The 54,784-nt window shown below is 63.2% G+C and carries 53 protein-coding genes and 1 tRNA gene (1 of these 54 cut by a window edge); 31 read left to right on the top strand and 23 right to left on the bottom strand.

Annotated elements, in window-relative coordinates; all coding sequences use genetic code 11:
* From bamC to AC5PZ0_RS23300, 4 genes are all read left to right on the top strand, one after another.
* A protein-coding gene (bamC, locus tag AC5PZ0_RS23315; RefSeq protein WP_027594647.1) for an NlpB/DapX family lipoprotein crosses the window boundary here: on the top strand, positions 1-1,084 show its 3' portion. It extends 35 nt beyond the left edge of the window; 1,084 of the gene's 1,119 nt are visible here — the last part of the coding sequence; its start codon lies off the left edge, out of view; its stop codon occupies positions 1,082-1,084.
* Complete coding sequence (locus AC5PZ0_RS23310) at positions 1,085-1,843, top strand: MBL fold metallo-hydrolase (RefSeq protein ID WP_027594646.1); 759 nt, start codon at positions 1,085-1,087, stop codon at positions 1,841-1,843.
* Positions 1,844-1,872: 29 nt separating this feature from the next.
* On the top strand, positions 1,873-2,583 hold the full coding sequence (gene purC / locus AC5PZ0_RS23305) for a phosphoribosylaminoimidazolesuccinocarboxamide synthase (RefSeq protein ID WP_008097517.1): 711 nt from the start codon (positions 1,873-1,875) through the stop codon (positions 2,581-2,583).
* 92 nt (positions 2,584-2,675) lie between these two features.
* Positions 2,676-2,765: transfer RNA gene (locus AC5PZ0_RS23300), tRNA-Ser, on the top strand.
* A 63-nt stretch (positions 2,766-2,828) separates the two neighbouring features.
* On the opposite strand, the gene AC5PZ0_RS23295 is transcribed toward AC5PZ0_RS23300, so the two are convergent.
* From AC5PZ0_RS23295 to AC5PZ0_RS23285, 3 genes are all read right to left on the bottom strand, one after another.
* Positions 2,829-3,104, bottom strand: coding sequence for a DUF3077 domain-containing protein (locus tag AC5PZ0_RS23295; protein WP_099430202.1), 276 nt, complete (start codon positions 3,102-3,104; stop codon positions 2,829-2,831).
* A gap of 134 nt (positions 3,105-3,238) precedes the next feature.
* A complete protein-coding gene (locus tag AC5PZ0_RS23290) occupies positions 3,239-3,502 on the bottom strand; it encodes a hypothetical protein (RefSeq protein WP_274885136.1) in 264 nt (87 codons plus the stop codon).
* A 510-nt stretch (positions 3,503-4,012) separates the two neighbouring features.
* On the bottom strand, positions 4,013-4,630 hold the full coding sequence (locus AC5PZ0_RS23285; RefSeq protein ID WP_027594642.1) for a LysE family transporter: 618 nt from the start codon (positions 4,628-4,630) through the stop codon (positions 4,013-4,015).
* Between the two features lie 205 nt (positions 4,631-4,835).
* Between AC5PZ0_RS23285 and AC5PZ0_RS23280 the strand changes: the two genes are divergently transcribed.
* Complete coding sequence (locus AC5PZ0_RS23280; RefSeq protein ID WP_027594641.1) at positions 4,836-5,027, top strand: DUF4223 family protein; 192 nt, start codon at positions 4,836-4,838, stop codon at positions 5,025-5,027.
* Between the two features lie 84 nt (positions 5,028-5,111).
* On the opposite strand, the gene AC5PZ0_RS23275 is transcribed toward AC5PZ0_RS23280, so the two are convergent.
* From AC5PZ0_RS23275 to AC5PZ0_RS23265, 3 genes are all read right to left on the bottom strand, one after another.
* Positions 5,112-7,547, bottom strand: a complete 2,436-nt coding sequence (locus AC5PZ0_RS23275) for a TonB-dependent siderophore receptor (RefSeq protein WP_493855832.1) — start codon at positions 7,545-7,547, stop codon at positions 5,112-5,114.
* Positions 7,548-7,702: 155 nt separating this feature from the next.
* Positions 7,703-8,668, bottom strand: coding sequence for a FecR domain-containing protein (locus AC5PZ0_RS23270; protein WP_493855831.1), 966 nt, complete (start codon positions 8,666-8,668; stop codon positions 7,703-7,705).
* Positions 8,669-8,672: 4 nt separating this feature from the next.
* Positions 8,673-9,203, bottom strand: a complete 531-nt coding sequence (locus AC5PZ0_RS23265) for a sigma-70 family RNA polymerase sigma factor (protein ID WP_099430197.1) — start codon at positions 9,201-9,203, stop codon at positions 8,673-8,675.
* A 334-nt stretch (positions 9,204-9,537) separates the two neighbouring features.
* On the opposite strand from AC5PZ0_RS23265, the gene mqo reads away from it, so the two are divergent.
* The 3 genes from mqo to AC5PZ0_RS23250 all read left to right on the top strand — a co-directional run bounded on the left by mqo (position 9,538) and on the right by AC5PZ0_RS23250 (position 12,672).
* Positions 9,538-11,175, top strand: a complete 1,638-nt coding sequence (gene mqo, locus AC5PZ0_RS23260) for a malate dehydrogenase (quinone) (protein ID WP_027594638.1) — start codon at positions 9,538-9,540, stop codon at positions 11,173-11,175.
* A gap of 241 nt (positions 11,176-11,416) precedes the next feature.
* Complete coding sequence (locus tag AC5PZ0_RS23255; protein WP_493855830.1) at positions 11,417-12,055, top strand: hypothetical protein; 639 nt, start codon at positions 11,417-11,419, stop codon at positions 12,053-12,055.
* On the top strand, positions 12,055-12,672 hold the full coding sequence (locus AC5PZ0_RS23250; RefSeq protein WP_027594636.1) for a helix-turn-helix transcriptional regulator: 618 nt from the start codon (positions 12,055-12,057) through the stop codon (positions 12,670-12,672). Before AC5PZ0_RS23255 ends, AC5PZ0_RS23250 begins: the two co-directional genes overlap by 1 nt.
* A gap of 117 nt (positions 12,673-12,789) precedes the next feature.
* On the opposite strand, the gene AC5PZ0_RS23245 is transcribed toward AC5PZ0_RS23250, so the two are convergent.
* Complete coding sequence (locus tag AC5PZ0_RS23245; protein WP_027594635.1) at positions 12,790-13,125, bottom strand: ArsR/SmtB family transcription factor; 336 nt, start codon at positions 13,123-13,125, stop codon at positions 12,790-12,792.
* A 49-nt stretch (positions 13,126-13,174) separates the two neighbouring features.
* Here AC5PZ0_RS23245 and xenA point away from each other — a divergent pair, with 49 nt between their 5' ends.
* Entirely contained in the window at positions 13,175-14,266 is a 1,092-nt protein-coding gene (gene xenA / locus AC5PZ0_RS23240; protein ID WP_454243072.1) for a xenobiotic reductase XenA, read from the top strand.
* Positions 14,267-14,396: 130 nt separating this feature from the next.
* On the opposite strand, the gene AC5PZ0_RS23235 is transcribed toward xenA, so the two are convergent.
* From AC5PZ0_RS23235 to AC5PZ0_RS23215, 5 genes are all read right to left on the bottom strand, one after another.
* The gene (locus tag AC5PZ0_RS23235; protein WP_493855829.1) at positions 14,397-15,653 is read right to left on the bottom strand and encodes an NAD(P)/FAD-dependent oxidoreductase; all 1,257 of its coding nucleotides are present in this window, start codon (positions 15,651-15,653) and stop codon (positions 14,397-14,399) included.
* Positions 15,654-15,656: 3 nt separating this feature from the next.
* Complete coding sequence (locus tag AC5PZ0_RS23230; protein WP_186680961.1) at positions 15,657-17,234, bottom strand: aldehyde dehydrogenase (NADP(+)); 1,578 nt, start codon at positions 17,232-17,234, stop codon at positions 15,657-15,659.
* A gap of 172 nt (positions 17,235-17,406) precedes the next feature.
* Positions 17,407-18,354, bottom strand: coding sequence for a dihydrodipicolinate synthase family protein (locus AC5PZ0_RS23225; RefSeq protein WP_493855828.1), 948 nt, complete (start codon positions 18,352-18,354; stop codon positions 17,407-17,409).
* Between the two features lie 56 nt (positions 18,355-18,410).
* Positions 18,411-19,337 carry a 4-hydroxyproline epimerase gene (locus tag AC5PZ0_RS23220; protein WP_085272430.1) on the bottom strand — a complete coding sequence of 309 codons (927 nt, stop codon included), beginning with the start codon at positions 19,335-19,337 and terminating at the stop codon, positions 18,411-18,413.
* A gap of 28 nt (positions 19,338-19,365) precedes the next feature.
* Complete coding sequence (locus AC5PZ0_RS23215; protein ID WP_027594629.1) at positions 19,366-20,982, bottom strand: APC family permease; 1,617 nt, start codon at positions 20,980-20,982, stop codon at positions 19,366-19,368.
* A 359-nt stretch (positions 20,983-21,341) separates the two neighbouring features.
* Between AC5PZ0_RS23215 and AC5PZ0_RS23210 the strand changes: the two genes are divergently transcribed.
* Positions 21,342-22,124, top strand: a complete 783-nt coding sequence (locus AC5PZ0_RS23210) for a PAS domain-containing protein (protein WP_493855827.1) — start codon at positions 21,342-21,344, stop codon at positions 22,122-22,124.
* Here AC5PZ0_RS23210 and AC5PZ0_RS23205 read toward each other — a convergent pair.
* Positions 22,112-22,999 (bottom strand): LysR family transcriptional regulator, encoded by an 888-nt coding sequence (locus AC5PZ0_RS23205; protein ID WP_238215891.1) that lies wholly within the window; start codon positions 22,997-22,999, stop codon positions 22,112-22,114. The genes AC5PZ0_RS23210 and AC5PZ0_RS23205 overlap by 13 nt on opposite strands.
* Positions 23,000-23,140: 141 nt before the next feature.
* Between AC5PZ0_RS23205 and moaB the strand changes: the two genes are divergently transcribed.
* Complete coding sequence (gene moaB, locus AC5PZ0_RS23200; RefSeq protein ID WP_099430188.1) at positions 23,141-23,680, top strand: molybdenum cofactor biosynthesis protein B; 540 nt, start codon at positions 23,141-23,143, stop codon at positions 23,678-23,680.
* A gap of 171 nt (positions 23,681-23,851) precedes the next feature.
* Here the strand turns inward: moaB and AC5PZ0_RS23195 are convergent, their stop codons facing one another.
* Both AC5PZ0_RS23195 and moaA read right to left on the bottom strand, forming a co-directional pair.
* Positions 23,852-24,751: a bestrophin family protein gene (locus AC5PZ0_RS23195; protein ID WP_099430187.1), complete on the bottom strand. Its 900-nt coding sequence runs from the start codon at positions 24,749-24,751 to the stop codon at positions 23,852-23,854.
* 20 nt (positions 24,752-24,771) lie between these two features.
* A complete protein-coding gene (gene moaA / locus AC5PZ0_RS23190) occupies positions 24,772-25,776 on the bottom strand; it encodes a GTP 3',8-cyclase MoaA (protein WP_027594624.1) in 1,005 nt (334 codons plus the stop codon).
* A gap of 358 nt (positions 25,777-26,134) precedes the next feature.
* Between moaA and AC5PZ0_RS23185 the strand changes: the two genes are divergently transcribed.
* Positions 26,135-28,465, top strand: coding sequence for an FdhF/YdeP family oxidoreductase (locus AC5PZ0_RS23185; RefSeq protein ID WP_493855826.1), 2,331 nt, complete (start codon positions 26,135-26,137; stop codon positions 28,463-28,465).
* A gap of 39 nt (positions 28,466-28,504) precedes the next feature.
* Here the strand turns inward: AC5PZ0_RS23185 and AC5PZ0_RS23180 are convergent, their stop codons facing one another.
* Complete coding sequence (locus AC5PZ0_RS23180) at positions 28,505-28,966, bottom strand: Lrp/AsnC family transcriptional regulator (RefSeq protein WP_027594622.1); 462 nt, start codon at positions 28,964-28,966, stop codon at positions 28,505-28,507.
* 128 nt (positions 28,967-29,094) lie between these two features.
* On the opposite strand from AC5PZ0_RS23180, the gene AC5PZ0_RS23175 reads away from it, so the two are divergent.
* Entirely contained in the window at positions 29,095-30,279 is a 1,185-nt protein-coding gene (locus AC5PZ0_RS23175; protein WP_265970162.1) for a trans-sulfuration enzyme family protein, read from the top strand.
* Positions 30,280-30,340: 61 nt separating this feature from the next.
* Here AC5PZ0_RS23175 and AC5PZ0_RS23170 read toward each other — a convergent pair whose 3' ends face one another.
* The gene (locus tag AC5PZ0_RS23170; protein WP_027594620.1) at positions 30,341-30,577 is read right to left on the bottom strand and encodes an HP1242/YdcH family protein; all 237 of its coding nucleotides are present in this window, start codon (positions 30,575-30,577) and stop codon (positions 30,341-30,343) included.
* A gap of 297 nt (positions 30,578-30,874) precedes the next feature.
* Here AC5PZ0_RS23170 and AC5PZ0_RS23165 point away from each other — a divergent pair, with 297 nt between their 5' ends.
* The 4 genes from AC5PZ0_RS23165 (at position 30,875) to AC5PZ0_RS23150 (ending at position 35,055) form a co-directional block, all read left to right on the top strand.
* Positions 30,875-32,512 (top strand): phosphoethanolamine transferase, encoded by a 1,638-nt coding sequence (locus AC5PZ0_RS23165; protein WP_493855825.1) that lies wholly within the window; start codon positions 30,875-30,877, stop codon positions 32,510-32,512.
* Between the two features lie 108 nt (positions 32,513-32,620).
* Positions 32,621-33,754 carry a ribonuclease D gene (rnd, locus tag AC5PZ0_RS23160; RefSeq protein ID WP_265970164.1) on the top strand — a complete coding sequence of 378 codons (1,134 nt, stop codon included), beginning with the start codon at positions 32,621-32,623 and terminating at the stop codon, positions 33,752-33,754.
* Positions 33,751-34,044 carry a YcgL domain-containing protein gene (locus AC5PZ0_RS23155; RefSeq protein ID WP_493855824.1) on the top strand — a complete coding sequence of 98 codons (294 nt, stop codon included), beginning with the start codon at positions 33,751-33,753 and terminating at the stop codon, positions 34,042-34,044. The genes rnd and AC5PZ0_RS23155 overlap by 4 nt, the downstream gene beginning before the upstream one ends.
* A 78-nt stretch (positions 34,045-34,122) precedes the next feature.
* Entirely contained in the window at positions 34,123-35,055 is a 933-nt protein-coding gene (locus tag AC5PZ0_RS23150; protein WP_493855823.1) for a D-2-hydroxyacid dehydrogenase, read from the top strand.
* A 231-nt stretch (positions 35,056-35,286) separates the two neighbouring features.
* Here the strand turns inward: AC5PZ0_RS23150 and AC5PZ0_RS23145 are convergent, their stop codons facing one another.
* Positions 35,287-35,880: a nitroreductase family protein gene (locus AC5PZ0_RS23145; RefSeq protein WP_027594615.1), complete on the bottom strand. Its 594-nt coding sequence runs from the start codon at positions 35,878-35,880 to the stop codon at positions 35,287-35,289.
* A 144-nt stretch (positions 35,881-36,024) separates the two neighbouring features.
* Between AC5PZ0_RS23145 and AC5PZ0_RS23140 the strand changes: the two genes are divergently transcribed.
* Both AC5PZ0_RS23140 and AC5PZ0_RS23135 read left to right on the top strand, forming a co-directional pair.
* Positions 36,025-36,474 (top strand): YcgN family cysteine cluster protein, encoded by a 450-nt coding sequence (locus tag AC5PZ0_RS23140; RefSeq protein ID WP_027594614.1) that lies wholly within the window; start codon positions 36,025-36,027, stop codon positions 36,472-36,474.
* A 42-nt stretch (positions 36,475-36,516) separates the two neighbouring features.
* Positions 36,517-37,731 carry a hypothetical protein gene (locus AC5PZ0_RS23135; RefSeq protein ID WP_238215907.1) on the top strand — a complete coding sequence of 405 codons (1,215 nt, stop codon included), beginning with the start codon at positions 36,517-36,519 and terminating at the stop codon, positions 37,729-37,731.
* Positions 37,732-38,337: 606 nt separating this feature from the next.
* Here AC5PZ0_RS23135 and AC5PZ0_RS23130 read toward each other — a convergent pair.
* The gene (locus AC5PZ0_RS23130; protein WP_493855822.1) at positions 38,338-38,679 is read right to left on the bottom strand and encodes a DUF2892 domain-containing protein; all 342 of its coding nucleotides are present in this window, start codon (positions 38,677-38,679) and stop codon (positions 38,338-38,340) included.
* Between the two features lie 333 nt (positions 38,680-39,012).
* Here AC5PZ0_RS23130 and AC5PZ0_RS23125 point away from each other — a divergent pair, with 333 nt between their 5' ends.
* The 5 genes from AC5PZ0_RS23125 (at position 39,013) to AC5PZ0_RS23105 (ending at position 45,094) form a co-directional block, all read left to right on the top strand.
* A complete protein-coding gene (locus AC5PZ0_RS23125) occupies positions 39,013-39,729 on the top strand; it encodes a GntR family transcriptional regulator (RefSeq protein ID WP_493855821.1) in 717 nt (238 codons plus the stop codon).
* Between the two features lie 62 nt (positions 39,730-39,791).
* Positions 39,792-41,111 carry an NAD(P)/FAD-dependent oxidoreductase gene (locus tag AC5PZ0_RS23120; protein ID WP_493855820.1) on the top strand — a complete coding sequence of 440 codons (1,320 nt, stop codon included), beginning with the start codon at positions 39,792-39,794 and terminating at the stop codon, positions 41,109-41,111.
* 183 nt (positions 41,112-41,294) lie between these two features.
* Positions 41,295-42,623, top strand: a complete 1,329-nt coding sequence (locus AC5PZ0_RS23115) for an MFS transporter (protein ID WP_238215911.1) — start codon at positions 41,295-41,297, stop codon at positions 42,621-42,623.
* Between the two features lie 75 nt (positions 42,624-42,698).
* Positions 42,699-43,601 (top strand): dihydrodipicolinate synthase family protein, encoded by a 903-nt coding sequence (locus AC5PZ0_RS23110; protein ID WP_265968513.1) that lies wholly within the window; start codon positions 42,699-42,701, stop codon positions 43,599-43,601.
* Positions 43,602-43,603: 2 nt separating this feature from the next.
* The gene (locus AC5PZ0_RS23105; protein ID WP_454243081.1) at positions 43,604-45,094 is read left to right on the top strand and encodes an aldehyde dehydrogenase; all 1,491 of its coding nucleotides are present in this window, start codon (positions 43,604-43,606) and stop codon (positions 45,092-45,094) included.
* A gap of 128 nt (positions 45,095-45,222) precedes the next feature.
* On the opposite strand, the gene AC5PZ0_RS23100 is transcribed toward AC5PZ0_RS23105, so the two are convergent.
* Both AC5PZ0_RS23100 and AC5PZ0_RS23095 read right to left on the bottom strand, forming a co-directional pair.
* On the bottom strand, positions 45,223-45,693 hold the full coding sequence (locus AC5PZ0_RS23100; protein WP_027594606.1) for an RNA methyltransferase: 471 nt from the start codon (positions 45,691-45,693) through the stop codon (positions 45,223-45,225).
* 71 nt (positions 45,694-45,764) lie between these two features.
* Positions 45,765-46,136: a YajD family HNH nuclease gene (locus tag AC5PZ0_RS23095; RefSeq protein ID WP_027594605.1), complete on the bottom strand. Its 372-nt coding sequence runs from the start codon at positions 46,134-46,136 to the stop codon at positions 45,765-45,767.
* Between the two features lie 132 nt (positions 46,137-46,268).
* Here AC5PZ0_RS23095 and AC5PZ0_RS23090 point away from each other — a divergent pair, with 132 nt between their 5' ends.
* Entirely contained in the window at positions 46,269-46,547 is a 279-nt protein-coding gene (locus tag AC5PZ0_RS23090; protein ID WP_493855819.1) for a hypothetical protein, read from the top strand.
* A 335-nt stretch (positions 46,548-46,882) separates the two neighbouring features.
* On the opposite strand, the gene AC5PZ0_RS23085 is transcribed toward AC5PZ0_RS23090, so the two are convergent.
* Entirely contained in the window at positions 46,883-48,925 is a 2,043-nt protein-coding gene (locus AC5PZ0_RS23085; protein WP_493855818.1) for a S9 family peptidase, read from the bottom strand.
* Positions 48,926-49,057: 132 nt separating this feature from the next.
* Between AC5PZ0_RS23085 and AC5PZ0_RS23080 the strand changes: the two genes are divergently transcribed.
* From AC5PZ0_RS23080 to AC5PZ0_RS23070, 3 genes are read left to right on the top strand one after another with little or no spacing between them, the layout of a single operon-like run.
* Positions 49,058-49,555, top strand: a complete 498-nt coding sequence (locus AC5PZ0_RS23080) for an MFS transporter (protein ID WP_493855817.1) — start codon at positions 49,058-49,060, stop codon at positions 49,553-49,555.
* A 14-nt stretch (positions 49,556-49,569) separates the two neighbouring features.
* Entirely contained in the window at positions 49,570-50,343 is a 774-nt protein-coding gene (locus tag AC5PZ0_RS23075; protein WP_027594601.1) for a class II glutamine amidotransferase, read from the top strand.
* A 9-nt stretch (positions 50,344-50,352) separates the two neighbouring features.
* The gene (locus tag AC5PZ0_RS23070) at positions 50,353-50,874 is read left to right on the top strand and encodes a DUF2937 family protein (protein ID WP_027594600.1); all 522 of its coding nucleotides are present in this window, start codon (positions 50,353-50,355) and stop codon (positions 50,872-50,874) included.
* A 128-nt stretch (positions 50,875-51,002) separates the two neighbouring features.
* Here the strand turns inward: AC5PZ0_RS23070 and AC5PZ0_RS23065 are convergent, their stop codons facing one another.
* On the bottom strand, positions 51,003-51,914 hold the full coding sequence (locus AC5PZ0_RS23065) for a LysR family transcriptional regulator (RefSeq protein ID WP_027594599.1): 912 nt from the start codon (positions 51,912-51,914) through the stop codon (positions 51,003-51,005).
* A 131-nt stretch (positions 51,915-52,045) separates the two neighbouring features.
* Between AC5PZ0_RS23065 and AC5PZ0_RS23060 the strand changes: the two genes are divergently transcribed.
* The 3 genes from AC5PZ0_RS23060 to pxpB all read left to right on the top strand — a co-directional run.
* Positions 52,046-53,332, top strand: a complete 1,287-nt coding sequence (locus AC5PZ0_RS23060; protein ID WP_099455040.1) for an MFS transporter — start codon at positions 52,046-52,048, stop codon at positions 53,330-53,332.
* 9 nt (positions 53,333-53,341) lie between these two features.
* The gene (locus AC5PZ0_RS23055) at positions 53,342-54,121 is read left to right on the top strand and encodes a 5-oxoprolinase subunit PxpA (RefSeq protein WP_493855816.1); all 780 of its coding nucleotides are present in this window, start codon (positions 53,342-53,344) and stop codon (positions 54,119-54,121) included.
* Positions 54,118-54,784, top strand: a 667-nt coding sequence (pxpB, locus tag AC5PZ0_RS23050; protein WP_493855815.1) for a 5-oxoprolinase subunit PxpB, incomplete at its 3' end; no start/stop codon positions are given. The genes AC5PZ0_RS23055 and pxpB, both read left to right, overlap by 4 nt.

The raw sequence follows: 54,784 nt of genomic DNA, 5'->3' as shown, positions 1-54,784 counted from the left end.
GATCATTTCCAGCACCAGCGGTTGCGGCTGGCTGTGGGGCGACGAGGGTTATTTCCGCGACCGCGGCAGCGATTACCTGCAGGCGCACCCGACTGCGCCGATGCAACTGCCGCCGGACGCCAGCAACGTCAAGCGCCTCGACCCGCTGTTGCCTATTCCGCGTAACGTTGCTGATGACCGTGCCACCGGCGAGTTCGAAGTACCGCGCCCGCAGCCCCTGACTGCGGGTGCCGAAGTCAGCGATTTCAGCCTGCAGCGCAGCGGCAACAGCCGTTGGGTCCTGGCCCAGCGCTCGCCCGCCGAAGTTTGGCCGGCAGCCCGTCAGTTCTTTGAAGACAATGGCTTCCGCATTGCTGAAGAGCGCCCACAGACTGGCGAATTCAACACCACCTGGCAGCGTTTCGACGAACTCTCCGCGTCACTCGGTCAGCGCCTGGCGAGCACCGCCAGCAGCGCAGACAGCGAAGTGCGCGTGCGTGTACGCATGGAGCCCGGCGTGCAACGCAACACCTCCGAGGTGTACATCGTCAGCGTCGAGCGCCCGGCAGGCAGCACTGCCGAGCCTGGTTTCCCGTCCTCGTCCAGCAACACTGGCGCCGATGCCCTGCTGGTTGACGAAATGCTTGCCAGCATGAACCGCAGCGCCGAGAAGGGCGGGTCGGTCTCGCTGCTGGCCGCACGCGATTTCGATGCCCCGAGCCGCGTCAGCCTGAGCGAAGACGGCAGCGGCAACCCGGTGCTGTACCTGGGCGCCGACCTGGATCGTGCCTGGTCCAGCGTAGGCCGCGCCTTGGAGCAAGGTGGCGAATGGCGTGTCGAAGACATCAACCGCAGCCTGGGCCTGTACTACATCAACCTGTCCGAAAAGCCTGACGACAAGCAGAACGAGCCGGGCTTCTTCAGCCGCCTGTTCGGCAGTGCGCCGTCCAAGGAAGAGCGTGAAGCCCGTGCCGAACGCTACCAGGTGCGCCTGAGCAAGGTCGGTGAAAGCGTGCAGGTGACGGTCGAGAAAAACATCAACACCGTGGCTCCGGCCGATGTCGCCCGCCGCGTGCTGAGCGCCATTCAGGACCACCTGGGTTAAGTGCGCTTCGCGGTACTCGGAAGCGGCAGCCAGGGAAACGGCACGCTGATCGCCAGTGGTGACACGCTCATCCTGGTCGATTGCGGGTTTTCCCTGCGTGAAACCGAGCGGCGCCTGGCGCTGCTCGGGGTCAGCGCAGCACAGCTTAGCGCCGTGCTGGTCACCCACGAACATGCCGACCACGTGCATGGGGTGGGGTTGCTGTCGCGGCGCTACAATGTACCGGTCTACCTCAGCCAAGGGACCTTGCGCGGCCTGCGCAAGCCGGTGGAGGTGGCCGGTTTTCTCGCGTGTGGCGACAGCCTGCGCATCGGTGGCCTGGAGGTGACGGCGGCGCGCGTCGAACATGACGCCTACGAGCCGTTGCAGTACGTGTTCAGCGACGGCCGACGGCGTTTCGGCATGCTCACCGACCTGGGCTCGTACGATGCGTTGCTGCTGGAGCGCTACCAAGGCCTGGATGCCTTGTTGATCGAGGCTAACCACTGCCGTGACCTGCTGGCGCGCGGGCACTACCCGGCCTTCTTGAAGCTGCGGGTGGGTGGCGCGCAAGGGCATTTGAACAATCACCAGGCTGCGCGCCTGGTGGACGAGTTGGGCTGGAGCAACCTGCAACACCTGGTGCTGGCCCACCTCAGCAGCAAGAACAACCTGCCACAACTGGCCCGCCAGTGCTTCGTCGACACCCTTGGGTGCGACCCGGACTGGCTTCAGGTGGCGAATCAGGAACACGGGCTCGACTGGCGCGAAATCGCCTAGCCCAACTACTCAAGCAAGCGGAGCCCATCATGGAAAAACGCGAAGAACTTTACCGCGGCAAGGCCAAATCGGTTTACAAGACCGACGACGCCGACCGCTTGATCCTGCTGTTCCGCAACGACACCTCGGCGTTCGACGGCAAGCGCATCGAACAGCTCGACCGCAAAGGCATGGTGAACAACAAGTTCAACGCCTTCATCATGCAAAAGCTCGAAGAAGCCGGCGTGCCGACCCAGTTCGACAAGCTGCTGGGCGACAACGAGTGCCTGGTGAAGAAGCTCGACATGATCCCAGTCGAGTGCGTGGTGCGTAACTACGCCGCGGGCAGCCTGGTCAAGCGCCTGGGCGTGGAGGAGGGCATCAAGCTGGAGCCGTCCACCTTCGAACTGTTCCTGAAGAACGACGAGAAGGGCGACCCCTTCATCAACGAATCCCACGTTGTCGCGTTCGGCTGGGGCACCGCCGAGCAGCTGGTCGAAATGAAAAAGCTGTCGCTGAAAGTCAACGAAGTGCTGAACAAGCTGTTCGATGACGCCGGCCTGCTGCTGGTCGACTTCAAGCTGGAGTTCGGCGTCTTCCACGGCCAGATCGTCCTGGGCGACGAATTCAGCCCAGACGGCTGCCGCCTGTGGGACAAAGAAACCCGCAAGAAGATGGACAAGGACCGCTTCCGTCAGGGCCTGGGCGACGTCATCGAAGCCTACGAAGAAGTTGCCAAGCGCCTGGGCGTGCCGCTGTAAGCGGCCCGTTCACGCAAGCGCCTGATACCACGCGAATTTTTTTGAAATAAAGGTTTGCGTTTCAGAAATTCGCTGGTATGATGCGCGCCATTGGAGAGATGCCGGAGTGGTCGAACGGGACGGATTCGAAATCCGTTGTACTGGCAACAGTACCTAGGGTTCAAATCCCTATCTCTCCGCCATACATGTGGTAGATGAAGCCCCTGAAAACGATGAGTTTTCAGGGGCTTTTTCGTTGTTTGGCCTTAATGCTTCATCATCCCCAGTTCCGCATCATCAAGCAGCGCTTTGGCCATCGCGCTCAGGTAATGCGAAGCCCAGATCAACTTCTGATCGCCCTCCATCAACCCTGTCAGGGTCATGTCGCGTACATAGCCCATCAGCTCGGATGCCTGTTCGCGGGCGCTTTGGCAGCAGATGCCTGGCTCGATGCGAAAGAGTGGGTGGGTTTGGTTTTCGCCTTGGTAGAACGTTGTCAGGCCGACAGTGGTGGGCGGCTTTGGGGTGGCTGTAGTCGTCATTTGAACTCCCTGGAATTTAGTGCCGAGTCGGGCCTCTTCGCGGGCAAGCCCGCTCCCACCGGGCACGGCCAACTATTGTGGGAGCGGGCTTGCCCGCGAAGGGGCCGGGCCTGGCTACGCAGCTATTCGAACGCTCAATGGACCGTGCCCGGCGCTGCGGGGATGTGCGGCTGCATCTGCAATTGCATCAATGCGGACTCAACCAGGCTTTGTACTGCCTCCATCTCGTGGATGACTGCCTGCATCACGATCGAGTTGGGGGAGGTGGGCTTGAGTTGCACTGATTGGCGGGCTACAGACAGGGCACAGAGGACGTACTCTGTGGATTGAATCAGGGTGTCCTGCAATATCTGCGAGGAATCGAGGGAGTAGGGCGGATCGGGGACTATCTTGCGCATGAAAGCTCCTTGGGTAAGTGGAGCTGCCTGGCAACGCTGTCAAACGAATGGAGGCAGCTATACACAGGTTGACAGACCGGTACCCAAGCAACCCGGCGCACACGAATGTGCCCTATGTACAGCCGCCATGAAGCGCTGCAACGGAAACTTGGGTTGTCGGCCTGTCAAAGCCAGTCGTTGATTTGGCAACGACACGGCGAGACTAGAGCGCGACCCAAGCACTAGCAACAGTTTGAGCGGCTCGGGAGTATGTTTGGGAAATGGACTACAAGATAGGGGAAAAAACTGAAGGTTAGCTCTAGGGCGGATGGCTGATTCGCCATCCTTTACAGTTCAAGAAATGACAACTGCGCTCTTCTGTTATTTATGCGTTTTGGGTAAACCTGGGGCCGCTTTGCGGCCCATCGCAGGCAGCTCCTACAGGTAAAGCGCAAGCCTTGAAGGCAATGCAGTACCTGTAGGAGCTGGCTTGCCTGCGATGGGCTGCGCAGCAGCCCCGGAAATCTCGAATCAGCGCATCGCCGCCAGCTTGATCCCAAACCCAACCAGGCAAACCCCCGCCAACCGCTCGAACAGGTTGGCAATCCGTGGGTTCGCGCGCATGCGTTCGGCCAGCTTGTGGGTCAATACCACCGCAATCAGCCCATACAGGAACGTCACCACCGCCACGGTCGCCGCCAGAAAGCCAAAGGTCAGCAACCCCTGGTGCTTCACCGGGTCGACGAACAGCGGGAAAAACGCCATGTAGAACATGATCGCCTTGGGGTTGAGCAAGGTGATCATCATCGTCTGGCGCAAGTAGTGGCCGTTGTCCATGCGGCTTGCACGCGGGGCGCCGCCGGGTTTGCTCAGCACCATGCGCAGGCCCAGGTAGGCCAGGTACGCAGCACCCGCCCATTGCACCACGTGGAAGGCGGCAGGGTAGGCGGCAAGTAAGGTGGCAACGCCGGCCACGGCCAGCCACAGCAGCACCTGGTCACCCAGGATGACCCCGAAGGTCGCCGCCAAACCGGCCTTGATGCCACCCTTGCCCGTGGCCGTGATCAAGGCAAAGTTGCCCGGGCCAGGGATGGCCAGGACGATGATGAAGGCGATGACGAAGGCGCCGTAGTCGGTAACACCCAACATGGGGGGAACTCCTGTAATAGTGCAGGTGCAAGGCAGAACTACAGACTATCTTCCCCGGCGGCTTACTTTTCAACTGTCCATTAATGCTACAAGTATGCGACGCATTTTTACATCGCAGCCCGTGCGACTTGGATCCAATGCCTTGGTTCTGTATGATCCGGGCGCCATCAGTACGATGGCCGACGATTCATTTAAAGGACTTAGTATGAAAAAGCTGTTGAAAGCCACTGTTGCCGTTGCTGTCGTTTCGGGCGTTGCCCTGCTGTCCGGCTGCACTGGTCAAGTCTACAACCAGCAGAAGAACTGCTCGTACGACTACCTGTTCCACCCTTCGGTTTCCATCTCCAAGGTCATCGGTGGTTGCGGCCCGATCGATAAACTGCCTCAGCCGCAGTAATCTTGGCGATACCCTGATCGCGACGCTTGCGGCGTGATCCAAGGACCCCGGTCATGCAGATGCCCGGGGTCTTTTGTTTAAGGGTCACCAGCGCAACGAAACGGTACCGAGCAAGGTCCGCTCTTCACCCCAATAGCAACGCCCGGCGTTGTTGCAGCCTGCTACGTACTCTTTGTCGAACAGGTTGCGGGCATTGACCTCGACCGACCAATTTTCGTCGAGGGTGTACCCCACCTTGGCATCCACCAGCGTGACATCACCGGTATCGAGCTTGCCGTACAGGCTCGCCGGGGTATAAGCGAAGGTGCTGTCGAAGTGACGCACGCCACCGCCAATCTGCAGCCCCTTCAACAGCCCGTCACGAAAACGGTAGGTGCTCCACACCGATGCCTGGTTGCGCGGCACGCCGGTCATCTGGTGGTCTTCATACAGCGAGCCCGCCACGTCCTTGGTAATGCGCGAATCGGTGTAGGTGTAGGCCGCGGTGAGGTTGAGGTTTTCGCTCAGGTCGCTGTTGAGCTCCAGTTCCACACCCTTGGCGCGGCTGGCGCCGATCTGGCGGTAGTCGCCGACGCTTGAGTCGAACAGCACATCGTCCTTCTTGCGCAGGTCGTACACCGACGCGGTAAAGGCGGTGTTCCAGCCCTTGGGCTCGTACTTGATACCCACTTCATACTGTTCGCTGGTGGTCGGGTCCAGCGGGCCGCTCCTGCTCTCGGTCTGCTGGGTGGGGGCAAAGGCGGTGGAATAGCTGAAGTACGGCGACAGGCCGTTTTCGAACTGGTACATCACCCCGGTCTGCCAGGTGAACTTGCTGTCCCAGCTGTCCATGTCGACTGGCGGGTTGCCGACCTTGTTGCGGAACTGGCTGTTGACCCGGTCCAGGCGCCCGCCGAGCAGCAAAACCCAGTTGTCGACCTTGGTTTGCAGCTGGCTGTAGAGGCCGTACATGGTTTGATCGAGCAAGGCGTTCTGCACATGCAGGGGCGTGCTTGGTTTGCCGGTCCAGACCGGGTTGAACACGTTGATGGTGCCGCCGTTGCCGGCGTCCCAATCCTGGTTGAACGAGGTGCGGTCAAGGCTCGCCCCCAGCAGCAGGGTGTGTTCGAACGCACCGCTGTCGAAGTGGCCTTCGAATTGGTTGTCCAGCGAGTAGGCGATGGACTTGTTGTATCGGTCGTAGGCAGTGTTGCCTAAGGTGGTGCCGAAGCCGCCGTTGTTCAGGCTGCCTGGCCACATCTCCTGGCGGTCGATGCGCGACTGCATATAGCGCGAGTTCTGGCGGAACTGCCAGGTGTCGTTGAAGCGGTGGCTGAACTCATAGCCCAGGCTCCAGGTTTCGCGTTCGAAGTTGTCCCAGTCCGGGTTGCCGGACAGCTGGTCCTTGTCGATCTTGCCGTTGGGGTTGTGCAGCAAGGTGCCGGCCGCGGGGTAGCCCAACTCCATCAAGGTGCGGTCGCGCTGGTAGGTGGCCAGCACGGTCAGGCTGTTGAACTCGTCGAAGTTCAGGGTCAGCGATGGGGCGATGTAGAGGCGGTCATCAGGCTGGTGATCGACCTGGGTATCGGCGTTGCGGCCCATCATTACCAGGCGGCCAAGCACATTGCCTTCATCGTTCAACGGGCCGGAGACGTCGACACCCAGTTGGCGGCGGTTGTGCGAGCCATAGCTCAGTTGCACTTCGCCGCGGGCCTCGGCGGTCGGCCGTTTGCTGACCAGGTTGACCACGCCACCTGGGGCGTTCTCGCCGTACAGGATCGAGGTCGGGCCGCGGAACACTTCCACGCGCTCGAGGCCATAGGGTTCGCTGCTGGTGTCGTAACGGTTGCCTTGCACTCGCAGGCCATCGCGCAGCAGGCCGTAGCCATAGTCGGTGGCGTTGAAACCACGGATGAAGAACAGGTCGCCCGCCTGGCCGTCACCGCCGGCAAAGGGTGGGGAGAAGATGCCCGGTACATAGCCGAGCACTTCGGTGAGGGTTTGCGATTGCTGGTCGTCCATGCGCTGGCGCGTCACCACCGAGACCGAGCGCGGAGTGTCGGCGAGGGCGCTGCTGGTCTTGCTGGCCGTGGCGCTGGAGACGGCACGGTAGCCCGTGTCGCCCTGGCCATTGCTGGCAGCCAGGGTGGCGGCGTTGATGGCGGTGGCATCCAGTTGCAAGGCGTTGCCGTCTTCGACCGGTTGCAGCACATAGCCGCTGCTGCCTTGCGGTACAGCCTGCAGACCGCTGCCTTGTAGCAGTCGGGCCAGCCCTTGGGTGACGCTGTAGCGGCCTTGCAGGCCCTGGCTGGTTTTACCGGCGGCCAATGCGTTGCTGCCGGCCAGGTAGATGCCGGCCTGGCTGCTGAACTGGTTGAGGGCGCTGGTCAGTGAGCCCGGGGCGATGTTGAAGGCAGTCTCGGCATTGATCGCTTGTTCGGCGTGCGCCAAGGTCGCCGGCAGCATCAGCGGTGCAGCGGCACAAAGGGAAAGCGGGGCGGCAAGCGCCAGGCGAAAGGCGGGGTGGAGGGGCGTCGGCATGCTGGTCCCTGAGGTCGATACGGTCAGTTGAGGGCGGTTGTGAGGGGTTAACCGAACGAGATTGGGAAAAGGGAACCGGTTGGTGCGGTTTTTTTGCATGAGGATTGTGGGGTGTATGGCGCTACAAACCTATCGGCAACCACCAGCCCCACTCGTCACGCCGGCTCGACGCTCACCCACCAGGGCGTCAGCCTTTGCACACGAACCGGCAGCGCCGCCTGCAGCAGGTCGAGTGCGCGGTCGGTATCGTTGAGCGGAAAAGCCCCCATCACTGACAGCTGTGCCACCGACGGGTGCCAGCCCAGGTGGCCATGGCGATAGCGGCCCAGCGTCTGCAACAGCTGCGCCAGGGGCATGTCCTCGGCATTCAGGCGCTGATGAATCCACGACTCGCCCGCGCTCTGCGCCGGGCGCGGCGCGCTGATGCCCTGGGCGGTGAAGACCACCTGCTGCCCGGCCTGGACGATAAGGCGCTCGGCCCGCTGCGCAGTGCACACTTCGACCGCACCGGCGTACACGTCCAGCCGCGTGGTCTCGCCCTGCTGGCACACCGCAAAACGGGTACCGAGGGCTTGCATGCGACCTTGCGCGGTGTCGACAAAAAATGGCCGGCGCGAGTCGGCGGCGGTTTCCACCAGGATTTCGCCAAAACGCAACGTGAGCACGCGGCTCAGCGCAGAGAACTCCAGGTCCACTGCACTCTGGGCGCCCAGCCACAGCTGGCTGCCGTCGGCCAAGCGGGTTTGCCGGGTTTCACCAATGCCGGTGGCAAGGTCGGCACCCCAGCCCGGCAGTGGCGCACCCCGCCAGGCCTGCCAGCCGAGCAGCGAGCTGGCGCCGAGCACCAGCAACGTCTTGAGCCCGGTGCGCCGGCTGAAGCGGCGCGGGTCGTGCTCGCGCAGGGCCCGGCCCGCGGCAGTGCCTTCGGCCTGCAAAGGCGCGAAGCGCTGGCCGACACGTTGCACGTAGTGCCAGGCTGCGCGGTGGTCGCCGTGCTGGTCGAGCCAATGTTGCCACTGGTGGTGGACCTGCGGGCCGGCGTCCTCGTCCTGCAGTTGCACATACCAATGCGCGGCTTCTTGCAAACTGGCGTGGCTGAGTTTCTGTGTGGGTGTGCTCATGGCGTCATTCCACCAGCACGCCGTCGAGTTCGGCTTCAAGGATGGCGCAGTGCAAAAAGGCCTGCGCCAGGTACTTCTTGATCATGCGTTCGCTGACGCCAATGTGCGCGGCGATATCGCGGTAGGCCAGGCCATCGAGTTGTGCCAGCAGAAACGCCTGGCGCACCTTGCCGGGCAAGCGCAACAGCATCGCGTCCACCTCGTGCAGGGTTTCGACGATGATCGCTCGCTGCTCGGGGGAGGGCTGCACGGCTTCGGGCTGCAACGCCAGCTGTTGCAGCCAGGCATGCTCCAGCCGCTGGCGCCGCCAGTGGTCCACGCACAGGCCACGGGCGATGGTGGCCAGGTAGGAGCGTTCAGCGCGCTCCCCGTCGAACTGGCGCGGGCGGTTGAGGATGCGCAGGAACGTATCCTGAACCAGGTCGGCAGCATCGCAACGGCTGCCCAGGCGCCGGTACAAAAAGCCAAGCAACCAGCGCGAATGGCTGTGGTACAGGGTATGGATCGAGGTGTTCAACTCAGGTATCGAAACCACGGCGGCATCCGGCGCGAGCGCGTACTGGTGCGAATGAGAAATGATCGCAATAGTAGGGGTGGCGGAAGAATACTGCAATCGCTGTCGAATATTCCCGCGTGGCTGGGACAACCTGTCGCCTTGACGCGCAGCCCCTCAATTTGTTTGTGCTGGCAATTCAGATACAATCGGAAAAACGTTTCAGCGATGGCGGGTCAATTCGACCATCGGCTGGGCGTTCACTGTTTCTCTTGGCTGCTGACTCCAATGATCAATAACAAGCGCGCGCTGAAGGACAGAACGACACGAGGCCCCGCCTAGGCCTCCCTTACGTGCTAACCATTGGGATTGATCAATGTTCAAGAAAGCTGGCAAGACCTTGCTGGGTCTGGCTGTCGCGGCGAGCGTCATGCAAGCGCACGCGGTAGAAACCAAGAAAGTCGACGTGCTGCTGGTCGGCGGCGGCATCATGAGTTCCACCCTGGCGGTCTGGCTGCACGAGCTGGAGCCGAGCTGGTCGATGGAAATGGTCGAACGCCTGGACGGTGTCGCCGAAGAAAGCTCCAACGGCTGGAACAACGCCGGTACCGGCCACTCCGCGCTGGCCGAGCTGAACTACACCCCGGAAGACAAAGACGGCAACGTCAACATCACCAAGGCCATCGAAATCAACGAAGCCTTCCAGATCTCCCGCCAGTTCTGGTCGTGGCAGGTGCGTCAGGGCGTGCTGAAGAACCCGCATTCGTTCATCAACAGCACCCCGCACATGAGCTTCGTCTGGGGCGATGACAACATCAAGTTCCTCAAGAAGCGTTATGACGCGCTGCAGGCCAGCCCGCTGTTCCGCCCGATGCAATATTCCGAAGACCACGCGCAGATCGCCAAGTGGGTCCCGCTGATGATGGAAGGCCGCGACCCTAACCAGAAGCTGGCCGTGACCTGGACGCCGATCGGTACCGACGTCAACTTCGGCGAGATCACCCGCCAGTTCGTTGGCCACCTGAAGACCCAGGACAAGTTCGACCTGAAGCTGTCCAGCGAAGTGCAGGACATCACCCGCAACAAGGACGGCTCCTGGCACGTCGAGTACAAGAACCTGAAGGACGGTACCGAATCGGCCACCGACGCCAAGTTCCTGTTCATCGGTGCCGGCGGCGGCGCGCTGAAGCTGCTGCAGAAGTCGGGCATCCCTGAGGCCAAGGAATACGCCGGCTTCCCGGTGGGCGGCTCGTTCCTGGTGACCGAGAACCCAACCGTTGCCATGCAGCACATGGCCAAGGCCTACGGCATCGCCTCGACCGGCGCGCCACCCATGTCGGTACCGCACCTGGACACCCGCGTGCTGGACGGCAAACGCGTGATCCTGTTCGGGCCATTCGCGACCTTCTCGACCAAGTTCCTGAAGAACGGCTCGTACCTCGACCTGCTGGGCAGCACCACGCTGCACAACGTGTGGCCGATGACCAAGGTCGGTATCGAACAGTACCCGCTGGTGGAGTACCTCGCGGGCCAGCTGATGCTGTCTGACGACGACCGTTTCGAAGCCCTGCGCACCTACTTCCCGAACGCCAAGAAAGAAGACTGGCGCCTGTGGCAGGCGGGCCAGCGCGTGCAGATCATCAAGCGTGATGCCGAGAAAGGCGGCGTGCTGAAGCTGGGCACCGAAGTCGTGGCCTCCGAGGACCGCACCATTGCTGGCCTGCTGGGTGCCTCGCCAGGTGCTTCGACTGCTGCGCCGATCATGCTGAACGTGCTCGAAACCGTGTTCAAAGAGAAGGTGGCGACGCCTGAGTGGCAAGCCAAGATCAAAGAGATCGTGCCGAGCTACGGTACCAAGTTGAATGATTCGGCAGCCGCCACGCAGAAAGAGTGGAACTACACCGCTGAAGTGCTGCAGTTGGAGAAGCCGCCCGTGATCGACGCCAGCGTCGATTTCGGTGCTGCGCCAGGCAAAGCGGTTGAAAGCAAGCCAGAGAACGACATGGCGCTGTAAGCGACACTGTTGTGAACGAAAGCCACGGGGATGACCTCGTGGCTTTTTTATTGCCTGTACCGGCCTCTTCGCGGGTGAACCCGCTCCCACAGGTTGAGCACAATACCTGTGGGGGCGGGTTCACCCGCGAAAGGGCCGGCACCGAAAACCGCTGATCGGAAACCCTGGCGGGAGCCAATAAAAACATATTTTGATGCTTAAATTAATCTTGTCAGTCGATCCCCTCCAGGAGGGTGCCGTCATGAACCTCAAGATTGCTGCCTTACTGCTGCTAGCGCTGTGCGCACAGCCGGCATGGAGCCAGAGTTACTCAACCGCTACCCCCGCCGCCAAACCCGCCCAAGCCGTTGCACTGACCACGCGCCTTGCCATGCGCGACCTGTGGGTCGAGCACATTTTCTGGGTCCGCAACTACGCCGTGGCCAACCAGGCCGGCAATGCCAAGCAAGCCGCAATTGCTGCCAACGAAGTGGTCGCCGATGCCACCCGCATCGCCAACAGCATTGCGCCGTTGTACGGCCAGACGGCAGCCGACCAGTTGCTCAAACTGCTCGCCGGCCACTGGGGCGCCATCAAGCATTACAGTGACGCCACCGTGGGCAAGGACAAAAAAGGCCAGCAGGCCGCTGTCGATGACCTGACCAGTAACGCCAAGGCGCTTGCCGCGTTCCTGGCCAAGGCCAACCCCAACCTGCCCGAGCAGACCCTGATCACGATGCTCGGCGCCCATGGCGGCCATCATATTGCGCAGATCGACCAGCTTGCCGCTGGCGACTATGCCGGTGAGGCACGCACCTGGGGGATGATGCGCGAGCATATCCTGGCACTGGCGGACGCCTTGACGGCGGCGCTGGTCAAGCAGTTCCCGGACAAGTTCTGATGCTCGAAGGGCTTGGCCGTACCCAACAGGACCTGCTCCATGCATTGCTGCATCAGCCGGCTGGCATGAGCATCGACGACCTGGCGCAGGCCCTGGCCATCACCCGCACCGCGGTGCGTCAGCACCTGGCCGCACTGGAGCGTGACGGCCTGGTGATGCGCGGTGCCACCCGGCCTACCGGGCGCCGCCCGGAGCAACTGCACCAGCTCACCGAGCATGCCCGCGAGCTGTTCCCGCGGCAGTATCCGCTGTTGGCCAATCTGTTGATCGATGAAGTGGCCGGCATCATCGGCCATGACGCCTTGCAGGTGCTGATGCGCCAGTTGGGGCGCAAGCTGGCGGCAGACCTGGAGCGGCAGGTGGTGGATGAAGCGCGCATCGTTCAGCACATGAACACGGCCGGGTATGAGGCCGAGGTGTTCTTTCGCTCAGCCGGGGAGCCGCAGATCGTGGCGCACAATTGCGTGTTCCATCACCTGGCCAAGGCGCACCCCGTGGTGTGTGAGCTGGATCTGGCGCTGATCGGGGCGTTGGGGGGCGCCGAGGTCAGCCATGAGGAATGCATGCTGAGGGGAGGGCAGGTGTGCAGGTTTGCACTGCGTAAGGAACAGACTTGATGCTGGTTGTGCGGGCCTCTTCGCGGGCAAGCCCGCTCCTACAGGTACAGCACTGCCTTTGAGGTCAGTGAGGACCGTGTGGGAGCGGGCTTGCCCGCGAAGAGGCCCGCACAGCAATCACTGCTGCCGCAGAATGCACGCCAGTAACCCAGGGAACCGTTCGTCGAGCATTTCGCTGCGCAGTGAGTTCATGTGGGTAGTGCCGACATTACGCGTATGCACCAACCCCGCATCGCGCAACACGCGAAAATGGTGCGACATGCTCGACTTCGGCCGGCCGCCGTCCAGCTCGCCGCAGCTGGCCTCCGCCACGCCCGCCAAGTGGCGCACGATTTCCATGCGCACGGGGTCGCTCAAGGCGTAAAGCAGGCGCTCGAGGATCAGGTCTTCAGGGTTGGGATGTTTGTAGGCTCGCATGGTCGACATGATAACGGGCCTTTCAATTATTGCCATAGTTCGATTATGATCGAACTATCGTATTCAGATGAACCCGGAGTCCCTCATGTCCGCATTGTTCGAACCCTATACCCTCAAAGACGTCACCCTGCGCAACCGCATCGCCATTCCGCCCATGTGCCAGTACATGGCCGAGGACGGCATGGTCAATGATTGGCACCACGTCCACCTGGCCGGCTTGGCCCGGGGTGGTGCCGGCCTGGTGGTGGTCGAAGCCACTGCAGTCGCGCCGGAAGGGCGCATTACCCCCGGCTGCGCCGGTATCTGGAGCGACGCCCATGCCCAGGCGTTCGTGCCGATGGTGCAGGCGATCAAAGCAGCAGGCTCAGTGCCGGGCATCCAGATTGCCCATGCCGGGCGCAAGGCCAGCGCCAACCGCCCGTGGGAAGGTGACGACCACATCGCCGCCGACGATGCCCGCGGCTGGCAGACCATCGCCCCGTCGGCCATCGCCTTCGGCGCTCACTTGCCGAAAGTACCGCGCGAAATGACCTTGGACGACATTGCCCGGGTCAAGCAGGACTTCGTCGATGCCGCCCGCCGTGCGCACGAGGCGGGCTTTGAGTGGATCGAGCTGCACTTTGCCCACGGTTACCTGGGCCAAAGCTTCTTCTCCGAGCATTCCAACCAGCGTACCGACGCCTACGGTGGCAGCTTCGAGAACCGTAGCCGCTTCTTGCTGGAAACCCTGGCAGCCGTACGTGAGGTGTGGCCGGAGAACCTGCCGCTGACCGCCCGCTTTGGTGTGCTGGAATATGACGGTCGCGATGAGCAGACCTTGGACGAGTCCATCGAGTTGGCCCGGATGTTCAAAGCCGGTGGCCTGGACCTGCTGAGTGTCAGCGTCGGCTTCACCATCCCTGAGACGAACATCCCGTGGGGCCCGGCGTTCATGGGGCCGATTGCCGAGCGCGTACGCCGCGAGGCTGGCCTGCCGGTGACGTCGGCGTGGGGCTTTGGTACGCCGCAGCTGGCTGAAGGCGCGCTGAAAGCCAATCAGCTCGACCTGGTGTCGGTAGGGCGTGCGCACCTGGCGGACCCGCACTGGGCGTACTTCGCGGCCAAGGAGTTGGGGGTGGATAAAGCGTCGTGGACCTTGCCGGCGCCTTATGCGCACTGGCTTGAGCGTTATCGCTGAGTTGCTGATTATTCAGTAGCCTGGGCCGGCCTCTTCGCGGGGCAAGCCCGCTCCCACAGGTAACCGCCAACCTCAAGGCCAGCGGAGTACCTGTGGGAGCGGGCTTGCCCCGCGAAGAGGCCGGCCCTGATCAAAACCGATCCAACCGATAGGCCTCCATCTGCAGCCCTCTTTCCTGGTCGGCCAGCCGCCCCACCCATTCGGCCGTCACCGCCGCCTGGGTCAACCCCAGGTGCTGATGCCCGAACGCAAGCATCACCCGTCCCTCGCACACCTGGTCGATCACCGGCAATGAATCCGGCAAGGACGGCCTGAAACCCATCCACGGCGTCGCCCCTTCGGCATCGAGATCTTGCTGGAACAAGCCCTTGCTCAGCCGATGTAGCTGCCATGCCCGCTGCATGCTTGGCGGCGCATCGAGCCCGGCGAATTCCACCGTGCCGGCCAGCCGTAACCCGTCGGCCATCGGCGTCATGATGAACTTGCGCTCCAGCGAGGTGACGGCAAAGGGCAGCCGTTGATGTTCACCCGGCAACATCAGGTGGTAGCCACGTTCGGTGTCCAGCGGCACCCGCTTGCCGGTAAGGGCCGCAGTGAGTTTGGCCGAGTGCGCGCCGCAACTGATCAACACCTGGCGCGCGTTGAACGTGCCTTGGTCGCTGGCCAGGCTGACGCCGCTGCCGTGCAGGTGCCCACCGTCGACGTGCGCCTGGACGAACCGAACCCCACTGGCCTTGGCCGCTTCGAACAGCTCGCAGACCACGCGGTACGGGTCGATGAAATGCCCGGTACGGGGGAAAAACAGCCCGCCCAGGATCGAGCGGCTCAACTGAGGCGCCGTTGCCCGCACGCTGTCGGCCGACCAGTACTCTGCCGGCACCGCCTGCTGCTGCATGCGCGCCTGCAAGGCCGCCAGTGCCTGGCGCGATTCGTTGCGTTCGAACACCAGCAACGACCCCGCTTCCTTGAACAGGTCGCTGCGCCCAATCGAGCCCAGCAACCGCTGCCAGGCCGCCAGGCTGCCTTCGTTCAGCGCACGGATGCCAGCCACGCTGCGCTGAAATGGCGCGGGCCGCAGGTTGAGCAGCAAGCGGGTGAACCAGGGCATGGCCTTGGGCAGGTACTTCCAGTCCAGGCGCAGCGGGCCCATCGGGTCCATCAGCATGCTGGGCAGGCGTTTGAGAATCGACAAGTCGGCAATCGGGAACACCTGCTCGGTGGCCAGGTGCCCGGCGTTGCCGAACGAGGCGCCGTGGCCAGGTGGCTCGCGGTCGATCAGCAGCACCCGACGGCCTTGCCTTGCCAGCTGCAGGGCACAGGCGACGCCGACGATGCCGGCGCCGACCACCGCGATATCAGTTTCAGCAGCGTTGAGCGGCTCGACCATGGTTTAGCCTTCCCGCTTGCCGTCGAGCAACCGGCGCAGTTGCAGCGGGTTGCCGTGGCGCAAGGCCTCTGGCAGCAGCCCGTCTGGGAAGTCCTGGTAGCACACCGGGCGCAGGAAGCGCAGGATCGCCGCCGTGCCCACCGACGTGGTGCGGGCATCGGAAGTAGCCGGGAATGGCCCGCCATGGACCATCGCATCGCACACCTCGACCCCGGTCGGCCACCCGTTGACCAGGATGCGCCCGGCCTTGCGTTCCAAGGTCGGCAACAGCGCGCGGGCACTGTCGATGTCGGCCTCGTCCAGTTGTAGCGTCGCGGTCAGTTGGCCTTCCAGGTGCTCGGCCACCTGGCGCACCTGCGCGTCGCTGTCGCACGCCACCACCAGTGAGGCAGCGCCGAAGACCTCGGCTTGCAGCGCCGGGTCGGTCAGAAACGCGCTGGCCTGGGTCACGAACAACTGGGCCTGGCACTGGTTAGGGCCTTGCGCCGGTTGACCGCTGGCGGCTACGTGGGCGTTGCTGTTCTCGGCCAATGCGCCAACGCCCGTTTCATAAGCGCTGAAAATACCGGGGGTGAGCATGGTTTGTGCGGCTGCACGTTGCACCTGCTCGCTGGCGGCGTCGACGAAGCGTTGCAGCGCCGGCCCTTGGCGGGCGATCACCAGGCCAGGGTTGGTGCAGAACTGCCCGGCGCCTTGGGTCAGCGAAGCGACGAACCCTTGCGCCAGTGCTTCGCCGCGACGCTGCAGGGCGGCGTCAAACAGGAACACCGGGTTGATCGAACTCATCTCGGCGTACACCGGGATAGGCTCTGGGCGGGCCTGCGCGGCGTGGCACAGGGCGATGCCGCCGCTGCGCGAGCCGGTAAAACCGACGGCCTTGATGCGCGGGTCGCTGACCAGCGCGATGCCCACTTCACGGCCCGCGCCGTACAACAACGAAAACACGCCTTCAGGCAGGCCGCAGTGCTTCACGGCGTGCGCCACTGCCTGGCCCACCAGCTCGCTGGTGCCAGGGTGGGCGCCGTGGGCCTTGACCACCACCGGGCAACCCGCGGCCAGTGCCGAAGCCGTGTCGCCGCCGGCCACCGAGAAGGCCAGGGGGAAGTTGCTGGCGCCAAACACCGCTACCGGCCCCAGGGCCACCTGGCGCTGGCGCAGGTCGGGGCGCGGCAGGGGCTGGCGCTCGGGCAGGGCATTGTCGACCCGCACGTCCAGCCATTCTCCGGCACGTACCACACGGGCGAACGTGCGCAGTTGCGTGCAGGTGCGGCCGCGTTCGCCTTGGATGCGTGCCTTGGGCAGGCCCGTCTCGGCGACGGCGCGGTCGATCAGTGCATCGCCCAGGGCCTCGATCTGTTCGGCGATGGTTTCAAGAAAGTGTGCCCGTTGTTCGAGCGAGGTCTCGCGGTATTCATCGAACGCCGCCCAGGCCAGTGCGCAGGCCTGGGCCACGTGTTCGCCGGTGCCGCCGAGGTAGGCGGGTTCGAGCGCTTGGCCGGTGGCCGGGTCGATGGCGCGGATGGCGTCGCGGCTGCCGGTTACCGGCGTTTGGCCAATCAGCAGGTTGCCTGTCAGGGGCATAGAGCCTCCTTTGGAGTCGGATTCAGGTGCAAGGGTGTAGCGCATACCCTGTGGGAGATCCCCCAGCGGCATTGTGGGAGCGGGCTTGCCCCGCGAAGGGGCCGCGGTGCATGGCACCGGCTTTGCCGGTGTTCGCGGGGCAAGCCCGCTCCCACGGTTACGCCCACAGTGATCAGGCGACGTTTTGCTCGGCCGACCAGTTGGCGTACCACTGGCGGAACAGCGCGTATTGCTGTTCGGCGTAGTTGCGCTGGGCATCGGTCAGGGCGTCGGTCTCGTTGAAGTGCAGGCTGTACTCGCGGTCGCCGTTGAGCACCATCAGGTGCTTGTAATACAGCACCAGGTCGCAGCCTTCATCGAACGAGGACAACACCGCCAGCGCCGCTTCCAGTTCACGGGCCAGGCGCCGGGCCTTGGCATCACCTTTGGCAGCCTGCTTGCTCAGGCTCACCAGTTGCAGCACTTCACGGGGCAGTGCGTTGCCGATGCCGGTGATGGCACCGGTGGCATTGCAGTTGACGAAGCCATGCACCACTTGGGTGTCGACGCCGACCATCAGGGTCACGTCATCGTCCTTGGAGGTGATGTGCTCGGCGGCGTAGCGCAGGTCGGCGCCACCGCCAAATTCCTTGAAGCCGATCAGGTTCGGGTATTCGCGGCGCAGTTCGAAGAACAGGTCGGCGCGGGTGGCAAAGCCGTAGTACGGGCTGTTGTAGATGACTGCCGGCAGTTTCGGCGCGGCGGCCAGGATGGCCGAGAAGTGGTGCTTCTGAGCGATCAACGAAGCGCCGCGGGACAGTACACGCGGGATCACCATCAGGCCGGCCGCACCAACTTCGGCGGCATGGGCCGCGTGGGAAACCGCTTCACGGGTATTCACCGCGCCGGTACCGACGATGGTCGGGATGCCGGCAGCCACCAGGCGCGCCACGCCTTCCTGGCGTTCGGACTCGGTCAGCAGCGGCCAGTCGCCCATCGAGCCGCAGTACACCACGGCGCTCATGCCGGCTTCGATCAGCTCGCGGCCTTTGCGTACCAGGGCGTCGAAGTCCGGTTTGCGCGCGGCGGTGCAGGGGGTCATCAGGGCAGGCATGCAGCCGGTGAAGATGTTGTCGCTCATGGGTGTCACTCCTTGCAGTATTCAGTCTGGGTTGCGAATAAAAAGGCCTGGGCAGGTCAGATGCCCCAGGCGAAAGGATCCTGTTCGTCGATCAGCAGGGTGCTGTCGGCGGTCATGTAGGCGCGGCCGGTGATGAACGGGCGAATACGCTCGCCCTCGCGCTGGTAGCGGCCCTGGAACTGGCTGCCAGTGATGCTCGCCTGGACCCAGGTCTGGCCCTCGTCGAGCTTGCCGTCGGCGGCCAGGCAGGCCAGCTTGGCGCTGGTGCCCGTGCCGCAAGGGGAGCGGTCGTAGGCCTTGCCGGGGCACATGACGAAGTTGCGGCTGTCGGCGTCGGGGTCGTCGGCAAACAACTCGACATGGTCGATCGGCTCGCCGTTTTCGCCGGTGATGCCCTGGGCCTCCAGGGCCTTGAGCATCGCCCAGGTGTAGTCGGTGAGCGCTTCGACGTTGTCCAGTTCGATGCGCTGGCCATGCTCGGACACCAGGAAGAACCAGTTGCCGCCCCAGGCGATATCGCCGTGCACCACGCCATGGCCCGGTACCTCGACCGGCACCTGTTGGCGATAGCGGTAGGCAGGCACGTTGCCTACGGTGACCGCGCCGTCTTCATGCAAGGTGGCGCTCACCTGGCCGACCGGCGTGTCGACCTTGTGCACGCCTGGCGCGATCAGCCCCAGGTGCTGCAGCGAGGCGATCAGGCCGATGGTGCCGTGGCCGCACATGTTCAGGTAGCCGGCGTTGTTGAAGAAAATCACCCCACACGTGGCGTCTTCCGAGACCGGTGGGCAATACAGCGCACCGACCAGCACATCGTTGCCGCGAGGCTCCAGCAGGCAGGCGCGGCGCCAGGGGTCGTGCAGTTCGCGCAGTTCGTCGCGCTGTTCGGCCATGGTGCGGCCATTGAGCGGTGGGAAGCCTTTCATCACCAGGCGGGTCGGTTCGCCGCCGGTATGCGAGTCGATGACGTGAATGTGTTTCATGGGCAGGTCCCTTGAATGGTGGCCGAAGTCAGGAGGCGACAGCGGCAGGGCGGTGGCCCAGGTGTGTGTCGGCGGTGGCTTCGCTCTCGTCTTCGCCATCCAGGCGCACCAGGTGCGCCGGCACGCCGGTCGCGGCGCCCCAGTAGTAGATGCCCAGGGCACAGGCGGCCACGACCACGGTGTCGAACGGATGGCCGATCACGCCCAGGCCGCCGAAGCTGCCCAGCCAGGACAGCAGGATGGTCACCGCGTAGAAACCGATCAGCCAGGCTGACGAGCGCACTTGCTGGCCGATGGACAGGTGCTGGGTTGGCACGAAGCGGGCGCACAGCAGGTAAAGCACGAACATCACGATTTGCAGGGCCAACAGCCACGACACGGTGTTCCAGCCCGACCAGTAGACGATCAGCGCGGCGATAATGAACGACAGCGGGCCAAGCACGCTCATGCCCTTGACGCGGAACGGGCGCGGCATGTCGGGTGCGTTGCGGCGCAGCGCGGCGACGGTGACCGGGGCCACGGCATAGCTCAGTACCAGCGCCGCCGAGACCACGTTGATCAGCGCTTCCCAGGACGGGAACGGCAGGGTCCAGAACACCGACAGGGCAAAGGTCAGCCACAGCGCCGGGCGGGGGATGCCGGACTGCTCGTCGATGCGGGTGAAGACTTTGAAAAAGGTCCCGGTCTGCGCCCAGCCATAGATCACCCGCGGGGTGGCGTTCATGTAGATGTTGCCGCAACCGCTTGGCGAGATGACCGCGTCGGCCACCACCAGGTAGGCCAGCCAGCCCACGCCCAAGGCAAGGGCGATGTCGCGGTAGGGCAGGGCGAGTTCCTTGGTCACACCGGCCCAGCCGTTGGCCAGCATTTCGGTTGGCACGCTGCCGAGGAAGGCCAGTTGCAGCAGGGCGTAGATCGCGGTGGACAACAGCACCGACAGGATCAGCGCGATGGGAATGGTGCGCTGCGGGTTCTTCACTTCACTGGCTACCGAAATGATCGGTGTCAGCCCCAGGTAAGCGAAGATGATGCCACCCGCCGAGACGGCCATTTCCACACCCGACAGGCCGAACGGCGCAAAGCCCTGGACCTCGAAGTTTGCCGGTTTGAAGAAGGTGAACAGCACGCCGATCACCAGCAACGGCACGATGAACTTGAACACGCTGACCAGGTTGTTGGCTTTGGCGAAGGTCTTGACGCTGCGGTAGTTGAGCAGAAAGAACAGCCCCAGCAGCGCGAACTGCACCAGCCAGCCGAGCACGCTCGGGTCACTGGACCCGGCCTTGGTCAACTCGGGGAACCAGGCCGCGGCGTATTGCCGTGACGCGACCACTTCGATGGCGATCAGGCTGGAAAACGCGATCAGCGTGATGAAGCCCATCAGGTAGCCAAGCAGCGGGCCGTGGGAGTACACCGGGTAGCGCACCACGCCACCGGCGCGGGGCAGGGCGGCGCCGAGCTCGCAGTAGACGATGCCCAGCAACAGCACGGCGAAACCGCCGAGGAACCAGGACAAAATACCGGCGGGGCCAGCGATGGCCGAGACGTGGCTGGCGGCGAACAGCCAGCCGGAGCCGAAAATGGCGCCTAGGCCGATGAAGGTGAGGTCGAGCAATGAGAGCTGTTTTTTGAATTTGCCTGACATGGGTGCGCCTTTTTGTAGGTTTTGGATAGGCAGGTCTGATGTCACGAGGTGCGGCTTTTTGGGCCGCGCTCTTGTAGGTCTTGGGCGGCTTGCGTGGGGCATAGAGTGGACCGATCTGGGTATCGGTTCTTGATGGTTTTCTGCAGGGTGGATGACGAAATCGGCACAGTTGCAGAAAAGTAGTGGCGGGGTGGTGGGCTCGTGGATAGGCTGAAAGCCATACCGCATAAGGGCTTGGGAGATGCAGTGCCAGTGCCGGCCTCTTCGCAGCACAAGGCTGCTCCTACAAGGCAGTGCGGTCCCTGTAGGAGCAGCCTTGTGCTGCGAAGAGGCCAGTAAAGCCATTAGAGATCAACTCGATGACCGCCCCTTCTCTGGCAACCCTGTACCAGTCCTTGGACCAGCACCGCCCCGCCACCTTGGAGGCCCTACTCGCCGGGGTCTCCCTGCTGCTGCCGATCCTCGACGCGATCCCCAACGCCGCGATCTTCATCAAGGACGCCGACGCCCGCTACGTGCTGGCCAACAACACCCTGGTCCAGCGCTGCGGCCTCAAGCGTTTGCAACCCTTGCTGGGCAAGACCAGCGCCGAGGTCTTCCCGGCACAACTGGGCCCCGGCTACACCGAGCAGGACCGTCGCGTACTCAAGGATGGCTTGGTGCTGCAAGACCAGCTCGAACTGCACCTGTACGGCAGCCGCGAACCGGGTTGGTGCCTGACCCACAAGCGGCCTTTACTCAACCCCGACGGCGCAATCATCGGCCTGGTGGGCATCTCGGTCGACCTGCAGTCAGCCGCCGACACCCACCCCGCTTACCAGCGCCTGGCAGCCGTGGATGAGCACATTCGTCGGCATTTTCACCAACCCATCAGCATGGGCGAGCTGACCCGCATCGCGGGTATTTCCGTGGCGCAGCTGGAGCGCTATTGCAAGCGGGTGTTCCACCTCACGCCACGGCAGATGATCCACAAGGCGCGGCTGGAGCATGCCCATCGCTTGCTGCACAGCGACTTGCCAATCACCGAGGTGGCGATGCAGTGCGGCTACACCGACCACAGCGCCTTCAGCCGCCAGTTCAAGCAATTGACCGGGTTCACCCCGCGCCAGTACCGCCAGGCGACGGCCGCTCAGGAGGGTTGAAACAGCGCGCGCGCCTCGTCAAAGCACTGCTCGGCAATCGCCGAACGCGGCTCGCTGCGGCGCAGCAGCAGGCCCACCGGGCTGTGGATGCTGGCGTCGACGATAGGCAGGATGCGCATGTGGTCGCTCAAGTCTTCCAGCCCGCAATCCAGTGGCATGATCGCGCAGCACACGCCGGTGCTGATGGCCTGGATCAACTGGAAGCTCGAGTCGCTTTCCAGCACGGCGTTGGGTTCCAGGCTGCGGCTGCGAAAGCTCAGGTCCAGCGATTGACGGTAGTGCATGCCTTTGCTCAGCAAACCCAGTGGAATATCGCCGAGGTCTTCCCAACGCAGGGTGTCGGCCTGGAACTGGAAGTGCCGGGTATCGTGCAGCAGGCCCATGGTGGTGGTGCCCAACTCGATCACTTCGAAGAAGCTGGCATTGACTTGGTCGAGGTAGCAGATGCCCAGGTCGAGCTGGTTGCGGCTCAGGCCATCCATGATCTGCTCGGTGCTGTGCGAGCTGATCTGGAAGTGCAGCTCGGGGTATTTTTCGCGCAGCGGCAACAGCAATTGCATCGGGTTGAAGCTGGCCAGCGGCACGGTGCCCAGGCGCAGGCTGCCGACCACCTGGCCGCGGCAACTGGCGGCTTCGGCTTGCAGGCCGTCGTGGGCCGCCAGCAGTGTGCGGGCCCAGGCCAGAATACGTTCGCCGGCTTCGGTGAACCCTTCGAAGCGCTGGCCGCGTTTGACCAGCACCAGGTCCAGTTCGTCTTCCAGGTTGCGCAGGCGCATCGACAGCGTCGGCTGGGTGATGTGGCACAGCGCTGCGGCCTGGCCAAAATGGCGAGTCTGGTCGAGCGCGATGAGGAACTTGAGTTGCTTGATGTCCATGGGAGTGCCTGGCGTCTGGTTATGCTGACCTTAACCAAGTCAGCGATAGATGTCATTGATCACCCGGTACGCCATATCGATTGGACGCCCCCCGGCCGTGCCTCTAGCGTGGTGACAATGCCCTTTCAGGAGTAGCCCACCGTGAGCGTCAAACCCGATGCGGTCTTCGTACCGCTCAACATCGCCGTACTGACCGTCAGTGACACCCGCACCTACGACAACGACACCTCCGGTGAGCTGCTGGCCAGCCGCTCGGTGGAAATTGGCCATCGTCTGGTGGCGCGAGCGCTGCTCAAGGACGACCTGTACAAGATCCGCGCCCAGGTCGCCACCTGGATCGCCGACGAGCAGGTGCAAGTGGTGCTGATCACCGGCGGTACCGGCTTCACTGGGCGTGACAGTACGCCTGAAGCCGTTGAATGCCTGTTGGACAAACGTATCGATGGCTTTGGTGAGCTGTTCCGGGCGTTGTCCATTCTCGATATCGGCACATCGACTATTCAGAGCCGGGCATTGGCCGGGCTCGCCAACGGTACCTTGGTGTGCTGCCTGCCAGGCTCGACCGGGGCTTGCCGCACGGCGTGGGAAGGGATCCTGGCCGAGCAACTGGATGCGCGCCACCGGCCGTGCAACTTCGTGCCGCACCTGAAGCCTGTCGAGGCTTGCGCAAGCCGCGGTTAATGCCCTGGCTGTGCTGGCCTCTTCGCGGGCAAGCCCGCTCCCACAGGTTAACCACTGGCCTCATAACCAGTGATGAATCTCTGGGACAGGTTAACCACTGGCCTCAAAACCAGTGATGAACCTGTGGGAGCGGGCTTGCCCGCGAAGAGGCCAGCACAGGCAGCAAAAGAATCAGCTCAACACATACCCCACCGGCTCCAATGCCGGTGGCAGCGGTTCAACCCCCAACCCGGCCAGCACATCGCGCTCCACGGTGCGCACCAGCGCATCGGTAGGCAGGTCGTTCTCATCGCGCCCAAACGGGTCTTCCAGTTCGTTGCCAATCGCATCCAGCCCAAAAAACGTATAGCCGACGATGGTGGTGAACAGCGGCGCCAACCAGCCTAGCGGTTCAGCCAGGGCAAACGGCAGCAGCAGGCAGAAGATGTAGATGGTGCGGTGCAGCAACAAGGTATAGGGGAACGGCAACGGCGTGCCTTTGATCCGCTCGCAGGTGGCCTGCACTTCGGTCAGCCCCACCAGCCGCTGTTCCAGCACGCTGTAGCGCCAATCGCTGATCTGCCCCTGCTGCGCCAGCCGTGAGCAGTGCCCGCCGACTTCGCGCAAGATCGTGTCGCACACATTGTGCGGGCTGATCGCATTGGGGTTGGCCAGCCAAGGCCGGGCGGCCGCCAGGTCATCCTCGTTGCGCAGCCGGGCGTTGAGCGCATGGGCAAAGCCGCACAGGCTGCGCAACAGTTCGGCACGCAGTGCCGGGTCGGCGATCACCACGCTTTCGCGCACGAACGAACGGGTCTCGATGATCAGCTTGCCCCAGGCCTTGCGGCCTTCCCACCAGCGGTCGTAGCAGGCGTTGTTGCGAAAGCTCATGAAGATCGACAGCGACAGGCCCAGCAAGGTGAACGGTGTGGCGCTGACCGGGTAGAAAAATGCCGGATAGTGGCGCTCGACCAGCACGATCAGTGCGGCCAGCAGGGTGACCATCAGGCAGCGCAGGGCGATGCGCTTGACGATCGAGCCCTTGAGGGTGAACAGCACGCGCAGCACATCGGGGCGGGGGTGGACGATCATGGAAATCCAGAGGTGGCTGTTCAGCCGCCGGTCATGTTCATGAAACGCAGGATCTGCACGTCACCCCCCACCTCGAAATGATGGCGGTAAGGCTTGAGGTGCAAGGAGTCGCGGATGGCGTTTTCCAGGCGCTCGGCGTTGCCTGGGTGGGCACGCAGGACCTGCTTGAGGTCGACCGAATGCTCGTTGCCCAGGCACAGCAGCAGGCGGCCTTCGACGGTCAGGCGCACGCGGTTGCAGGTGGCGCAGAAGTTATGGCTGTGCGGCGAAATGAAGCCGACCCGGGTGTGCGCCGCTTCGGCCAGGCGCCAGTAGCGTGCCGGGCCTTGGGACGACTCGGTGGACTCGATCAGGGTGAACTGCTCGGCCAGCCGGTCGCGCACCTCGTCACTGGAGTAGAACGACTCACCACGCTGGTGTTCGCTGATGTTACCCAGGGGCATTTCTTCGATGAAGGTGATGTCCAGCTCGCGGTCGATGGCAAAGCGCACCAGGTCGACCAGTTCGTCATCGTTGCGGCCCTTGAGCACTACGCAGTTGAGCTTGGTCTTGCGAAAGCCTGCCTGGCGCGAGGCGTCGATGCCGGCGATCACCTGGTTGAGGTCGCCGGTGCGGGTCAGTTGCTTGAAGCGCCCAGGGTCCAGGCTGTCGAGGCTGATGTTCAGGCGCGAGACGCCGGCGTCGAACAGCGGCTGGGCCAGGCGCCCGAGTTGCGAGCCGTTGCTGGTCATGCACAGTTCGCGCAGGCCGGGCAGGGCGGCGATGCGCCCGCATAGCTCGACGATGCCCTGGCGCACCAGCGGCTCGCCACCGGTCAGGCGGATTTTGCGGGTGCCTAATGCGACGAAGCGCTCAGCCACCTGGAACAGTTCTTCGAGGCTGAGGATCTGCTGGCGCGGCAGGAACTGCATGTCTTCAGCCATGCAGTACACGCACCGGAAGTCGCAGCGGTCGGTGACCGACATCCGCAGGTAGTCGATTTTCCGGTTGAAGCCGTCGATCAGGGCCCGGCTGTTCTGTTCCACGATTGCGCTCGAATGGGATGGACTCAGCTCCAAGCTATAACCTGGCCGCACCCCCGTCAAATTGCTTTCCCCGACTGGTTGATCAATCTGCTCTATCACGGCTTCAGGCCCCGGCATGTATGGGAGATTCCCCCTGTAGGAGCAGCCTTGTGCTGCGAAGAGGCCATTGCAGCCACAGCTTCTCGGCTAGCCAAACCGGCCTCTTCGCAGCACAAGGCTGCTGCTACAGGACGCGATCTGGATTGTCAGTGCTGGCCCGTGATCGAAACGGCTTATCAGCCCGTAAGATCTTTCGATTGGACGCTTGTGCCCCACGCTCAATAGTCTGGAAAAAACACCGAGCGTGAGGATTCACCGCATGAGCCAGGACGAACATATCAGGGACTACAAAGGCGCCGCCGCCGGCTGGGGGGCGCTCAAGAGCGTGACCAAAAGCTGGCTGGGCAGCGAAAACGCCTTCAAGAACCTGCGGGCCATGCTCAAGACCAACCAGAACGGCGGCTTCGACTGCCCCGGCTGCGCCTGGGGCGAATCGCCGGAAAACGACATGGTCAAGTTCTGCGAGAACGGCGCCAAGGCGGTCAACTGGGAAGCCACCGGTCGCTCGGTAGACCCCGCATTCTTCGCCAAATACAGCGTCAGTGCGTTGGCCGAACAGACCGATTACTGGCTTGAATTCCAAGGCCGGCTGACCCACCCGATGCGCTACGACGCGGCCACCGATCACTACGTCGAAACGTCCTGGGAAGAGGCCTTTGCCCTGGTCGCCAAACACCTGCAGGCGCTCGATTCGCCCGACCAGGCCGAGTTCTACACCTCGGGGCGGGCCAGCAACGAAGCGGCGTTTTTGTACCAGCTGTTCGTCCGCGCCTACGGCACCAACAACTTCCCCGATTGCTCGAACATGTGCCACGAGGCCAGCGGTGTGGGCATGTCGGAAACCCTCGGTGTGGGCAAGGGCACCGTGGTGTTCCATGACCTGGAACTGGCCGACGCCATCTTCGTCATTGGCCAGAACCCCGGCACCAACCACCCGCGCATGCTCGAACCGCTGCGCGAGGCGGTCAAGCGTGGGGCCCAGGTGGTGTGCTTCAACCCGCTGAAGGAGCGTGGCCTGGAGCGCTTCCAGCACCCGCAACACCCGTTCGAAATGCTCAGCAACGGCTCCGAACCGACCAACACCGCGTACTTCCGCCCGGCCCTGGGCGGCGACATGGCGGCCATGCGTGGCATCGCCAAGTATTTGCTGCAATGGGAACGCGAGGCCCAGGCCAAGGGTGAACCGGCGGTGTTCGACCATGCCTTCATCGCCGACCACACCAGCGGCGTCGACGCCTACCTGGCGGCGGTGGATGCCACCTCCTGGGCGCATATCGTCGAGCAGTCGGGCCTGACCCAGGCCGAGATCGAGCTGGCTGCGCGCATGTACCGCAAGGCCGAGCGGGTCATCATGTGCTGGGCCATGGGCGTCACCCAGCACCGCCACTCGGTGCCCACGGTGCAGGAAATCGTCAACCTGCAACTGCTGCGCGGCAACGTTGGCAAACCCGGTGCCGGCTTGTCGCCGGTGCGTGGCCACAGCAACGTGCAGGGCGACCGCACCATGGGCATCGACGAGAAGCCCAAGGCCGGGCTGCTTGATGCCCTGGAAAAACGCTTCCAGTTCCGTGTGCCCCGTGCCCACGGGCATAACGCGGTGCTGGCGATCAAGGCCATGGAAGAAGGGCAGGCCAAGGTCTTCATCGCCCTGGGGGGTAACTTCGCCCAGGCTACCCCAGACACCCCTCGAACCCACGCGGCCCTGCGCAACTGTGCATTGACCGTGCAGATTTCCACCAAGCTCAACCGTTCGCACTTGGTCACCGGCCGTGATGCGCTCATCCTGCCGTGCCTGGGGCGAACCGAGATCGACCTGCAGGCCGACGGGCCGCAGGGCGTGACCGTGGAGGACACCTTCAGCATGGTGCACATCTCCCACGGCCAATTGCGCCCGCGCTCGCCACACTTGCGTTCGGAGCCAGCCATCGTGGCCGGCATGGCCCAGGCGACCTTGGGCAAGCAGCCGATCGATTGGGAGTACGCCATTGCTGACTACAGCCGCATCCGCAGCATGATCGCCGATGTGATCCCCGGCTTTACCGACTTCAACGAGCGCTTGCAGCACCCCGGTGGCTTCCACCTGGGCAACAACGCGGCGGATCGCACGTGGCGTACCGCCACCGGCAAGGCGCGTTTCAGTGCCAGCCAGTTGCCGGAGCAACTGGTCAATGCCCAGGTGCTGGCCCGTGGCGACAAACCGGACCTGATCCTGCAGACCTTGCGTTCGCACGACCAGTACAACACCACCCTGTATGGCCTGGATGACCGCTACCGTGGGGTGTTTGGCCTGCGTGAGGTGGTGTTCGTCAATGAGGCCGACATCCGTCGCCTGGGGTTCGAGCCTGGCGAGCACGTGGACTTAGTGTCGCTGTGGGAGGACGGGCGCGAACGGCGGGTGTCCGGGTTCCGCCTGGTGGCGTATGACGTGCCGCAGGGGCAGGCCGCGGCGTATTACCCGGAGACCAACCCGCTGGTGCCGCTGGAGAGTTATGGCGAGGGGACGTATACGCCGACCTCGAAGTTCATCGCGATCAGGGTAGAGAAAGCCAAGGCGGGGAACCGGATCGAGGCGGTGCAGGCGGCTGAATAAAGGTTTGCCTGATCCGGCCTCTTCACGGGCAAGCACCGGTCAGGGCCGGTGCACCGGGTAAGCGGTGGTGTACTTCATCTGTTCCATGGCAAAACTCGACGTAATGTTGGAAAGCCCGTCGGTGCGGGTGATCAGCTTCTTGTAGAACCGGTCATAGGCGGCAATGTCACCTACCACCACCCGCAGCATGTAATCCCAATCCCCCGACATGCGGTAAAACTCCATCACCTCCTCGAAACCGGTCACCGTCGCGGCAAACTGCTCCAGCCAGGCGCTGTCGTGGCGCTGGGTCTTGAGCTGGACGAACACGGTCAGGCCCAGCCCCAGGCGCGTGGGGTCGAGCAGGGCAACGCGGCCAAGGATGTAACCCTCTTCTTCCAGCCGTTTGACCCGCTTCCAGCAGGGCGTGGTGGACAGGTTTACCGCCTCGGCCAGGTCCTTGAGAGAAATGGACGCGTCGCGCTGCAGCAAGGTGAGGATGTGTTGGTCGAAATTGTCCATGTCGATTACAGGCTGGCCAGAGAATGATTTTCTCCAGATTACTGCAAAACCGGAAAAATGCGTGACCCCCGTTGCGCGTCCTTGCCGCCGGCAATGGTTGTGCGATAGTTGCAGGCTTACCTCAGTCAATGGACCGGATCATGTCCGACAAGCCGCGTAATTTCGCCACCCGTACCATCCACGCCGGCGAGCAGGATAGCGTTGCTGACAACGCGATCTTCCCGCCCATCTACACCGCCAGTTCGTACATCAAGCGCAGCTTGGACGACAACCCCGAGTATGCCTACAGCCGCGTCGGCAACCCGACCCGGCATGCTTACGAGAGCTGCGTCGCGGCGCTGGAAGAAGGCGTCGGCGCGGTGGCTTGCGCCTCCGGCGTGAACGCCACGGCGACGGTGCTGGAGCTGTTGCCCAAGGATGCCCACGTGGTGGTGATGAACGGCGTATACGGCGGCACCTTCCGTATTCTGGAGGACTACCGCAGCCACACATCGGGGCTGACCACCACTTACGTCGACCTCAACGACGTGCAGGCTGTGGCCGCGGCGATTCGCCCGGAAACCCAGCTGATCTGGATCGAGTCCCCGACCAACCCCTTGCTGCACCTGGTCGACATCAAGGCGGTCTGCGACCTGGCGCGGTCGCGCGGTATCCTCACCTGCATCGACAACACCTTCTGCTCGCCCTGGAACCAGCGCCCGATCACCCTGGGCGTGGACCTGGTGATGCACTCGGCAAGCAAGTACATCGGCGGCCATTCCGACCTCACCGGCGGTGTGGTGGTGGCCGCCAATGACGCGCTGCTGGCGCGGCTGCGCAAGATCAGCATGGCCGTCGGGGCGATTCAGGGGCCGTTCGACTGCTACTTGGCCCTGCGTGGCCTGAAAACCTTGGATGTACGCATGGAGCGCCAGTGCGCCAATGCCCTGCAGGTGGCGCGTTTTCTCGAAAGCCATCCGCAGATCGAGCAGGTGTTTTATCCAGGGCTTGAAAGCCACCCCCAGCATGCGCTGTGCAAGCGCCAGATGCGTGCGGGCGGGGCCGTGGTGGCCATGAAGGTCAAGGGTGGCGACCGGGCGGCGCTCAATCGCCTGGTCGAGGCGCTGCAGATCTTCGTACTTGCCGATTCGCTGGGCGGCGTGGAGAGCATGATCAACCACTCCTGGAGCATGTCGCACAACTCCCTGAGCCCAGAACAGAAGGGCGTGATGGGCATCAGTGAGAACTTGCTGCGGCTGTCGGTGGGGATCGAGGACTATCGGGACCTGATCGAAGATCTGGATACGGCGTTGAAGGCTTCGGCTAGCGTATAAAAGCGGCTGGCCCTATCGCCGGCTTGCTGGCGATAGGGCCGGTTGATTCAGCAGAAACCCCTCAAGATTTCGGCGGATGAATGATCCGTTCGATCTTGTCCTTGATCAGCAGCCGCTCCTTGCGCAGTCGGGTGACGGTGTCATCGGTGCTGGCGTTACCTTCAGCGGCCAGCACTTCCTTGTCTTTGGCGTTGTACTCCTTGTGCAGTTTGTGCAGGTCATGGTCTTTGTCGATGCGCGTCTGGAAATCCTCGGCAGTGATGTTCAGGTCAGCGAGCAGATCATGCGGAACGGGCATTTCTTCACCTCTCGTGGGGGTTGGCGAACGGTCCTGACCTTTGAGGATAGTCGCCTTTGCGCAGGTGGGGGGCGGGGGGAGGCCAGCGCAGCCTTCTCGCAACCGGGCAGCAAACTTGGCCTGCCAGGCTGAATGGCGGCTGAATAAACTTCATTTAATGTTGGAAAAGCGCCATCTCACGGTTTTGTTGGCGTCTTTTTCACGAAAAATTGATGGTGGCCTTTCTAGAGTTCAGCCAACTTTTCGCGGTGCCGCACAGGCCCGTGGGCTGATAATCACTCTTGATTGCGAACACTGATGCTCAACTTTAAATCCCTGCGGACTGAATGGGTCACGCTGCTGGCCAGCCTGTACCTGCTGATCGGCTTCAATTTCTTTCTCTGGCAGCACCTGGAGCACGTGGTTCCGCCAGGGTTGGCGGGGCTTTGGCTGAGCCTGGCGTTTGCCGTGCTGATGCTGTTCGCATTCAACCTGATTTTGACCTTGTTTGCCTTCCGGTATGTATTGAAGCCGGTACTTATTGTGCTGTTCATGAGTGGCGCGGGTGTTGCTTACTTCATGAATCAGTACGGGGTGCTTATTGATGCCGGCATGTTCCGTAACATGGCAGAGACCAATGTTGCGGAAGTGCGCGACCTGATGTCGTTTAAGTTTGCCGCTTATATACTGTTGCTGGGCGTATTGCCCTCGGTCGTGCTGTGGAAAACACCGATCGCCTACCGCGCCTGGCACCGTGAGCTGTTGGGCAAGCTGGTGGTCAGCGGCGCCTGTGTGGTCGCCCTCGGGTCGGTGGCGTTGGTCAACTACCAGGGCTTGTCGTCACTGTTTCGCAATCACCACGAACTGCGCCTGATGCTCACCCCGAGCAATATCGTGGGTGCCTCCATTGGTTATGTCAGCGAACGCGTCGGTACTGCGGCCAGGCCCTTCCAGAATTATGGTACGGATGCGAAACGCGATGCCGCCTGGCAGCACCATGAACGCAAGTCGTTGACGGTGCTGGTCGTCGGCGAAAGTGCGCGGGCAGACCATTTCGGCGTGCTCGGTTATGACCGCGACACTACTCCTAACCTGGCCAAGGAGCAGGGCCTGCTGGCCTTCTCCGATGTGCATTCGTGCGGGACTGAAACCGCCGTGTCGGTGCCCTGCATGTTCTCGGGCATGCCGCGCAAAGACTACGACGCGCGCGTGGCGAAAAACCGCGAAGGGCTGCTGGATATCCTGCAGCGGGCAGGCCTGGCCGTGCAGTGGCGCGACAACCAGTCGGGCTGCAAGGGCACCTGTGATCGGGTGCAGTTCATCGATGTCAGCAACCTCACCGACCCGGCGCTGTGCGCTAACGGCGAATGCCATGACGAGATCCTGTTGCAGGGCCTGGGTGAGCTGATCGACAACCTCGACAAGGACACCGTGCTGGTGCTGCACCAGATGGGCAGCCACGGCCCCGAGTACTTCAAGCGCTACCCCAACGCCAGCGAGCGCTTCACCCCTGTGTGCCAGAGCAATGCGCTGAACCAGTGCAGCGAGCAGGAGATTATCAACGGCTACGACAACACCCTGGCCTACACCGACAAGGTGCTGGCGTCCCTGATCGACACGCTGCGCAGCAAACAGGACAAGGTCGACACAGCGATGATCTACCTCTCCGACCACGGTGAGTCGCTGGGTGAGTACAACCTGTTCCTGCACGGCACCCCTTACCCCATCGCCCCAGAGCAGCAGAAGCACGTGCCACTGCTGACCTGGTTCTCCGACAGCTACAAAGAGGACTTTGGCCTGGACACCGACTGCCTGGCCAAGCTCAGCGACGCGCCGCTGTCCCAGGACAACCTGTTCCACTCGATGCTCGGCCTGTTGCAGGTGCGCACCGAGGTCTACCAGCAATCGCTCGACATGTTCGCCAGCTGCCGGCCGTGGCTGGCCGCCAAGCGCTGATCGCGCATGGCTTTTACACCACCGTTTATCTATTCCAGGGATGGCGCAGGTTTCACCCGCAGTGCCCGCGCCGTATATACTGCGCGCCAATGTTAGTGGGAGAGCCTCGTGGCCATCGAAATTCACTGGATCCGTGACGACCAGACCCTGGCCGACCTCTGCCGAAAGTGGCGCCAACTGCCCTTCGTAGCGCTCGACACCGAATTCATGCGGGTAGACACGTTCTACCCCAAGGCGGGGCTGATCCAGATTGGCGACGGTCAACGTGCCTTTCTGATCGACCCACTGCTGATCAAGGACTGGCAGCCGCTGGGCGAGCTGCTTGAAGACAGCGGCGTGGTCAAGGTGCTGCACGCCTGCAGCGAAGACCTCGAAGTGCTGCTGCGCCTGACCGGCAAGCTGCCACAGCCACTGTTCGACACGCAGTTGGCCGCCGGTTACCTGAACCTGGGTTTCTCCATGGGTTACTCGCGCCTGGTCCAGGACGTGCTGGGGCTCGAGCTGCCCAAGGGCGAAACCCGGTCTGACTGGCTGCAACGCCCGCTGTCCGACACCCAGGTCAGCTACGCCGCCGAAGATGCCGTGCACCTGGCCGAGCTGTTCATCGCGCTGCGCCCGCGACTGTCCGATGACAAGTACGCCTGGGTGCTGGAAGACGGCGCCGAGCTGGTGGCCCAGCTGCGCCGGGAAGTCGAGCCCGAGAGCCTGTACCGCGACGTCAAGCTGGCCTGGAAGCTGGCGCCCCAGCAGCTGGCCGTGTTGCGCGAGCTGTGCGCCTGGCGTGAGCGCGAAGCGCGCAACCGCGACGTGCCGCGCAACCGCATCCTCAAAGAGCACTCGCTGTGGCCGATGGCCAAGTCCCAGCCCTCTAACTTGTCGGCCTTGGCCAAGATCGACGAGATGCACCCGCGCACCATCCGCCAGGACGGGGAGTTTCTCGTCCAGCTGATCAAGCGTGCTGCCAGCCTGCCCGCCGATCAGTGGCCGCAGGTTTTGCCTGAGCCATTGCCGATCGAAGCGGCCGGCATCCTCAAGCAACTGCGCGCCATCGGCCAGGCCGAAGGCGAGCGCTTAGGCATTGCCCCCGAGCTGATGCTGCGCAAGAAAACCCTGGAAGCGCTGCTCAAGAGCGGCTACCCCAATGGCCCCTATCAACTGCCCGATTCGCTGCGCGGCTGGCGTCGCGAGCGCATGGGCCAGGCCCTGCTGGACAACCTGGCAGGCGCCGGAGAGACCCGATGAAACGTATTTGCTCGATCTACAAGAGCCCCCGCAAGAACGAAATGTACCTGTATGTGCTCAAGGCCGAAGGCCTGGAGCGCGTGCCCGAGCCCTTGCTGCCGTTCTTCGGCACCCCCGTGCATGCTTTCGACCTGGTGCTGAGCCCCGAGCGCAAGCTGGCGCGCGAGGACATCACCAAGGTGCTGGAAAACCTCGACAACCAGGGCTATCACCTGCAGATGCCGCCGGCCGAGGAAGAGTACATCGAGCACCTGCCCGAAGAGCTGCTGCGCCGTAACGACCCGGTCTGACCCAGGCCCGGTTCCTCTCATTCGCCAAGTGGCCCGCCTGTCGGGCCGCTTTCGTTGTCTGCCAAGGTTGTTTTCACGATGCGCGTTCTGATCGCCGAACAGGATCATGCCAAGTACACCCAGCTGCTGGGCGAAGCGGCCCCTGACCTGCAAATCCTGACTAGCAGCGACTCTGCCGAGCTGGCGCTGCAGGCGCCGCAGTGCCCGGTGTGGCTGGGCCAGCCCGACTTGTTGGCGAGCCTGCTGCGCCAGGGCCACAAGCCGGCCTGGATGCAGTCGACCTGGGCTGGCATCACCCCGTTGCTGGCCGAGGGTTTGCCACGGGACTATCGCCTGACGCGCGCAGTCGGCATTTTTGGCCAGGTCATGGCGGAGTACATGCTCACCTACCTGCTCGGCCATGAACGCGAGGTGCTGTCGCGCCTGGTGAGCCAGGTCGAGCGGCGCTGGGACGACCGCCCAGGGCGCACCCTTGAGGGGCGCAAGGTGCTGATCGTTGGCACCGGTGATATCGGCCAACGTGTGGCGGAGTTTCTGCTGCCGTTCGGCGTGACCCTGTACGGGGTCGCGAGCAGCGCCCGCGAGCAGCTGCCGTTCGTCGAAGTGGCGGCCCTGGCGGACCTGCCGCGCATGGTCGAGCAGGTCGACTACGTGATCAACCTGCTGCCGGACACGCCTGCCACCCATGACCTGTACGATGCTGCGCTGTTTCAGCGCTTCAAGCCCAGTGCCTTGTTCATCAATGCCGGGCGTGGAGTGGCGGTGGTCGATGCCGACCTGGTGGAAGCACTGAAGCAGGGGCATCTGGCGGGCGCGGTGATCGATGTGTGCCGCCAGGAGCCACTGCCCCAGCGTCACCCGTTCTGGACCGCCTGGGGGTTGCTGCTGACCGGGCACAGCTCGGCGCCCACCTCGCCGGCGGCGATGGTGCGGTTGTTCGTCGAGAATGTGCGGGCGTATGAGGCGGGGCAGGGGTTGCGCGGGGAAGTGAATTTCGCCCGGGGTTACTGATTGCTAGTGGCCTGTACCGGCCTCTTCGCGGGGCAAGCCCGCTCCCACAAGTACCGCGCCGACCTTGGGCCTGCGGTGTACCTGTGGGAGCGGGCTTGCCCCGCGAAGAGGCCAGTACAGCCCATAAAAAGGCTTACAGGCTCCCACAAGTACCGCGCCGACCTTGGGCCTGCGGTGTACCTGTGGGAGCGGGCTTGCCCGCGAAGAGGCCGGTACAGCCAACAAAAAGCCTTACAGGCTAAAATCACCCTCAGCCGCCAGCTCGCTCAGCGGCCGGCGCGAGCTCGGCACTTCACGCGCCTGCAGTGCCTCAGCCAAGGTCGCCTTGTCGCCCAGCTTGCCGATCGCCACCATGGCATGCAGCTCGTAGCCTTCCGGTACCTTCAGCTCGCTACGTGCCAGCTCCTTGTCAAAGCCAGCCATGCCGTGGGTGTGCCAGCCGCTGATGCTGGCCTGCAGGGCCAAGTGCCCCCAGGCGGAGCCGGTGTCGAAGGTGTGCCACAGGGCAGGGCTTTCTTCAGCGGCGCCAGGCGCTGCGAAGGTGGTTTTGGAGATGATCAGCACCAGCGCCGACGCCTGTTGCGCCCAGCTGCGGTTGAACGGCACCAGCAGGCTCAGGTAACGCTCCCAGTTCGCCGTGTCGCGACGGGCATAGAGGAAGCGCCAAGGCTGCGAGTTGTACGCCGAAGGCGCCCAGCGCGCGGCTTCCAGAAAGCTCAGCAGGGTCTCCTCACTGATCGGCTCGGCGGTGAAGGCCCGTGGCGACCAGCGGTTGATGAACTGCTCGTTGATGGCGTAATCGGCAATACGGGGGGTGGCGCTCATGGCTGTTCCTGCAAGCGGATGGGAAAACCGCACGCTACTGCGTCCCGTCATGACTGACAAGCGGTCTGGCTTTGCCGAAGGCCAGGCTCTAGACTGGCGCCGCCGCGCGCCGCGCACTGATGATGAATGCAGGAAACCCGTGTGATGATCGCTGACAGCGCGCCGTTCTGGCGGCGCAAAACCCTCGAACAACTCAGCCCGCAAGAGTGGGAATCGCTCTGTGACGGCTGCGGTTTGTGCTGCCTGCAAAAGCTCGAGGACGAGGACGACAACAGCATCTATTACACGCGCATTGCCTGCAAACTGCTGGACCTCGACACCTGCCAGTGCAGCGACTACCCCAACCGCTTCGCCCACGTGCCCGACTGCATCCAGCTGACCCCAGGCAAGGCTGACCAGTTCAAGTGGCTGCCAAGCACCTGCGGTTACCGCCTGGTCAGCGAAGGCAAGGACCTGCCTGACTGGCACCACTTGATCTGCGGCGATCGCCAGCAGGTCCATGAACAGCGTATTTCCCAGTCAGGGCGTATGCTCAGTGAGCATGATGTCGATGAAGACGACTGGGAAGACCACCTGATTTTTCGCGCCAGCTGACCGGCGCGCCCCCGTCGCCTCTGGGAAACAAGGAGTTTCTGTATGCGTTGCCAGCTGTTGTTGCTGCTGAGCCTGATGGCCTGTTCGCCGGCCTGGGCGAAGAAAGTCGACCTGGATTATCACGTGCGCCTGTTGCCAGCCAATGGCCAGGCCGAAGTGCGCCTGACCCTGGCCGAAGGCAGCAGCGTGCGCAGCCTCGACTTCGAGCTGGGCAAGGCCGGTACTTACAGTGGCTTCCAGGCTGACGGCCAATGGCAAGTCGCAGACAAGGGCGAGCGCGGTGTGTGGCACCCGGCGCCCGGCAAGACCAGCCTCAGCTACCGCGTGCAACTGGACCAAAAGCTGCGCAGTGGCGCTTATTCGTCGCGTATCACGCCCCATTGGGCCTTGTTCCTCGGCGACCAACTGGTACCGCCCGCGCGCCTCGATCAGCAGGACGGTACCGAATTGGTGGCACGCCTGTGGTTCGACCTGCCAGAAGGCTGGAAAAGTATCGAAACCTCCTGGCCGCGCATCGGCAAGGACAAGTTCCGCATCGACAACGTCTCGCGCCTGTTCGACCGCCCCACTGGCTGGATGCTGGCGGGTGACCTGGGCAGCCGCCGGGCTCGCCTGGGCGAGACTGAAGTTACCGTTGCCGCGCCAGTCGGGCAGGGCATGCGGCGCATGGACAGCCTGACCCTGCTGACCTTCGTCTGGCCGCAATTGCAGGCCGTGTTCCCGCGTAACCCACCCAAACTGCTGTTGGTCGGCGCCCGGGATGGCATGTGGCGCGGTGCGATGGCGGCGCAGGGGTCGCTGTACATGCACAGCGCCCGGCCGATGATCAGCGAAAATGGCAGCAGCCCCTTGTTGCGCGAATTGGTGCAACTGTTTGCGCAGATTCATGGCCGTGAAGGCAGTGACTGGCTGATCGAGAGCCTGACTGACTACTACGCCAGTGAGTTGTTGCGCCGGGCAGGCGGGGTCAGCGATGACCGCTACGAGGCCTGGCAGGCGCGCTTGAGCAAGCAGGCTGCCAAGGTTACCCAGCTCAAGGGAGAGCAGGCCAACCCGGCGCAGGTTGCCCGAGGGGTGCTGTTGCTGCAGGCCCTGGACAAGGAGATCCGCATCCACACCCAGGCCAAGCGTTCGTTGGATGACGTGGCGCGGGCGCTGATGCGCTTGCCGAGTGTCAGCACCGAGGAGTTCGTGCAGATCAGCGAGCGTGTGCTGGGGCGGCGGTCTGAGGTGTTGCAGAGCAAGGTGTTGCGCTAGCGATTTGTGTCACCTCTGCCGCCCTCTTCGCGGGGCAAGCCCGCTCCCACAGGATTGCGCTGCTCTGAGGACCAATGGACCAATGGACCAATGGGCCAATGGAGCAATGCACTGCTCTGAGGACCAATGGAGCAATGCACTGCTCTGAGGACCAATGGAGCAATGCACTGCTCTGAGGACCAATGGAGCAATGCACTGCTCTGAGGACCAATGGAGCAATGCACTGCTCTTAGGACCAATGGAGCAATGCACTGCTCTTAGGACCAATGGAGCAATGCAGTGCTCTGAGGGCCAATGGATCAATGCACTGCTCTGAGGACCAATGGAGCAATGCACTGCTCTTAGGACCAATGGAGCAATGCACTGCTCTGAGGACCACTGGAGCAATGCACTGCTCTGAGGACCAATGGAGCAATGCAGTGCTCTGAGGACCAATGGAGCAATGCACTGCTCTTAGGACCAATGGAGCAATGCACTGCTCTTAGGACCAATGGAGCAATGCAGTGCTCTGAGGACCAATGGAGCAATGCACTGCTCTCAGGATCAGTGAAGTAATTGTGGGAGCGGGCTTGCCCCGCGAAGAGGCCGGCACAGGCAAAAACAAAATCAAAGGCCAGTCAACGGGTCCTTCCCTGTCACCGTCACCCCGCGGGTAGCCGCTTTGGCACTCGCCTTCAACGCCTGCAACTGCGCTGCACTGTCTTCGATGTCCGCGCGCAGTTGGTTGTATTCCTGACGATGCCGCTGCCACCAGGCCTTGGTCGAGCAATGCCCGCTGACCCCGCGCGCCACGGCCATACCGCCCACCACCATCTGCAGCAGCCCGACCAGGCCGCCATGGCGCAGCCCCTTGCTGAACATCAGCGCCCCGCCGGCCAGCGAACCGACCCTTTCCAGGCCCTGGACATTGTGCTCCGGCGACGCCGCAGCGGAATGGATATCGAGCATGGCAAGCCCTCCGTATGAAGTGTAAGCAGCTGACCGCAGGGGGCTCGCAGCCGTTCATTCGCTGTGCCGAATGGTTGTCAGGCGCACGGCCTGCACATTGCCATTCAGCGCCAGCACCTGAAAAATGTCTTGTCTGGGCAGTTATTTGTCCGGTTTGGCAATGCAGCCCGCCGGGTGTTTAATCTCACCCTTTAAAACCGCGAAGCCCTTTAAATACGGGCGATCCAGAGATTCAACCGCTCATCTAAAATGCTGTAGACACATTGTCTAACAGTGCCCTATAGTCGTTATACAAATAGTAGACACAGCGCTATGACAACAAAGAAGGCCGCCATGAAAGCTACCGTTCAAGCCATCAGCGAAGAAGCGCCGCAGGACCGCAAGGCCGTCCTCGCCGAAGCGCTGCGCCGCCGGATCCTCAGCATGGAACTGGCCCCCGGCGCTGTGGTGGACGAGTTGGCCCTGTGTGACGAGTTCGGCCTGTCGCGCCCACCGGTGCGTGAGCTGCTGCGCCAGATTGCCGCCGAAGGCTATATCGAGCTCGAGGCCAACCGCGCGCCACGGGTTGCCGCGATGAACCACGATTCGCTGCACAGCTTTTTCGTCGCCGCGCCGCTCATCTATATCGCCACCACCCAGTTGGCCGCTACCTACGCCAGCGAAGCGGAAATCGAGGCGCTCAAGGCTATCCAGGCGCAGTTTCGCCAGGCCATCGAAGCGCGTGATGTGGAAAACCGGGTGGTCTACAACGACGCCTTCCACCTGGAAATCGGCAGGATGGCGCACAACGACTACCTGATGCCGAGCCTGCGCCGCCTGCTTATCGACCATGCCCGCCTGGGCAAGATTTTTTATCGCCACCCGACCACTGATGACATGCAACAGGACCTTGAAACCGCCTGCGACCAGCATGACCAGATGATCGATGCCATCGAACTCCGCGACCCCGCGCGCGCCGGGCAACTGGTGCGTGAGCACTTCGAGCTGTCGCGCCGGCGCATGGCTGAATACGCCGCACCGCAAGGGCTGGATGTACCGATTCAGATATGAGGTTTCCAGGTCGTCGCCACTGGCGCTGATCGCTCGTCAACAACAAGATCCAGGTTAGTGACATGACAAGAATAAGCTCGTTACCTGCCGATGATGCCACCTGTGGTTGGTATCACCTGAGCACACCCCGCACGCCACGGCCGGCCCACAGTGGCCATAGCCAGGCGCGCTGGGTGGTGGTCGGTGCCGGCTTCACCGGGCTGGCCGCTGCGCGCCAGCTGGCAACGAACTTTCCGCATGACGAGGTTGTGCTGGTCGAGGCCCAGGAAGTCGGTTTTGGCACCTCCGGGCGCAACGCCGGTTTTGCCATCGACCTGCCCCATGACATCGGCGCCGAGGACTACATCGGCGATATCGATACTGCCAAAACTGTGCTCAAGCTCAACCTGGGTGGGCAGTCGTACCTCAAGGAGCTGATCGAGCGCTATGGCATCGAATGCCAGTTTCGGCACTGTGGCAAATACCAGGCCGCTGTCGAGGATCGTGGCATTGCCGTGCTCGATGCCTACCGTCGAGGCCTGGACAAACTCGGCCAGCCCTATGAAGTGATCGAAGGTCGCGACCTGCCCGAACACATCGGCACGCACTTCTACCGTAAGGGTTTGTTCACGCCGGGTACCGCGTTGCTGCAGCCTTCGGCGCTGGTCAAAGGCCTGGCCGACAGCTTGCCGAGCAACGTTTCGCTGTACGAGCACACGCCGATCACTGACGTCGAGTACGGCGACAAAGTGGTACTGCGCCACGCCAAGGGCTCGATCACTGCTGACAAGCTGGTGCTCACCACCAATGCCTTTGGCATGAGCTTCGGCTTCCTCAAGGGCCGCATGTTGCCCGTGTTCACCTATGGCAGCATCACCCGCCCGCTGACCGAAGACGAGCAGGCCCGCCTGGGTGGCAAACCCTACTGGGGCGTGATCCCCGCCGACCCATTCGGCACCACCCTGCGGCGTACCGTCGACAACCGCCTGCTGGTGCGCAACAGCTTCAGCTTCAACCCGGACGGGCGCAGCAACCGCAAGTACCTGGACCGTTTCGTTCAACGCCACCGCGAATCCTTTGCCCGTCGCTTCCCGATGTTGCCCGACGTGAACTTTGAATACACCTGGGGCGGCGCCCTGGCGTTGTCGCGTAATCACATGGGGTTCTTTGGCCAGTTGGCGCCCAATGTGGTCGGCGCGCTGTGTTGTAACGGCCTGGGTGTTACCCGCGGCACGGTCACCGGGAAGTTGCTGGCCGACTGGCTGGCCGGTGACAAAAACGAACTTATCGAGTTTTTGCTCAATGCCCCCGGGCCTTGCGCGAATCCACCGCAGCCCTTGGTATCCCTGGGCTTGAACGCTAACTTGATGTGGGGGCAACTGCGCGCGGGCAAAGAAAGCTGATCGTTTTGTAAGTTAGACCATTGAATATTTGACGTCGGGCGGCTTTGCCCGGCACGGGCGCGCTTTGCCCGAAATTGATGATCGAGATGTCATGTCCGATGACCCGGGGCTGAAGGCTGTTTTCAGTTTCGCGGACGCGCTCGCCTTGAAAACGTGCATGCAGAAGAAGTGGTAGGAACAACAATGACAAGTCCGAATATTTCGATTGAAGATGTACCGATCAACCGTTTTCACCAGTTTTTGACCCTGCGCTCCGGCGGGGGCTCTTTCGTCGATGGGTATGTGTTGAGCATCATCGGCGTGGCAATGGTGCAAATGTCCGCGGGCCTGAGCCTGACCAGCTTCTGGCAGGGCATGATCGCCGCCTCGGCGCTGATCGGCATCTTCTTTGGCGGCTTTTTCGGCGGTTGGCTGACCGACCGCTTTGGCCGCAAGCGTGTGTTTTTCGTCGGCCCGACCCTGTTCATTCTGTCGTCGCTTGCGCAGTTCTGGGTGGAGTCGGCGCTGGCCTTGTTCCTGTTGCGTTTTGCCATCGGCATTGCGGTGGGCATCGAGTACCCGGTGGCCACCTCGCTGCTGGTGGAGTTCCTGCCCAAGAAGAACCGCGGCCCGCGCCTGGCCACCTTGACGGTGCTGTGGTTCGCCGGTGCCGCGACCGCCTACATGGTCGGTGAGGCGATCCTGCGCCACGGTGGCGATGATGCCTGGCGCCTGGTATTGGCCAGTGCGGCGGTAATTGGCGCGCTGCTGTTCGCCATTCGCCTGGGCACCCCGGAATCGCCACGCTGGCTGATCAGCAAGGGCCGCTCGGCCGAGGCCGAACAGGTGATCAAGCGGGTCTATGGCAATGGCTTCTCGCTGCGCAACCTGCCGGAAGAACCCAAGGCCCGCAAGCTGTCGTTTCTCAGCCTGCTGCACTCCGGGTATGGCAAGCGCATGCTGTTCGTCACCCTGTTCTGGACCTGTTCGGTGATCCCGGTGTTCGCCGTGTATGCCTTCGCCCCGAAAGTGCTGGGCGCGCTCAACCTCAAGGGTGACTGGGCATCGATCGGTTCGGTCGCCATCACTTTCCTGTTCGTGGTCGGTTGCATCATCGGCACCCGCCTGCTCAACACCCTCGGTCGGCGCACCACGCTGCTGCACAGCTTCTTCTGGTCGGGGCTGGCGCTGCTGGGCCTGGCGGCATTCAGCCATGGCAGCGAGCTGCTGATCCTGGTGCTGTTTGGTGCTTATGCACTGTTCATCGGCGGTGCCCAGGTATTGCAACTGGTCTATCCCAACGAGCTGTTCCCCACCGAAATCCGTGCCGGCGCCGTGGGCGTGGGCACCTCCATGTCGCGGGTCGGTGCTGCTGTCGGTACCTGGCTGGTACCCATCGCCCTCGACAACTATGGCATCGGCGCAACCATGTATGCCGCCGCCGCCGTCACGTTTGTCGGCCTGGCCGTCTCTGTCGCCCTGGCCCCGGAAACCCGTTCATTGAACCTGCAGCAAGCGGCATCGCTGAGCTGAGCTATTCGAAAAGCCGCCGCAGCGTAGAACCGCTGTGGCTTCTACACCCCTGAACAACGCACTGGAGAACCTACCGTGAAATTCGAAGGCATCTACACCCCGGCAATCACTCCGCTGGCTGCGGACGGCTCGATCGACAAGGCGGCGTTCGCCGAAGTACTCGACTACCTGGTCGAATCGAAAATCCACGGCGTGATCATCGGTGGCTCCACCGGCGAGTACTACGCCCACACCGCGCAAGAGCGCATCGAACTGGCCGCCCAGGCCAAGGACGTGCTCAATGGCCGCCTGCCGCTGATCATCGGCACCGGCGCGATCCGCACCGAAGACTCCGTGGCCTTCGCCAAGCACGCCAAGGAAATCAAGGCCGACGCGCTGTTGGTGGGCACGCCGCCGTACGCGCTGCCGACCCAACAGGAAATCGCCCTGCACGTCAAAGCGGTCGATGCGGCTGCCGGCCTGCCGATCATGCTCTACAACTACCCAGGCCGCATGAGTGTGGGCATGGGCGAGGAATTCTTCGATGCGGTCGCCGATGTGAAAAACATCGTCGCCATCAAGGAGAGCTCGGGCGACGTGGCCCAGTTGCACCGCCTGGCCATCCAGCGCCCGAACATCCAGCTGTCGTGCGGCTGGGACGACCAGGCCCTGGAGTTCTTCGCCTGGGGCGCGCAGAGCTGGGTTTGCGCCGGTTCCAACTTCATCCCGCGTGAGCACGTGGCCCTGTTCGAGGCCTGCGTGATCGAGAAGGACTTCGCCAAAGGCCGCCGCATCATGGCCGCCATGATGCCGCTGATGGACTTCCTCGAAGGTGGCAAGTTCGTCCAGTCGATCAAGTACGGCTGCGCGCTGAACGGCCTGAGCACCGGTGGCGTGCGCAAGCCGCTGTACGACCTGGATGCCGCCGAGAAGCAGGCACTCGAGCGCGTGGTCACTGAACTCAAGCGCAACATCGCCCAGATCACCGGAGGTGCCTGACCATGGCTGAATTGCTGAGCAAGGAACAGTACGCGGCCATTGCCGCCGACCTGCAACTGCGTACCCAGGCATTCATCGACGGTGAGTTCCGCGATGCCGTCTCGGGCCGCACCTTCGTCACCACCAACCCGGCCACTGGCAAACAGCTGGCCGAAGTCGCCGCCTGCGACGTGCAGGATGTCGACGTTGCCGTGGCGGCGGCCAAGCGTGTCTTCGAAGACGGCTCGTGGTCGAAACTGCAACCCGCTGAGCGCAAGCACATCCTGCTGAAGTTCGCCCAGCTGCTGGAAGACAACAGCCACGAACTGGCGGTTTTGGAGGCACTGGACAGCGGTAAGCCGGTCAGCGAATGCCAGAACGTCGACGTGCCGGAAACCATCCACACCCTTCGCTGGCACGCCGAACTGATCGACAAGATCTACGACAACACCGCCCCCACCGGCAATGCAGCCGTGACCATGGTGGTGCGTGAAGCTATCGGTGTAGTCGGCCTGGTGCTGCCGTGGAACTTCCCGCTGCTGATGCTGGCCTGGAAGATTGCCCCGTCGCTGGCGGCCGGTTGCTCGATCGTGGTCAAGCCGGCCAAGGAAACCACCCTCAGCGCCCTGCGCGTGGCCGAGCTGGCGCATCAGGCCGGCGTACCGGCGGGTGTGTTCAACCTGGTGCCAGGCGGTGGCCGTGAAGTGGGCGAAGCCATCGGCCGCCACATGGACATCCCGATGGTCAGCTTCACCGGTTCCACCGACACCGGCCGCCTGTTCCTGAAATACGCCGCCGAGTCGAACCTCAAGCGCATCGTGCTGGAGCTGGGTGGCAAGAACCCGGCCGTGGTCATGAACGACTGTGAAGACCTGGACGAAGTGGCCCAGTTCGTTACCGCCGGTGCGTTTTGGAACATGGGCGAAAACTGCTCCGCGTCCTCGCGCCTGATCGTGCACAAGGACGTCAAGGACGAGCTGCTGACGCTGATCGGCAAGCACTTGAAGGACTGGAAGCTGGGCGACCCGCTGGACCCGGAAAACCGCTTGGGGGCGATGGTCAGCAAAGCGCACTTCGAGAAGGTGAAGTCTTACCTGGAATATGCCGCCGAGCAGAATCTCAACGTGGTGCAGGGCGGTGAGACCGAGCAGGGCGTGTTCGTGCAACCGACCATCGTTGACGGGGTGACGCCTGACAATCGGTTGTTCGTCGAGGAAATCTTCGGGCCGGTGCTGAGCGTGACCAGCTTCGAAACCATTGACCAAGCGATCGAGCTGGCCAACGACACCATCTACGGCCTGGCGGCTTCGGCCTACACCGGCAGCCTGCGCAATGCCCTGCGCTTGTCGCGGGAAATCCGCGCGGGTGTGGTCACGGTCAACTGCTTCGGCGAAGGCGATGCTTCGACGCCATTCGGTGGCTACAAAGAGTCCGGCTTTGGTGGGCGCGACAAGTCCATCTGGGCGCACGATCAGTACACGGAGTTGAAGACCATCTGGATCAACGCTTCGTGAGCTGACTGCAGGACGGTGCTGTTCTGACGGAGCTCAGCACCTGGCCGCCTCTGGTGATGCCTCTACCGACCTGGAGCAGCCTTGTGCTGCGAAGAGGCCGGTACAGGCACCCTCAGAGGCGGCTTTTTTTACTTGAACTTGGGCCCCGACCGGGTATTCAGCCCTTTGGCCATCCGGTCATACAGCACCACATTCACTGTCGCCGCCAGGTTCATGCAGCCCTGGGTCGGGATGTAGATGGTCTCTTCACACCACCCCCGCACATCCGCATCGAGGCTGCCGTCTTCTGGCCCGAAAATGTAGATGGCGCGATCCGGGTGGGTGTACTCGGGCAGCGGCCGTGCGCCGTCGACCAGTTCTACCGCCACCGGCGTGCAGCCCAGCGGAATGATGCGCTGCAGGTCGTCGATGCCGATCAGCGGGATGTCGTAGTGCACACGTTTGGTGTCGGTGACGAAGTCGCGGGCGCGCTCATACCGTTTGCCGGTGTAGAACACCGAGTTGACGCCGTAGCAACCCGCTGCGCGCATCACCGAGCCGACGTTTTCCGCCGACTTGGGGTTGAACAGGCCGATGCAGCTGTATCGTTTGTTTGCCACGTGCCGGGGCCCTTCGCAAAAAAAGCGCGATTATACGGGCTCGCCGGCCGCAGCGGGGGCTGTGTCGATGGTCAGTCTTTTTTCAGCAGGCCAGCCAGCCCGGCAAACGGGTTATGGGTAGCCTTGGCGATGCTCGGGGTGCTGGTCGAGCCTTCGCTGAAATACTGCTGGTCGGTGTAGCGCGAGTGTTCGTTGTCGTGGCAGTACAGGCACAGCAACTCCCAGTTCGAACCGTCCTGCGGGTTGTTGTCGTGGTTGTGGTCACGGTGGTGCACGGTCAGCTCGCTCAGGCGCTTGCCGGCAAACTCGCGGGCGCAGCGGCCGCACACGTGCGGGTACATTTTCAGGGCCTTGTCGCGGTAGCCCATCTCTTTGTCGCGCTTGGCGTCGGCAAGGATGCGGTCGAGGCGTGCGGTGGCGGCGGAGGTAGAGGCCGAGCTCATGGTGTTTCCTTTGTTCTGATCAGGCAAATGACGGTTATGCCACTGAGTCTAGCGCGCTTGCAGGCCAGGCGGACAGGCGAAAGCTTCCATTTAGGCGTAGCCTGTAGGAAGGTTCCCGACAGGAGGTTGCTGATGTTGCATGCGATCCTCACCGCGTTGCTCCTGGCTGGCCTGCCCATGGCCGAAGCCGCCAGCGCGCCACCCCGGCTCAATACACCCGTGCCCGGTGCCCCCGGCACGCCCACGCCCACGCCCTATCCGCAGATCACCCCGAGTACGCCGCCGAAGGCTTATGACAACCAGCCTGGCGCACCGTTGTTGCCGCCAATGCCGGTGCCTGGGCCGCCGAAGGACCAGCCGTTGCCAGGCTTGCGGCCAGAGCCGCCGAAGGTGCAGGTGGAGGAGGATTGAAGTGATGGTTTTGGGCGGGAAGGGTTTGCCGTGGCATTTGCAGTGTTGCGAAGATCGAGCGCCGCCCGCGCGGCGCATCGCGAGCAACGCTCGCTCCTACGTTTGTTTCGGGCCAGTTACGCCGGTGGCAGCGCGCGCGACCGCCTTGTTTACACGACCCGGTATTGAGGTGGACGCCAAGGGGCCGCGCGCCAATGCCTCAGGAATAATTGGCCAGAAACAAACGTAGGAGCGAGCGTTGCTCGCGATGCGCCGCGCGGGCGGCGCTCGGTTTCAAAGCCGCTGCATCCCCAACGTCATACACCTATAAAACACTGCGCGGTCTCACCTTTGCGCTACACCACCCCCAACTCGCCAAACACGAATGCATACTCCAGCGCCACATCCTTGAGCCCCTGGTACCGCCCACTCATGCCGCCATGCCCAGCCCCCATTTCAGTCTTGAGCAGCAGCAAGTTGTCATCGGTCTTGCGCGTGCGCAGGCGGGCGACCCACTTGGCGGCCTCCCAATACTGCACGCGGCTGTCGTTGTACCCGGCCACCACCAGCATGGCGGGGTAGGCCTGGGCTGTTACGTTCTCGTACGGTGCATAGGCCTTGATGCGCTCATACACCTCGGGCTCTTGCGGGTTGCCCCATTCGTCGTACTCGGTGACGGTCAGCGGCAGGTCGGGGTCGAGCATGGTGTTGAGCACGTCGACGAAAGGTACTTCGGCAATCGCGCAGCGGAACAGCTCGGGGCGCAGGTTGAGCACTGCGCCCATCAACAACCCGCCCGCGCTGCCGCCGCTGATGGCCAGGCGCTCGGGCGAGGTCACGCCTTCGGTGATCAGGTGCTCGGCACAGGCGATGAAGTCGGTGAAGCTGTTCTGCTTGTGCGCCTGCTTGCCGGCCCGGTACCAGGCTTCACCCAACTCGCCTCCACCGCGCACGTGGGCAATGGCAAAGGCCACGCCGCGCTGCAGCAGGCTCAGGCGGGCATGTGAAAACCACGGGTCGAGGCTTTCGCCATAGGCGCCGTAGCCATACAGGTACAGCGGCACGGTCTTGCCCAGGTCTTCGCGGCGGCGCACCAGGCTGATCGGCACCTGTGTGCCGTCCTGGGCGGTGGCCCACAGGCGCTGGCTGACATAGTCGTCGGCATCGAACGCACCCAGCACTGGGGTTTGCTTGAGCACCGCCTGCGCCCCGGTGGCCAGCTCCAGCTGCCGCACCTGGGCCGGGCGGTTGAGCGCTTCGTAGCGCAGGCGTACGCGGGTGCTGACGAACTCAAGGCTGTCCTGCACGTAAAGGCTGTAGGCAGCATCCGGCAATTCGACACGGTAAGCCGCCAGGCCCTGGGGGCGTACTTCGATGATCGGCAGGCCACCTTCGCGCAGGCTCAGGGTCAATGCCCCTGCGTTGAGGCTCAGGCCTTCCAGCATCACCTCGTCGCTGTGCGCTACCAGCAACTGCCAGCGATCACGGGTCGGTACGTCATCGGCCGGGGCGTGGTACAGGGCGAAGTTGATGCCGTCCTGGTTGGTGCGGATGAACCAGCGCCACTCGCCATCGAGCTGGCCGTGGTCCGGGAAGTACTCATGGTCTTCAACCCGTGGCGCCAGGCAGGTGAACGGCAGCTGCGGCGTTTCGGCGTCGAGTACCCAGGCCTCGCTGGTGGTCTTGCTGTTGAGCAGCAGTACCAACTGGCGTTCGGAGCTGGTGCGGTAGCAATGCAGGAAGAAACGGCCGTCGGGCTCTTCGAACACGGTTGGCGCGCCGCTGAGGCCCAGGGTGTGACGACGCAGGCGCCAAGGGCGGTGGGTGTCATCCAGTTCGGCGAAGAACAGTGTCTGGCTGTCATTGGCCCAAGTCAGGCTGCCGTCGCAGTCCTCGAAGGGCAGGGTGGTGATGCTGCCGTCGCCCAGGTCCTTGACGTACAGGGTGTAGATCTCGTCGCCGCTGGTGTCGAGGCTGTAGGCCAGCAGGCGATGGTCGGGGCTGACGTTGAACGCCCCCAGTGACAGGAAGCCGCCGTTGGCCAGTGCGTTAGGGTCGAGCAGCAGCTGTTCGCGGCTTTCATCCACTGTGTTGGAGTCGTCAGCCGGGCGCGGGCAGCGGTAATGGCGCGGGTATTCGTCGCCGGCGGTGGTGCGGGTGTAGTACAGGTACGGGCCCCAAGGAGAAGGCAGCGACAGGTCGGTTTCCTGGATGCGGCCTTTGATTTCCTCGAACAGCTGTTCACGCAGGGGCGCCTGGTCGGCCAGGCAGGCCTCCTGGTAGCTGTTCTCGGCCTGCAGGTATTCGAGCACCTCGGGCGCGTCGCGCTGTTGCAGCCAGGCGTATGGGTCGGCGGCTTGGTCTGCACGGGCGATGGGGGGCTGGGGCTTGGTGGGCATCGGGGGTCCTTGGCTGAGGGCTTGCGGTGCCTGTTCAGGCCGCTTCGCGGGCAAGCCTGAACAGGGAAGCGCTGTCTGCGCCCTGAAAAGTGTTTATCATAGGCAACTCTTTGCCTGGCTTGCACGAACACCATGACCGAGAACGACTATACCCTCGCCTGGGGCCTGTACGCCCTTGCCGCCCTGGGCTGCCTGTTGGTGGGCTTCAAGCTCACGGGTTGGATGTGGCGCTGGCTGCGCGAACCGCTGCGGGTGATCCTGGCGGTACTGCTGCTGACCCCGACCATCGTCGACCCGGTCAAGGACAGCTTTGCCCCGGCCATCGCCATTACCGCCCTGGACATGGCCTTCAAAGTCGGCAATAACGCCTGGCGCGCGGTGTCCGATTTTGCCATGTACGGCATGATCGCCTTTGGCCTGTACTTGCTCTTCGTGCTGGTGCGCTGGCCGCTGGAAAAACGTGCCCGTGAGCGCCGCGAGCAAGCCGAAGCCGCGGCTAAGCGCCAGGCCGCCGAAGATGACGAGGTCCGGGTCGACGCCCCGCTGGCGGCCGAGCGCCGCGACCGTTACCGCAACGATCCACCCCCTGCCGCGCCTGCGGGCGGCGGTCGGGTCGAGCCTCGCCTGTAATCGGAGACACGCGCATGTGCGAACTGCTGGGCATGAGTGCCAACGTCCCCACCGACATCGTTTTCAGCTTTACCGGCCTGATGCAACGCGGCGGCCGCACCGGCCCGCACCGTGATGGCTGGGGCATCGGCTTCTACGAAGGGCGCGGCTTGCGCCTGTTCCAGGACCCCGCCGCGAGCAGCGAGTCGGAAGTCGCCAACCTGGTGCAGCGTTACCCGATCAAAAGCGAAGTGGTCATTGGCCACATCCGCCAGGCCAACGTCGGCAAGGTGTGCCTGTCCAACACCCACCCGTTCGTCCGCGAAATGTGGGGCCGCAACTGGTGCTTCGCGCACAACGGCCAGTTGGGCGATTTCAAGGGTGAAGCGACCTTCTATCGGCCCGTGGGCGATACCGACAGCGAAGCGGCCTTCTGCGACCTGCTCAACCGCATCCGCGCGGCCTTCCCAGAGCCGGTAGCCGTGGAACAGCTGCTGCCAGTGCTGGTCGAAGCCTGTGCCGGCTACCGTGGCAAGGGCGTGTTCAACTGCATGCTCAGTGACGGCGACTGGTTGTTCTGCTTCTGCTCGACCAAGTTGGTGCACATTACCCGGCGCGCACCTTTTGGTGCGGCACGGTTGAAAGATGTCGACCTGATCGTCGATTTTCACACCGAAACGACCCCCAATGACGTGGTCACGGTGATTGCCACCGAGGCCCTGACCGAGAACGAGACCTGGGCGCGTTACGCGCCGGGCGAGTGGGCACTGTGGCGGCACGGAGAGTGCGTTTCGCAAGGCCAGAGCTAAGGACGCTGCATGTTCAGAAGTTACCTGCGGTTGTTGCTGTTCACCTTCGGCCTGCTGGCCGGTATCCAGGTTCCGGGGCTGGTCAATGACTACACCCAGCGGGTCGAGGCGCACCTGTTCGAATCACGCCAGGCGCTGGATGGCTTCAAGCAGACGGCCGAACGCTTCTTCAATGGCGACCTCCAGGCGCTGCTGCGGCATTACCGCAGCAGTGATGACCCGGTGTTCAACAGTGATGCCAACAGCATCGAAAGCCTGATGATCCGCAACGAACTGCTGGAAAACGAATGGCAGGCGCTGCAAGGGTCGTGGGTGAGCCGTACCTGGCATGTATTGGTACAGCCGGACCCGCAAATGCGTGAAGAAACGCTCAAGGGCTACAGTTACCAGATTCTGCTGGTGCCAGAGGCGGTTGGCTGGGGCATTGGTGCCGGGTTTGTGCTGGCCTTTGTGGTCGAGAGCCTGTTGCTGGCGCTTGGCTGGGTGATCATGGGCGGGCGGCGCCGGGTGGTGAAGGAAAGCTGGCGCTGAGTCATGTAGCGCCTGTGCGGGCCTCTTCGCGGGCAAGCCCGCTCCCACGGGTTGCCCACTGCTCTCAGGCTCAGTGGGCAACCTGTGGGCTTGCCCCGCGAAAGGGCCGGTAAAGGCAGCGATAATCCCTAGACCAGCACAATCCGTTGCCCACCCACATCCTGCGCATACCGCTCAAGCACCTGCCGGCACACCTCGACCACCTCATCCACCAATGCCACCCCAGTCTGCCAGGCCACCACCAGCTCCAGGCTAGGCGGCGGTTGCAGCCCTTCCAGCAGCACCAATTCCCCCAAGCCTAGCTCCGCATCCACCAAGGCCGGTGGCAGCGCACCCACCGCAAAGCCGTCCCGCAATAGCCGGGTAATCGCTGCCACCGAGTTCACGCAGTTCAAGCGCGGTGTTTGCACCCCGGCACCTTGCAACAGGCTGAGCACCTCCTGGTGCGGCCTCGAGTTTTTCGAAAAGGTCACGATGCGCTCGCGGCCCAGTTCCGCCAGCGAGGCGTAATCACGGTGCTGGAGCGAGCCTGCGGCCACGATCCAGCCCATCGGGTAACGCGCCAGGTCCAGGCTGCGGATCGACTGTTCACGCAACAGGTCGGTCTGCAGGATCACATCCAGAAAGCCCTTCTGCAGCTGTTCGCGCAGGTTCAACGCGGTATCGGCCACCAGCTCGATCTCTACCTGCGGGTAGCGCTCGGTCAACGCCGCCACCAACGCGCTCATCCAGGTATGGATCACCGTGTCCATCACCCCGATGCGAATGCGCCCGACCTTGGCCCGGTCGCTGTCCAGCGATTGCTTCATGGCCTTGGCGGTGTCGAGCATGCGCTCGGCGTATTCCAGCACCTTGCTGCCCTCCGGGGTCAGGCTGACGCCGCGTGAGTCGCGCAGCAGCAGTTTGACGCCCAGGTCGGCTTCCAGCGCGGCGATGCGGCTGGAGACCGAGGCCTGGGTGGTGAACAGCTTTTCTGCGGTCAGGCGGAAGCTCTTGAGCCGGGCGACCCAGACGAAAGTTTCGAGGAAACGAAGGTTCATGATCAGTTTTTCTTGTTCCAGACCGGCGGTTTTTCTCGTTGGACGCACCCGGCGCGGTCTCTGAACAATGATGCCCAGGCCGCGACGCAATAGGTCGCCCCATAAAACAATACCAACAAGCCGAGGCAAGCATGAACCCCACCGGCGTGCAGCAGCAGGTCGCTTCACCTTCTTCGACCGGGCCTTTCGCCTGGTACCGCGACATCGACAAGCAGCAACGACGCACCTTCTGGAGCTGCAAGATCGGCTATGGCCTGGACGGCATGGATACGCAGATGCTCAGCTTCGTCATCCCCACGCTGATCATGCTGTGGGGCATCAGCACCGCCGAGGCCGGGCTGATCCATACCAGTACGTTGATCGCGTCTGCCATCGGCGGCTGGGTCGCCGGCATCCTGTCCGACCGTATTGGCCGGGTCCGCACCTTGCAGCTCACGGTGCTGTGGTTCGCGTTCTTCACCTTCCTCTGCGGCTTCGCGCAAAACTACGAACAGCTGCTGATTGCCCGTACCCTGATGGGCTTCGGTTTTGGCGGTGAATGGACCGCCGGCGCGGTGCTGATCGGCGAAGTGATCCGCGCCCAGGACCGTGGCAAGGCGGTGGGCATGGTGCAGTCTGGTTGGGCCATCGGCTGGGGCCTGACCGCAATTCTGTACGCGCTGCTGTTCTCCTGGCTGCCGGCCGAGCAGGCCTGGCGCGCGCTGTTCTTGTTGGGGCTGGTGCCGGCCGTGTTCGTGATCTTCGTGCGCCGCCTGGTCAAGGACCCGGAGGTGTACCGCCAGGCCAAGGCGGCTGAGGCGGTCGAAGCACCGTCGCACTTCTACGAAATCTTCGCCCCCGGCATGCTCTGGACGACCGTGCGTGCATCCTTGCTGACCACCGGTGCGCTGGGCGGTTACTACGCGATCACCTCGTGGTTGCCGACCTTCCTCAAAAACGAGCGCGGCCTCAGCGTGCTGGGTACCGGTGGCTACTTGGCGATGGTGATCGTCGGTTCCTACATCGGCTATGTGGTCAGCGCGTACCTGTCCGACCTGTTGGGCCGCAAAAAGAACTTCATCCTGTTCGCCGTGGGCTCGTTCATCATCGTGCTGCTGTACACGCAGGTGCCGGTCAGCGATGGCGTGATGCTGTGGCTGGGCTTCCCGCTGGGGTTCTTCGCCTCGGGCATCTTCAGTGGCATGGGCGCGTTCCTGACCGAACTGTTCCCCACCCGCATTCGTGGCTCGGGGCAAGGCTTTTGCTACAACATCGGCAAGGTCATCGCCGCACTGTTCCCCTTGCTGATCGGCGTGCTCAGCCAAAAGGTGCCACTGGGGTTGGGGATTGGTGTTTTCTCGGCTGTCTCGTACGGCGTGGTGATTCTGGCAGCGCTCAGCCTGCCGGAAACACGCGGCAAACACCTTCAGGCGCGGTAAGGTAGGCCTATGAACAGCGACAAGGGAGTCTGTGTGGTGGAACGCCTGCTTCTCAATTGTGACATGGGCGAGAGTTTTGGCAGCTGGCGCATGGGCCTGGATGCCGAAGTGATGCCGTTTATCGATTGCGCCAACATCGCCTGCGGCTACCACGCCGGCGACCCCAGCATCATGCGCCGTACCGTGGAGTTGGCACTGGCCCATGGCGTGACCATCGGCGCGCACCCGGCCTACCCAGACCTGGTCGGCTTCGGCCGCCGCTCCATGGCCTGCAGCCCTGAGGAAATCCGCGACCTGCTGCACTACCAGATCGGTGCGCTGGACGGCATCTGCAAGGTGCTTGGTAGCCGGGTGGCCTATGTCAAACCCCATGGCGCGCTGTACAACGACATGATGGCCGACCCGCTCAAGTTGCGCGCAGTGCTCGAAGCCGTGGCGGCCTATGACAGCGGCTTGCCGTTGATGCTCATGGCCACTGCCGACGACAGTGCGGCACAGGCCCTGGGGGAGAAGATTGGCGTGCCGCTGTGGTTCGAGGCCTTCGCCGACCGCGCCTACACCGCCAGTGGCCACCTGGTCTCGCGGCGCCTGCCCGGCGCCGTGCACCATGACCCGGCCCTCGTGGTCGAACAGGCCGTGCGCCTGGCATGTGGTGAAACCCTTGTAGCGGACGATGGCAGCGCGCTGCGCCTGCGCGCCAGCACCCTGTGCGTGCACGGCGATAACGACAGTTCAGTGGCAGCGGTGCGGCAGATCCGCCAGGCCCTCGATGCGCTGGAGCACGCATGAAATTGCGCATTGAAGTGGTTGCCTTCGATAGCCTGATGGTGCGCCTGTTCGACACCATCGATGAAGCCAACATGCCGTGGATGCTCGCGGCCAGCCAGCGCTTGAGCGCCGCGTTCGGGAAGCACCTGGTGGACTTGGTGCCTTCCTACACCACGCTGATGGTGCAGTTCGATCTGCCGCCTGGGCAGGCGAGGGCGCTGATCACCCAAGCGCTGGAGGGGCTGCAGCCGGACACCGGCAGCGGTGGCCGTCGGCATCAGATTCCTGTGTGGTACGACGCCAGTGTCGGCCCTGAATTGCCCGTATTGGCGGCGCGCACCGGCCTGAGTGAGCAAGCGGTGATCCGCCTGCACAGCGAGCGCGAGTACCCGGTATTCGCCCTCGGCTTCGCCCCAGGCTTCGGCTTCATGGGGCTGGTGGACGAGCGGCTGGCATCGCCGCGCCTGAGCACCCCGCGCAAGCGTGTGGCGGCGGGCAGCGTGGGTATCGCCGAGCGCCAGACCGCCGCTTACCCGGCGGTATCGCCGGGCGGCTGGAACCTGATCGGGCGTACACCGGTGCGCCTGTTCGACCGTGAACGCGAAGGCTACAGCTTGTTGCAACCGGGTGACCGGGTGCGTTTCGTGGCGGTTTCCCACGCCGAGTTCAGGGCGTTGGGGGGGG

Source organism: Pseudomonas sp. 5.2 (assembly GCF_059025405.1).
Note: the sequence above shows the minus strand (reverse complement) of the source record. Positions and strands in the feature narration are given on the sequence as shown.

What these genes read in the sequence shown, in the direction of transcription:
- AC5PZ0_RS23170 (WP_027594620.1), bottom strand. Translation starts at nt 30,577, where the DNA reads ATGCCCGTTCCGCATGATCTGCTCGCTGACCTGAACATCACTGCCGAG.
- AC5PZ0_RS23285 (WP_027594642.1), bottom strand. Translation starts at nt 4,630, where the DNA reads ATGTTGGGTGTTACCGACTACGGCGCCTTCGTCATCGCCTTCATCATC.
- AC5PZ0_RS23270 (WP_493855831.1), bottom strand. Translation starts at nt 8,668, where the DNA reads ATGAGCACACCCACACAGAAACTCAGCCACGCCAGTTTGCAAGAAGCC.
- AC5PZ0_RS23105 (WP_454243081.1), top strand. Translation starts at nt 43,604, where the DNA reads ATGGCTGAATTGCTGAGCAAGGAACAGTACGCGGCCATTGCCGCCGAC.
- AC5PZ0_RS23210 (WP_493855827.1), top strand. Translation starts at nt 21,342, where the DNA reads ATGACCGCCCCTTCTCTGGCAACCCTGTACCAGTCCTTGGACCAGCAC.
- AC5PZ0_RS23185 (WP_493855826.1), top strand. Translation starts at nt 26,135, where the DNA reads ATGAGCCAGGACGAACATATCAGGGACTACAAAGGCGCCGCCGCCGGC.
- AC5PZ0_RS23120 (WP_493855820.1), top strand. Translation starts at nt 39,792, where the DNA reads ATGACAAGAATAAGCTCGTTACCTGCCGATGATGCCACCTGTGGTTGG.
- AC5PZ0_RS23145 (WP_027594615.1), bottom strand. Translation starts at nt 35,880, where the DNA reads ATGAGCGCCACCCCCCGTATTGCCGATTACGCCATCAACGAGCAGTTC.
- AC5PZ0_RS23220 (WP_085272430.1), bottom strand. Translation starts at nt 19,337, where the DNA reads ATGAAACACATTCACGTCATCGACTCGCATACCGGCGGCGAACCGACC.
- AC5PZ0_RS23150 (WP_493855823.1), top strand. Translation starts at nt 34,123, where the DNA reads ATGCGCGTTCTGATCGCCGAACAGGATCATGCCAAGTACACCCAGCTG.
- AC5PZ0_RS23135 (WP_238215907.1), top strand. Translation starts at nt 36,517, where the DNA reads ATGCGTTGCCAGCTGTTGTTGCTGCTGAGCCTGATGGCCTGTTCGCCG.
- AC5PZ0_RS23065 (WP_027594599.1), bottom strand. Translation starts at nt 51,914, where the DNA reads ATGAACCTTCGTTTCCTCGAAACTTTCGTCTGGGTCGCCCGGCTCAAG.
- AC5PZ0_RS23070 (WP_027594600.1), top strand. Translation starts at nt 50,353, where the DNA reads ATGTTCAGAAGTTACCTGCGGTTGTTGCTGTTCACCTTCGGCCTGCTG.
- AC5PZ0_RS23290 (WP_274885136.1), bottom strand. Translation starts at nt 3,502, where the DNA reads ATGCGCAAGATAGTCCCCGATCCGCCCTACTCCCTCGATTCCTCGCAG.
- AC5PZ0_RS23205 (WP_238215891.1), bottom strand. Translation starts at nt 22,999, where the DNA reads ATGGACATCAAGCAACTCAAGTTCCTCATCGCGCTCGACCAGACTCGC.
- AC5PZ0_RS23255 (WP_493855830.1), top strand. Translation starts at nt 11,417, where the DNA reads ATGAACCTCAAGATTGCTGCCTTACTGCTGCTAGCGCTGTGCGCACAG.
- AC5PZ0_RS23095 (WP_027594605.1), bottom strand. Translation starts at nt 46,136, where the DNA reads ATGAGCTCGGCCTCTACCTCCGCCGCCACCGCACGCCTCGACCGCATC.
- AC5PZ0_RS23230 (WP_186680961.1), bottom strand. Translation starts at nt 17,234, where the DNA reads ATGCCCCTGACAGGCAACCTGCTGATTGGCCAAACGCCGGTAACCGGC.
- AC5PZ0_RS23195 (WP_099430187.1), bottom strand. Translation starts at nt 24,751, where the DNA reads ATGATCGTCCACCCCCGCCCCGATGTGCTGCGCGTGCTGTTCACCCTC.
- AC5PZ0_RS23275 (WP_493855832.1), bottom strand. Translation starts at nt 7,547, where the DNA reads ATGCCGACGCCCCTCCACCCCGCCTTTCGCCTGGCGCTTGCCGCCCCG.
- AC5PZ0_RS23115 (WP_238215911.1), top strand. Translation starts at nt 41,295, where the DNA reads ATGACAAGTCCGAATATTTCGATTGAAGATGTACCGATCAACCGTTTT.
- AC5PZ0_RS23295 (WP_099430202.1), bottom strand. Translation starts at nt 3,104, where the DNA reads ATGACGACTACAGCCACCCCAAAGCCGCCCACCACTGTCGGCCTGACA.
- AC5PZ0_RS23085 (WP_493855818.1), bottom strand. Translation starts at nt 48,925, where the DNA reads ATGCCCACCAAGCCCCAGCCCCCCATCGCCCGTGCAGACCAAGCCGCC.
- AC5PZ0_RS23215 (WP_027594629.1), bottom strand. Translation starts at nt 20,982, where the DNA reads ATGTCAGGCAAATTCAAAAAACAGCTCTCATTGCTCGACCTCACCTTC.
- AC5PZ0_RS23155 (WP_493855824.1), top strand. Translation starts at nt 33,751, where the DNA reads ATGAAACGTATTTGCTCGATCTACAAGAGCCCCCGCAAGAACGAAATG.
- AC5PZ0_RS23165 (WP_493855825.1), top strand. Translation starts at nt 30,875, where the DNA reads ATGCTCAACTTTAAATCCCTGCGGACTGAATGGGTCACGCTGCTGGCC.
- AC5PZ0_RS23140 (WP_027594614.1), top strand. Translation starts at nt 36,025, where the DNA reads ATGATCGCTGACAGCGCGCCGTTCTGGCGGCGCAAAACCCTCGAACAA.
- AC5PZ0_RS23130 (WP_493855822.1), bottom strand. Translation starts at nt 38,679, where the DNA reads ATGCTCGATATCCATTCCGCTGCGGCGTCGCCGGAGCACAATGTCCAG.
- AC5PZ0_RS23080 (WP_493855817.1), top strand. Translation starts at nt 49,058, where the DNA reads ATGACCGAGAACGACTATACCCTCGCCTGGGGCCTGTACGCCCTTGCC.
- AC5PZ0_RS23055 (WP_493855816.1), top strand. Translation starts at nt 53,342, where the DNA reads ATGAACAGCGACAAGGGAGTCTGTGTGGTGGAACGCCTGCTTCTCAAT.
- AC5PZ0_RS23245 (WP_027594635.1), bottom strand. Translation starts at nt 13,125, where the DNA reads ATGGCAATAATTGAAAGGCCCGTTATCATGTCGACCATGCGAGCCTAC.
- AC5PZ0_RS23125 (WP_493855821.1), top strand. Translation starts at nt 39,013, where the DNA reads ATGAAAGCTACCGTTCAAGCCATCAGCGAAGAAGCGCCGCAGGACCGC.
- mqo (WP_027594638.1), top strand. Translation starts at nt 9,538, where the DNA reads ATGTTCAAGAAAGCTGGCAAGACCTTGCTGGGTCTGGCTGTCGCGGCG.
- AC5PZ0_RS23060 (WP_099455040.1), top strand. Translation starts at nt 52,046, where the DNA reads ATGAACCCCACCGGCGTGCAGCAGCAGGTCGCTTCACCTTCTTCGACC.
- AC5PZ0_RS23235 (WP_493855829.1), bottom strand. Translation starts at nt 15,653, where the DNA reads ATGGTCGAGCCGCTCAACGCTGCTGAAACTGATATCGCGGTGGTCGGC.
- AC5PZ0_RS23250 (WP_027594636.1), top strand. Translation starts at nt 12,055, where the DNA reads ATGCTCGAAGGGCTTGGCCGTACCCAACAGGACCTGCTCCATGCATTG.
- AC5PZ0_RS23175 (WP_265970162.1), top strand. Translation starts at nt 29,095, where the DNA reads ATGGACCGGATCATGTCCGACAAGCCGCGTAATTTCGCCACCCGTACC.
- AC5PZ0_RS23090 (WP_493855819.1), top strand. Translation starts at nt 46,269, where the DNA reads ATGTTGCATGCGATCCTCACCGCGTTGCTCCTGGCTGGCCTGCCCATG.
- AC5PZ0_RS23075 (WP_027594601.1), top strand. Translation starts at nt 49,570, where the DNA reads ATGTGCGAACTGCTGGGCATGAGTGCCAACGTCCCCACCGACATCGTT.
- AC5PZ0_RS23180 (WP_027594622.1), bottom strand. Translation starts at nt 28,966, where the DNA reads ATGGACAATTTCGACCAACACATCCTCACCTTGCTGCAGCGCGACGCG.
- AC5PZ0_RS23280 (WP_027594641.1), top strand. Translation starts at nt 4,836, where the DNA reads ATGAAAAAGCTGTTGAAAGCCACTGTTGCCGTTGCTGTCGTTTCGGGC.
- purC (WP_008097517.1), top strand. Translation starts at nt 1,873, where the DNA reads ATGGAAAAACGCGAAGAACTTTACCGCGGCAAGGCCAAATCGGTTTAC.
- xenA (WP_454243072.1), top strand. Translation starts at nt 13,175, where the DNA reads ATGTCCGCATTGTTCGAACCCTATACCCTCAAAGACGTCACCCTGCGC.
- AC5PZ0_RS23225 (WP_493855828.1), bottom strand. Translation starts at nt 18,354, where the DNA reads ATGAGCGACAACATCTTCACCGGCTGCATGCCTGCCCTGATGACCCCC.